The sequence below is a fragment of the Micromonospora maris AB-18-032 genome, assembly GCF_000204155.1.
GTDB lineage: Bacteria > Actinomycetota > Actinomycetes > Mycobacteriales > Micromonosporaceae > Micromonospora > Micromonospora gifhornensis.
This window is the reverse complement of record NC_015434.1, coordinates 5,150,694-5,207,879: the sequence shown is the minus strand read 5'-3', so window position 1 is coordinate 5,207,879 and position 57,186 is coordinate 5,150,694. Positions and strand designations below refer to the sequence as shown.

The 57,186-nt window shown below is 72.0% G+C and carries 51 protein-coding genes, 1 tRNA gene and 1 riboswitch (2 of these 53 running past the window's edge); of the genes, 17 read left to right on the top strand and 35 right to left on the bottom strand.

Translation table 11 applies throughout. The annotated features are described in order from the left end of the window. Window positions 1-746, top strand: partial view of an LLM class F420-dependent oxidoreductase gene (locus VAB18032_RS22920; protein ID WP_013735312.1) — the 3' portion only. 184 nt of this gene lie to the left of the window's left edge; 746 of the gene's 930 nt are visible here — the last part of the coding sequence; its start codon lies beyond the left edge, outside the window; it ends in the stop codon at window positions 744-746. Between the two features lie 2 nt (window positions 747-748). Here VAB18032_RS22920 and VAB18032_RS22915 read toward each other — a convergent pair whose 3' ends face one another. Next, window positions 749-1,147: a hypothetical protein gene (locus tag VAB18032_RS22915; RefSeq protein WP_013735311.1), complete on the bottom strand. Its 399-nt coding sequence runs from the start codon at window positions 1,145-1,147 to the stop codon at window positions 749-751. Window positions 1,148-1,206: 59 nt separating this feature from the next. Between VAB18032_RS22915 and VAB18032_RS22910 the strand changes: the two genes are divergently transcribed. Beyond that, entirely contained in the window at window positions 1,207-2,442 is a 1,236-nt protein-coding gene (locus VAB18032_RS22910; protein WP_013735310.1) for an FAD-binding protein, read from the top strand. Window positions 2,443-2,683: 241 nt separating this feature from the next. Here the strand turns inward: VAB18032_RS22910 and VAB18032_RS22905 are convergent, their stop codons facing one another. From VAB18032_RS22905 to VAB18032_RS22890, 4 genes are all read right to left on the bottom strand, one after another. Then, window positions 2,684-3,823 (bottom strand): site-2 protease family protein, encoded by a 1,140-nt coding sequence (locus VAB18032_RS22905; RefSeq protein ID WP_013735309.1) that lies wholly within the window; start codon window positions 3,821-3,823, stop codon window positions 2,684-2,686. Between the two features lie 79 nt (window positions 3,824-3,902). After that, on the bottom strand, window positions 3,903-4,718 hold the full coding sequence (locus tag VAB18032_RS22900; protein WP_013735308.1) for a hypothetical protein: 816 nt from the start codon (window positions 4,716-4,718) through the stop codon (window positions 3,903-3,905). Between the two features lie 129 nt (window positions 4,719-4,847). Further along, complete coding sequence (locus VAB18032_RS22895) at window positions 4,848-5,693, bottom strand: L,D-transpeptidase (protein ID WP_013735307.1); 846 nt, start codon at window positions 5,691-5,693, stop codon at window positions 4,848-4,850. A 232-nt stretch (window positions 5,694-5,925) separates the two neighbouring features. Continuing rightward, entirely contained in the window at window positions 5,926-7,374 is a 1,449-nt protein-coding gene (locus VAB18032_RS22890; protein WP_013735306.1) for an alpha-amylase, read from the bottom strand. A gap of 233 nt (window positions 7,375-7,607) precedes the next feature. Here VAB18032_RS22890 and VAB18032_RS22885 point away from each other — a divergent pair, with 233 nt between their 5' ends. The 4 genes from VAB18032_RS22885 (at window position 7,608) to VAB18032_RS22870 (ending at window position 12,600) form a co-directional block, all read left to right on the top strand. Beyond that, window positions 7,608-9,407, top strand: a complete 1,800-nt coding sequence (locus tag VAB18032_RS22885) for a hypothetical protein (protein WP_232510846.1) — start codon at window positions 7,608-7,610, stop codon at window positions 9,405-9,407. 2 nt (window positions 9,408-9,409) lie between these two features. Further along, window positions 9,410-10,870, top strand: coding sequence for an NADH-quinone oxidoreductase subunit NuoF family protein (locus tag VAB18032_RS22880; protein ID WP_043721652.1), 1,461 nt, complete (start codon window positions 9,410-9,412; stop codon window positions 10,868-10,870). Window positions 10,871-10,952: 82 nt separating this feature from the next. Beyond that, window positions 10,953-11,555, top strand: a complete 603-nt coding sequence (locus tag VAB18032_RS22875; RefSeq protein ID WP_013735303.1) for a redoxin domain-containing protein — start codon at window positions 10,953-10,955, stop codon at window positions 11,553-11,555. A 76-nt stretch (window positions 11,556-11,631) separates the two neighbouring features. Beyond that, window positions 11,632-12,600: a cytochrome c biogenesis CcdA family protein gene (locus tag VAB18032_RS22870; RefSeq protein ID WP_013735302.1), complete on the top strand. Its 969-nt coding sequence runs from the start codon at window positions 11,632-11,634 to the stop codon at window positions 12,598-12,600. On the opposite strand, the gene serS is transcribed toward VAB18032_RS22870, so the two are convergent. From serS to VAB18032_RS22850, 4 genes are all read right to left on the bottom strand, one after another. Then, entirely contained in the window at window positions 12,597-13,877 is a 1,281-nt protein-coding gene (gene serS, locus VAB18032_RS22865) for a serine--tRNA ligase (protein WP_013735301.1), read from the bottom strand. The genes VAB18032_RS22870 and serS overlap by 4 nt on opposite strands. 121 nt (window positions 13,878-13,998) lie before the next feature. Beyond that, on the bottom strand, window positions 13,999-15,189 hold the full coding sequence (locus tag VAB18032_RS22860) for a DNA polymerase III subunit beta family protein (protein WP_013735300.1): 1,191 nt from the start codon (window positions 15,187-15,189) through the stop codon (window positions 13,999-14,001). An 82-nt stretch (window positions 15,190-15,271) separates the two neighbouring features. Beyond that, the gene (locus VAB18032_RS22855; RefSeq protein ID WP_043721649.1) at window positions 15,272-16,462 is read right to left on the bottom strand and encodes a saccharopine dehydrogenase family protein; all 1,191 of its coding nucleotides are present in this window, start codon (window positions 16,460-16,462) and stop codon (window positions 15,272-15,274) included. 43 nt (window positions 16,463-16,505) lie between these two features. Continuing rightward, window positions 16,506-16,919 (bottom strand): hypothetical protein, encoded by a 414-nt coding sequence (locus VAB18032_RS22850; protein ID WP_013735298.1) that lies wholly within the window; start codon window positions 16,917-16,919, stop codon window positions 16,506-16,508. Between the two features lie 148 nt (window positions 16,920-17,067). Between VAB18032_RS22850 and VAB18032_RS22845 the strand changes: the two genes are divergently transcribed. Next, window positions 17,068-19,836, top strand: a complete 2,769-nt coding sequence (locus VAB18032_RS22845; protein WP_086011344.1) for a winged helix-turn-helix domain-containing protein — start codon at window positions 17,068-17,070, stop codon at window positions 19,834-19,836. A gap of 139 nt (window positions 19,837-19,975) precedes the next feature. Here VAB18032_RS22845 and VAB18032_RS22840 read toward each other — a convergent pair whose 3' ends face one another. The 4 genes from VAB18032_RS22840 to VAB18032_RS32160 all read right to left on the bottom strand — a co-directional run bounded on the left by VAB18032_RS22840 (window position 19,976) and on the right by VAB18032_RS32160 (window position 22,777). Beyond that, on the bottom strand, window positions 19,976-20,521 hold the full coding sequence (locus VAB18032_RS22840; RefSeq protein ID WP_043725422.1) for a DsbA family protein: 546 nt from the start codon (window positions 20,519-20,521) through the stop codon (window positions 19,976-19,978). A gap of 82 nt (window positions 20,522-20,603) precedes the next feature. Then, window positions 20,604-21,293 carry a BON domain-containing protein gene (locus VAB18032_RS22835; protein ID WP_013735295.1) on the bottom strand — a complete coding sequence of 230 codons (690 nt, stop codon included), beginning with the start codon at window positions 21,291-21,293 and terminating at the stop codon, window positions 20,604-20,606. A gap of 810 nt (window positions 21,294-22,103) precedes the next feature. Continuing rightward, complete coding sequence (locus VAB18032_RS22830) at window positions 22,104-22,508, bottom strand: hypothetical protein (RefSeq protein ID WP_013735294.1); 405 nt, start codon at window positions 22,506-22,508, stop codon at window positions 22,104-22,106. 122 nt (window positions 22,509-22,630) lie between these two features. Continuing rightward, window positions 22,631-22,777 (bottom strand): hypothetical protein, encoded by a 147-nt coding sequence (locus VAB18032_RS32160; protein ID WP_013735293.1) that lies wholly within the window; start codon window positions 22,775-22,777, stop codon window positions 22,631-22,633. 358 nt (window positions 22,778-23,135) lie between these two features. On the opposite strand from VAB18032_RS32160, the gene VAB18032_RS22825 reads away from it, so the two are divergent. Then, complete coding sequence (locus VAB18032_RS22825) at window positions 23,136-23,498, top strand: STAS domain-containing protein (protein WP_013735292.1); 363 nt, start codon at window positions 23,136-23,138, stop codon at window positions 23,496-23,498. A gap of 4 nt (window positions 23,499-23,502) precedes the next feature. Here VAB18032_RS22825 and surE read toward each other — a convergent pair whose 3' ends face one another. The 6 genes from surE to VAB18032_RS22795 all read right to left on the bottom strand — a co-directional run bounded on the left by surE (window position 23,503) and on the right by VAB18032_RS22795 (window position 30,575). Continuing rightward, on the bottom strand, window positions 23,503-24,327 hold the full coding sequence (gene surE, locus VAB18032_RS22820; protein WP_013735291.1) for a 5'/3'-nucleotidase SurE: 825 nt from the start codon (window positions 24,325-24,327) through the stop codon (window positions 23,503-23,505). Further along, complete coding sequence (locus VAB18032_RS22815; RefSeq protein WP_013735290.1) at window positions 24,324-25,304, bottom strand: 1-phosphofructokinase family hexose kinase; 981 nt, start codon at window positions 25,302-25,304, stop codon at window positions 24,324-24,326. The genes surE and VAB18032_RS22815 overlap by 4 nt, the downstream gene beginning before the upstream one ends. A 213-nt stretch (window positions 25,305-25,517) precedes the next feature. Further along, window positions 25,518-26,612: a coiled-coil domain-containing protein gene (locus VAB18032_RS22810; protein ID WP_043725417.1), complete on the bottom strand. Its 1,095-nt coding sequence runs from the start codon at window positions 26,610-26,612 to the stop codon at window positions 25,518-25,520. Window positions 26,613-26,616: 4 nt separating this feature from the next. After that, window positions 26,617-26,750: riboswitch (cyclic di-AMP (ydaO/yuaA leader) on the bottom strand. 150 nt (window positions 26,751-26,900) lie between these two features. Further along, window positions 26,901-29,015 (bottom strand): HelD family protein, encoded by a 2,115-nt coding sequence (locus VAB18032_RS22805; RefSeq protein ID WP_013735288.1) that lies wholly within the window; start codon window positions 29,013-29,015, stop codon window positions 26,901-26,903. Between the two features lie 111 nt (window positions 29,016-29,126). Further along, window positions 29,127-30,044 (bottom strand): alpha/beta fold hydrolase, encoded by a 918-nt coding sequence (locus tag VAB18032_RS22800; RefSeq protein WP_013735287.1) that lies wholly within the window; start codon window positions 30,042-30,044, stop codon window positions 29,127-29,129. A gap of 201 nt (window positions 30,045-30,245) precedes the next feature. Continuing rightward, window positions 30,246-30,575: a hypothetical protein gene (locus VAB18032_RS22795; RefSeq protein ID WP_013735286.1), complete on the bottom strand. Its 330-nt coding sequence runs from the start codon at window positions 30,573-30,575 to the stop codon at window positions 30,246-30,248. A gap of 313 nt (window positions 30,576-30,888) precedes the next feature. Between VAB18032_RS22795 and VAB18032_RS22790 the strand changes: the two genes are divergently transcribed. Continuing rightward, window positions 30,889-31,380: a DUF3145 domain-containing protein gene (locus VAB18032_RS22790; protein WP_013735285.1), complete on the top strand. Its 492-nt coding sequence runs from the start codon at window positions 30,889-30,891 to the stop codon at window positions 31,378-31,380. Between the two features lie 95 nt (window positions 31,381-31,475). After that, entirely contained in the window at window positions 31,476-33,224 is a 1,749-nt protein-coding gene (locus VAB18032_RS22785; RefSeq protein ID WP_013735284.1) for a glycoside hydrolase family 3 protein, read from the top strand. Between the two features lie 30 nt (window positions 33,225-33,254). Here the strand turns inward: VAB18032_RS22785 and VAB18032_RS22780 are convergent, their stop codons facing one another. The 6 genes from VAB18032_RS22780 to VAB18032_RS22755 all read right to left on the bottom strand — a co-directional run bounded on the left by VAB18032_RS22780 (window position 33,255) and on the right by VAB18032_RS22755 (window position 38,906). After that, window positions 33,255-33,905 (bottom strand): lipoprotein, encoded by a 651-nt coding sequence (locus VAB18032_RS22780; protein ID WP_043725414.1) that lies wholly within the window; start codon window positions 33,903-33,905, stop codon window positions 33,255-33,257. A 146-nt stretch (window positions 33,906-34,051) separates the two neighbouring features. Continuing rightward, complete coding sequence (gene fabF / locus VAB18032_RS22775; RefSeq protein WP_013735282.1) at window positions 34,052-35,278, bottom strand: beta-ketoacyl-ACP synthase II; 1,227 nt, start codon at window positions 35,276-35,278, stop codon at window positions 34,052-34,054. A gap of 2 nt (window positions 35,279-35,280) precedes the next feature. Next, a complete protein-coding gene (locus VAB18032_RS22770) occupies window positions 35,281-35,520 on the bottom strand; it encodes an acyl carrier protein (RefSeq protein WP_013735281.1) in 240 nt (79 codons plus the stop codon). Between the two features lie 84 nt (window positions 35,521-35,604). Next, window positions 35,605-36,549: a beta-ketoacyl-ACP synthase III gene (locus VAB18032_RS22765; RefSeq protein WP_013735280.1), complete on the bottom strand. Its 945-nt coding sequence runs from the start codon at window positions 36,547-36,549 to the stop codon at window positions 35,605-35,607. After that, the gene (locus VAB18032_RS22760) at window positions 36,546-37,544 is read right to left on the bottom strand and encodes an ACP S-malonyltransferase (RefSeq protein WP_013735279.1); all 999 of its coding nucleotides are present in this window, start codon (window positions 37,542-37,544) and stop codon (window positions 36,546-36,548) included. The genes VAB18032_RS22765 and VAB18032_RS22760 overlap by 4 nt, the downstream gene beginning before the upstream one ends. Window positions 37,545-37,622: 78 nt before the next feature. Next, the gene (locus VAB18032_RS22755; protein ID WP_269764260.1) at window positions 37,623-38,906 is read right to left on the bottom strand and encodes a PucR family transcriptional regulator; all 1,284 of its coding nucleotides are present in this window, start codon (window positions 38,904-38,906) and stop codon (window positions 37,623-37,625) included. 131 nt (window positions 38,907-39,037) lie between these two features. Between VAB18032_RS22755 and VAB18032_RS22750 the strand changes: the two genes are divergently transcribed. After that, entirely contained in the window at window positions 39,038-39,403 is a 366-nt protein-coding gene (locus VAB18032_RS22750; protein ID WP_013735277.1) for a hypothetical protein, read from the top strand. A 139-nt stretch (window positions 39,404-39,542) separates the two neighbouring features. Here the strand turns inward: VAB18032_RS22750 and VAB18032_RS22745 are convergent, their stop codons facing one another. The 4 genes from VAB18032_RS22745 to VAB18032_RS22730 form a co-directional block, all read right to left on the bottom strand. Continuing rightward, the gene (locus VAB18032_RS22745) at window positions 39,543-40,193 is read right to left on the bottom strand and encodes a hypothetical protein (protein WP_043721642.1); all 651 of its coding nucleotides are present in this window, start codon (window positions 40,191-40,193) and stop codon (window positions 39,543-39,545) included. Window positions 40,194-40,465: 272 nt separating this feature from the next. Continuing rightward, complete coding sequence (gene gltX / locus VAB18032_RS22740; RefSeq protein WP_081476304.1) at window positions 40,466-41,875, bottom strand: glutamate--tRNA ligase; 1,410 nt, start codon at window positions 41,873-41,875, stop codon at window positions 40,466-40,468. A gap of 15 nt (window positions 41,876-41,890) precedes the next feature. Continuing rightward, window positions 41,891-43,162, bottom strand: coding sequence for an MFS transporter (locus tag VAB18032_RS22735; RefSeq protein ID WP_013735274.1), 1,272 nt, complete (start codon window positions 43,160-43,162; stop codon window positions 41,891-41,893). Then, window positions 43,159-44,508, bottom strand: a complete 1,350-nt coding sequence (locus VAB18032_RS22730) for a GH1 family beta-glucosidase (RefSeq protein ID WP_148272335.1) — start codon at window positions 44,506-44,508, stop codon at window positions 43,159-43,161. Before VAB18032_RS22730 ends, VAB18032_RS22735 begins: the two co-directional genes overlap by 4 nt. 188 nt (window positions 44,509-44,696) lie before the next feature. Between VAB18032_RS22730 and VAB18032_RS22725 the strand changes: the two genes are divergently transcribed. Further along, window positions 44,697-45,143, top strand: a complete 447-nt coding sequence (locus VAB18032_RS22725) for an SRPBCC family protein (protein WP_013735272.1) — start codon at window positions 44,697-44,699, stop codon at window positions 45,141-45,143. A gap of 86 nt (window positions 45,144-45,229) precedes the next feature. Here the strand turns inward: VAB18032_RS22725 and VAB18032_RS22720 are convergent, their stop codons facing one another. The 3 genes from VAB18032_RS22720 to aceE form a co-directional block, all read right to left on the bottom strand. Next, window positions 45,230-46,156, bottom strand: coding sequence for a hypothetical protein (locus VAB18032_RS22720; protein WP_013735271.1), 927 nt, complete (start codon window positions 46,154-46,156; stop codon window positions 45,230-45,232). Beyond that, window positions 46,153-47,442, bottom strand: a complete 1,290-nt coding sequence (locus tag VAB18032_RS22715; protein ID WP_013735270.1) for a choice-of-anchor B family protein — start codon at window positions 47,440-47,442, stop codon at window positions 46,153-46,155. The genes VAB18032_RS22720 and VAB18032_RS22715 overlap by 4 nt, the downstream gene beginning before the upstream one ends. Window positions 47,443-47,707: 265 nt before the next feature. Then, window positions 47,708-50,452: a pyruvate dehydrogenase (acetyl-transferring), homodimeric type gene (gene aceE, locus VAB18032_RS22710; RefSeq protein ID WP_043721636.1), complete on the bottom strand. Its 2,745-nt coding sequence runs from the start codon at window positions 50,450-50,452 to the stop codon at window positions 47,708-47,710. Window positions 50,453-50,698: 246 nt separating this feature from the next. Here aceE and VAB18032_RS22705 point away from each other — a divergent pair, with 246 nt between their 5' ends. The 5 genes from VAB18032_RS22705 to VAB18032_RS22685 all read left to right on the top strand — a co-directional run bounded on the left by VAB18032_RS22705 (window position 50,699) and on the right by VAB18032_RS22685 (window position 55,026). Next, window positions 50,699-51,103 (top strand): YjbQ family protein, encoded by a 405-nt coding sequence (locus VAB18032_RS22705; protein WP_013735268.1) that lies wholly within the window; start codon window positions 50,699-50,701, stop codon window positions 51,101-51,103. Between the two features lie 142 nt (window positions 51,104-51,245). Then, window positions 51,246-53,801: a thiamine pyrophosphate-dependent enzyme gene (locus VAB18032_RS22700; protein ID WP_415878018.1), complete on the top strand. Its 2,556-nt coding sequence runs from the start codon at window positions 51,246-51,248 to the stop codon at window positions 53,799-53,801. 111 nt (window positions 53,802-53,912) lie between these two features. Then, a complete protein-coding gene (locus tag VAB18032_RS22695; protein WP_013735266.1) occupies window positions 53,913-54,350 on the top strand; it encodes a DUF3052 domain-containing protein in 438 nt (145 codons plus the stop codon). 49 nt (window positions 54,351-54,399) lie between these two features. Beyond that, window positions 54,400-54,864, top strand: coding sequence for a peroxiredoxin (locus VAB18032_RS22690; protein ID WP_013735265.1), 465 nt, complete (start codon window positions 54,400-54,402; stop codon window positions 54,862-54,864). Between the two features lie 87 nt (window positions 54,865-54,951). Further along, window positions 54,952-55,026 (top strand) — tRNA-Val (locus tag VAB18032_RS22685). 166 nt (window positions 55,027-55,192) lie between these two features. Here the strand turns inward: VAB18032_RS22685 and VAB18032_RS22680 are convergent. From VAB18032_RS22680 to VAB18032_RS22670, 3 genes are all read right to left on the bottom strand, one after another. Then, window positions 55,193-55,549: a hypothetical protein gene (locus tag VAB18032_RS22680; protein WP_013735264.1), complete on the bottom strand. Its 357-nt coding sequence runs from the start codon at window positions 55,547-55,549 to the stop codon at window positions 55,193-55,195. A gap of 171 nt (window positions 55,550-55,720) precedes the next feature. Further along, complete coding sequence (locus tag VAB18032_RS22675; protein WP_013735263.1) at window positions 55,721-56,503, bottom strand: methyltransferase domain-containing protein; 783 nt, start codon at window positions 56,501-56,503, stop codon at window positions 55,721-55,723. Between the two features lie 52 nt (window positions 56,504-56,555). Further along, window positions 56,556-57,186, bottom strand: the 3' portion of a protein-coding gene (locus VAB18032_RS22670) for a VOC family protein (RefSeq protein WP_013735262.1). The gene runs 107 nt beyond the window's last position; only the last 631 of its 738 coding nucleotides appear in the window; the start codon falls outside the window, past its right edge — the gene reads right to left on this strand; it ends in the stop codon at window positions 56,556-56,558.

The following is a 57,186-nucleotide window of genomic DNA, read 5'->3' as shown; positions in this document are numbered from 1 at the left end:
CCCGTGACACCCGCTCCATCCGGCTCGGCACGCTGATGACCGCCGCGACGTTCCGGCTGCCCGGCCCGCTGGCCATCACCGTCGCGCAGGTCGACCAGATGAGCGGCGGACGGGTCGAGCTGGGCATCGGCACCGGCTGGTACGACGCCGAGCACAGCGCGTACGGGATTCCGTTCCCGGCGCTGGGGGAGCGGTTCGACCGGCTCGCCGAGCAGTTGGCGATCATCACCGGGATGTGGCGGACCCCGGCGGGGCAGACGTTCGACTACACCGGCCGCCACTACCAGGTCAGCGACTCACCAGCGCTGCCGAAGCCGGTGCAGCGGCCGCACCCGCCGATCCTGCTGGGCGGCATGGGCGCGAAGCGTACGCCGCAACTGGCCGCCCGCTACGCCGACGAGTTCAACCTGCCGTTCGTCTCGATCGCCGACACCGTCACCCAGTTCGAGCGGGTCCGGGCCGCCTGCCAGCGCATCGACCGGGACCCGACCGAGCTGGTCTGGTCCAACGCGCTGGTGCTCTGCTGCGGCAAGGACGACGCCGAGGTGGCCCGACGGGCCGCCGCGATCGGCCGGGAGCCCGACGAGCTGCGCGAGAACGGCGTGGCCGGCACCCCCGCCGAGGTCGTCGACAAGATCGGCCAGTACGCGGCCGTCGGCAGCCAGCGCATCTACCTCCAGGTACTCGACCTGAGCGACCTGGACCACCTGGACCTGGTCGCCGGCGAGGTGATGCGCCAGCTCTGACGTCAGCGGACCGACGAGCGCACCACGGTGTCCAGCCGACCGTCCCGATCACTGTCCAGGTAGGTGACGTCCGGAATCCCGTCACCGTCGAGATCGAACTGCACCACGTCGGCCACCCCGTCGCCGTCGACGTCGGTGACCACCTGCACCGAACCGTCCAGGTGCCGGCTGACGATCGACCGGCCGCCGCCCGCCTGCCGCGGCGGCGGCCCGGGGGTGGGCACCGGCGTCGGCGCCGGTCCAGGCGTCGGGTTCGGTTGCGGGCCGGGCTGGCTCGCCACATCCGAGGCGTACGCCCCGGCCGGGCCGCTGGCCGGCTCGACGCCGCTGCCGCCCGGATCGATCTCCTCCTCGGAGGGGTACACGTCGCCACGAGGGGCGGGATCACGGTAGCTGCTCATCGGCGTAGGGTTCCCCGACGGAGCCGGCGGTAACCGCCGCCGCGGAGAAGGGGGTCGCAGTGCCGACGCACCGTAACTGGGCCGGCAACATCCAGTACTCCGCCCGGGCGTACCACCGGCCGACAACGGTGGCGGAGCTGGCGACACTTGTGGCCGGCAGCGACCGGATCCGGGCGGTGGGCAGCGGACACTCCTTCAACCCGCTCGGCGACACCACAGGCGACCTGGTCACTTTGGCCGGGCTCCCGGCCGACGTACGGCTGGACGAGGAACGCCGTACCGTCGACGTCCCGGCCGCCATGCGCTACGGCGACCTGGCGAGCTGGCTGCACGAGCGGGGGTACGGCCTGGCCAACCTGGCCTCCCTGCCGCACATCTCGGTGGCCGGCGCGATCGCCACCGGCACCCACGGCTCCGGCGAACGCAACGGCAACCTGGCCACCGCCGTCGCCGGTCTGGAACTGGTCACCGCCACCGGCGAGCTGCGCACCGTGCACCGCGACAGCGACGACTTCGCCGCGATGGTGGTCTCCCTCGGGGCGCTGGGCATCGTCACCCGGGTCACCCTGGACGTGCTGCCCACCTTCGACCTGCGCCAGTACGTCCACCTCGACCTGCCCCGCGCGGCACTGGACGAGGCGCTCGGGTCCGCGTACAGCGTCAGTGTCTTCACCGACTGGCGCTCGACGCGCGGCACCCAGGTCTGGCGCAAACAGCTCGCGGACGCGCCCGCGCCCCCGGCGGGCTGGCTCGGCACCACGGCGGCCGACCGGCCCTGGCATCCGGTGCCCGGCATGCCGACGGCCAACTGCACCGAACAGCTCGGCGTGCCCGGGCCGTGGCACGAGCGGCTGCCGCACTTCCGGCTCGGTTTCACCCCGAGCAGCGGCGACGAACTGCAATCCGAGTACCACCTGCCCCGCGCCGACGCGGCCGACGCGCTTGCCGCCCTGGACGAGGTGGCACCCCTGATCGCCCCGGTGCTGCAGATCAGCGAACTGCGGACCATCGCCGCCGACGACCTCTGGCTCAGCCCGCAGTACCACCGCGACAGCCTCGCGATCCACTTCACCTGGATCGCCGACACCGCACGGGTGCTGCCGGTGGTCGCCGAGGTGGAACAGGCCCTGGCCCCCTTCGCACCCCGCCCACACTGGGGCAAGGTCTTCACCACCGCCCCCGAAGCGATCGCCGCCACCTACCCCCGCTGGTCCGACTTCGCCACCCTCCTGCACCACCTCGACCCCACCGCCAAGTTCCACACCCCCGCCCTAAACCCCCTCTTCCCCCGCTGACCCACCCCCACCCCACCCCACCCGCGTCCCGCCCGCCCACCCGCGTCCCGCCCGCCCACCCACACACCCCGTCTGCCCCGTCCGCGTCGATCTTGCACTTTGGGTCGCCGATACATCCCTTTCCGCGGCAATTGCACCGACAAGAAGTGCAAGATCGCGGGGTGCTGCGGTGCTGCGGTGCTGCGGTGCTGCGGTGCTGCGGTGCTGCGGTGCTGAGGGTGGGGGTGGGTGGGGGTGGGGGTTAGGGGCCGGTGGTGGTCTGGGTGCGGAGGTGGCCGCGTTGGACGGCGCGGCTGATGTCGCTGGGGGAGACGATGCCGACCAGGTTGCCGTTGGCGACTACCAGGGCTCGGCCGTCGGCGCATTCGCTGAGGCGGGGCAGCAGGTCGGTGAGCTGCTCGTCGGGGGAGGCGAGCACCAGGTCGTCGGCCCGGCAGGCCACCGCCTCCAGGGTGGTGCTGCTGCGCTGCTCGCTCGGCACGCCGCGCACCCGGTCGAGGGTGACCAGGCCGACCGGCCGTCCGTCCTCGGTCAGCGGCAGCGCCGTGTGCCGGTACGCGAACAGGTAGTTGTCGACGAAGTCGGCCACGGTCAGCTCACCCGAGGCGGTCTGCGGCTGTGGGGTCATCACCTCGCCGACCCGTATCCCACGCAGTGCGCTGCCCATCCGGGCCTGCCGTTCCTCCATGCTGGCCGCGCCGATCAGGAACCAGCCGATCAGCGCCAACCAGAGCCCACCGAAACCGGCACCGCTGAGGAACCGCCACAACCCCAGTCCGATCAGCACCACACCGAGCACCCAACCCGCCCGAGCCGCCACCACCGACGCCCGGGTCCGGTCCCCGGTGGCCTTCCACACCGCCGCGCGCAGCAGCCGCCCGCCGTCCAGCGGCGCCGCCGGCAGGACGTTGAACAGGGCCAGCAGCAGGTTGATGCCGGCCAGCCAGGCCATCACACCCAGCAGCAGCCCGTGCACCCCGGCCACCCCGAGGACCATCGCGATCACCCCGAAGAACGCCCCGATGATCAGGCTGACCAGCGGTCCGACGCCCGCGATGCGCAACTCTGCGCCCGGCGTACGGGCCTCGCCCCGTAGTTCGGCGACCCCACCGAAGAGCCACAGCGTGATCCCCTGTACGCCCAGCCCGTTGCGCTTGGCCACCACCGCGTGGGACACCTCGTGGGCGAGCAGACCCAGGAAGAAGACCACCGCCGCGGCCAGACCCGCGAAGACGTACGCGACGACCGACCGGCCCGGGTACGACACCGGGAACAGGTTCGCCGACAACCCCCACCAGATCAGCGCGAAGATGACCAGGACACTCCAGTTCACGCCGACCGGTACGCCCGCGATCCGACCGAGCCCGAAACTCGCCCTCATGCCTGGGTGATACCCCCGCAGGCCAAACCCATGCCCAGGTCGGAAACGTCGCCGCCTGCCGCAGGTGGTCGCGCCGGCCTCAGATGGCGGTGGTGATCGAACCGATCTGGTGCCAGAGCAGTGCAGCGACCAGGCTGGCCAGCAGGGACGTGGCGGCGAAGATCGGCCACGACGTCGGGGCCCGACGGTACGCGAGCAGCACGGTCGTCCCGATCATCGCGAGCAGGACGCTGGCCGTGGCGGACAGCACCCGGCCCAGGAAGAACGCGTCCAGGGCATGCCAGGCGCGGAAGATCATCAGGAACTCCAGGCCCTGACCGGCAAGGAGCCCCAGTGCCGCACCGGCGGCCACCGACGCCGCGATGCGTGTCCCCCGTCGGACGAGCGCACCCAGCCCGCCCAGCAGGACGCCGGCGACGACCGAGGCGGTGAGCCAGAACGCGGTGGCCCGCCCGACCGAGGCCAGACCGTTCAGGGCGGAAGAACTGCCGTCCTCGAGAGTGCCGAGACGCCAACGGCGGCCGTGGGCGACGATCAGTCCGTAGTAGACGACCGTCGCCGTCACCAGGACGACGCTGGCGCTGATCGGCGCCACTGCCCGACTGATCGGCGCCACTGCCCCGCTGGTGGTCAGGTAGCCGGCCAGCAGGGCTGCGCCACCCCAGGCGAAGCCGGTACTGGTGAGAGTCAGCACGACCATCCCGGCGATGCCGGGTAGTTCGTCACCGACGAAGGCGAACAGGCCCAGGCCCGCTCCGACCAGCAGCAACGGCGTCCAGGACAGACCTCGGTACGCGGTGACAGCTCGCAGCGCGGCGGCGCGAGTCCGGCGCAACCCGACCTCACCGTCGCCGGAGCGGGTGATCGGGCGAGGTGCGGGACGCGCGGTGGTCATCGGTGATCCCCACTGCCCGGCCGCCGTCGGTCAGCGATGCGGGTCTTCATGTCGGGCGAGCATGCCACGACCGGTCAGGTTGCGCGTACCCGAAATGCCGGCGGTCAGGCCGGGACCGTTCGGCGGCGGTCAGGCGGTCGGCGGTGGGGTGGGTAGCGTGTCGACGACGGTCACCGGGCTGCCCGGGGGGACCTCCTTGAGCAGCAGTCGCTGCCCGGAGGGGGTCAGTCGGATGCAGCCGTTGGTGGTCTGCCGGCCCAGTTCCCCGTCGTGGTACCAGGTGTGGATGCCGATGTGCGCGCCGCGCAGACCGGCCGGTACGGATTCCGGGTCGTCGGGCACCGAGCCGAGGGCGTAGATGTCGACGCCACCGTAGACCGACTCCGGCGGTGGCGTACGCCCCAGCACGAAGGTGCGGCCCAGCGGGGTCTCCTGGCCGCGCTGGCCCAGGCTGACCCGCCAACTGCGCTTCGCGACGCCGTCGCGGTACCAGGTGAGCCGGTACGGCACCCGCTCGACGACGATCTGGTCCCGCAGCTCGACCGTGTCGAAGCCACCGGGTGGCAGCCAGGCCAGCTTGCGGTTGGCCGACGGCAGCAGCACCGCCGTCCAGCCGGCCTCGCGGCGCGCCACCGGGACGGTCAGATCCACCCCGCTGATGGTGGGCATGAGGAAGGCGATCGGCCGCCCACCGGGCCCGTCGTAGGCGGCGAGACGGCGCTGCGGGCGTACGCCCTCGGTGAGCGGCGTGGTGTCCAGCGCGTCCGGGTCGTCGGGGAAGCCGACGGGTGCCGGGTCGTAGTCGATCTCCGGCAGGTCATCCGGAGCCGGCGCGGCCGGCGCGACCGTCTCGGCGCTCTCCGTCGGCACCGACACCGTCGGCACCGGCACCTGATCGCTCGGCCGGGCCACCGGTGCCGGCCCGGCCGACGGCGTCAGCGCCCAACCGGCGTACGCCGACCCACCCACCAGCACCGCAACACCCACCGCCGCGACGACCCCCCGCCGCCCTCGTCCAAACCGACCAAAAGCCACAACTCACCCTAACCTCCCCACCCGCCCCACCACCCCCAAACCCACCCTCTCCCCACCCGCCCTGAACCGTGTTGATCAAGAGGTTTGCGTCGGGATCGAGCCGATTCCTGACGCAAACCTCTTGATCAACGAAGCGGGAGCGTGGACAGGGGGTGGGGAGGAGGGTGGGGCGTTAGGGGAGGCGGGCGGAGAGGTGGATGGCTATGGCGTCGTGGGCGGGGACGTTGGCGGTGAACCAGCCGTTGGTGTCGACCGTGATGACCGGGCCGGAGCAGGTGCCGGCCGAGAAGGTGCCGTGGATGACGTCGCAGTAGCGGCCGGCGGGTAGGCCGGTGTAGTAGGAGCGGCTGTTGACGGCGAAGTCCTCGTCGTTGATGGTGATGAAACCCTTGCCGGTACGGCTGAACGCGATGTGCTGGTAGCCGTTGTCGTACCAGTTGCTGACGCCGGTGCCCTCGGTGGCGTTGCGGAAGCCGACCATGTTCGCGATGACCGGCCAGCGGTGCTCGCACTCCCAGCCGGAGTAGCAGACCGTGTTGCGGGTCTTGTTGCTGCTGTCCGAGGGTGGGCCCGCGTCGCGGCTGCTGTAGGTGTAGCTGGACATCACCGTCGGCGAGCCGTACGGCCAGGCCAGCATGAAGGCGTTGGCCAGCGCGTAGATGCCCCGGTCGCGGTAGGTGAGCACCCCGCCGTCGTCGCGTTGGGTGTCGTGGTTGTCGATGAAGACCGAGGAGACCCCGCTGGGCAGGTGGCCCCAGCCCTCACCGAAGTTGCGCAGGTACGCCAACCGCTCGGAACGGAACACCCGGGCGAGGTCCTTGCCGTAGCGGAACTCGTGCACGTCGCCGTTGCCGGTGTACTCCTCGGGCCGGATGGGCTCGCCGGCACCGTAGATCACCTCCTGCACGATGTACGGGCGGCGGTTCAGTCGACTGAGGATGTTGGCGATGTCGGCGGCGGGCATGTGTTTGCTGGCGTCCAACCGGAAGCCGTCCACCCCGAGCGACAGCAGGTCGTTGAGGTACGCGGCCAGCCGCGAGCGGACGTAGTCCGAGCCGGTCTTCAGGTCGGCCAGGTTGACCAGCTCGCAGTTCTGCACCTCGTACCGGTCGTTGTAGTTGACGATGTCGTTGTTGCCGTTACGGCCGCAGTAGTTGAAGTCCTGCGCCTGGTAGATGCCGGGGTAGACGTGGTGCTGGTACGACGACCCGGCCCAGCCGGTGCCGCCGTTCGTCTGACCGGACATGTGGTTGATGACGGCGTCGACGATCACCTTGACGCCGGCCGCCTGGCAGGTGGCGACCATGGACCGGAACTGGTCGCGGGTGCCCTTGCGGGATTCGATCCGGTAGCTGACCGGCTGGTACGCCACCCACCACTGGTTGCCGCGGACGTGTTCCTGCGGGGGCGAGACCTGGACGTAGCCGTAGCCCTTCGGGCCGAGGGTGCTGGCGCACTCGCTGGCCACCGAGGGCCAGTTCCACTCGAACAGGTTGGCGATGACCTTCTTGCCGCCGGTCGGGGCGGCGACGGCCGGGGGTGCCGTCACGACGGTGGGGGCGAGCAGGGTGGTGATCGTGCCGAGGGCCACGATTGCCGTACGGAGTCGACGTCGGTGCATCGGAAGCTCCTGGGGGAGTGAGGGCTGCCTGAATCTTGCATCGATGCTGAAAAATTTCAGCAAGGTTACAAGCTGATTTCATCGACTGTCAACGTATGGATGTGCGTCAGTGGCCGGATCGGGTCTACACGCGCCGGGCGGGGGGACGGTTCGACAAGTCGTGGAGATTTTTCGGCGCGGGCTGATCCGTCCGGCATCCGACTGCGTACTGGAGTGGGGAACAGGGTCGGCCGGTGGTACGCCGCCGCGAGACGATCGAGGAGCACATGGCCCGGGCTATGCAGAACGAGACGACGCCTGCCGTCCGTACCAGCAGCAGCAGTAGAGGCGTCCAGGTGGCCTCCCGCGGTCAGATCCTGGCGCTGTCCGCGTCCGGACTCGCCGCGGTGTGGGCGCTGGTCATGCTCACCGGCGCCGGCCAGAAGGCGTACGCGATGGGCTTCTTCTTCACCGAGTTCTTCGCCGGCGTGATCGCCCTGGTCGCGCTGAGCCTCACCGTGATGATGGGGCTGCTCTCCACCGACCGGCTGGTGCTGCTCATCCGGCACCGGGTCCTGTTGCAGTCCGCGCACCGGGCCACCGGCATCCTCGGGGTGGCGGGTCTGGGCTTCCACGTGATTACCAAGATCACCACCGGGCGGGCCGGGATGACGGACGCGGCCGTGCCGTTCGTCGGTGGGCGGGGCCTCTACGTCGGGCTCGGCACCATTGCCGCGCTGCTCATGGTGAGCGTGCTGTGGACGGGGATCATTCGGGCCCGGTTCGCCGACATCGGTCCGAAGTGGGTGTGGCGGGCGCTGCACTCCCTGGCGTACCTCTCCTGGCCGTTCGGCATCTTCCACGGCCTCGGTGCCGGCCGTCCGCCGGCCACCTGGGTCAGCCTGAGCTACGGGCTCTGCGTGGTGCTTGTCGTGATGGCGCTGCTGGTCCGCCTCTCGGTCACCCTTCAGCGGCGCAGTCGCGAACGGCACCAGGCCGCCGCCCTCAACGAGGCGATGACCGGCAAGGGCAGTGACGAGACCCGACCGAAGACCCTGCTCGGCAGCCTGACCAAGCGGGCCGGCGAGGGCGAGCGGACCCGCCGCGACACCAGTTGGGCGGAGAGCACCTCCGGCACGTGGGCCAGCCCCACCATCCGCCGCAACGATCCGGAACGCTTCACCGTGCCGGTGGTCCCGGAGCCGGGCACGCTGCGCGGACCGGTCCGCCCCAGGCGCCGGGACGAGGAGTTGGAGCCGGTCGCCCGGCGTACGTCGTGGCGCGACGAGGAGGACCTGGAGCGCGCGGTACGACGGGAGACCGAGTTGCTCGAACCGGTGGCCCGTCGGCGGCGCGACGAGGAGCCGGTCGGGCGGCGTGGCTCCCGCCACGAGGAGGAACTGGAGCCGGCACCGCGCCGTTCCCGGATCGACGACGACGCGGAACCGCGTCGTTCCCGACGGGACGAGGAATCGAGCCAGCGTCGCGTCGACCGGCGGGAAAAGGAGTACGAGCCGGTGGCACGCCGCGCCACCCGACGCCGCGACGAGGAACCGGTGGCCGACGTCGACCGTGAGCCGGGCGGCCGGCGCTACCGCGACGACGAGGTGTACGGCCGCTCGCGGCGGTCCCGGTCCGACCTGGACGCCGGCACCCGTTACTCGGCACCCCCGCAGGGCATCGTCGACGAGCCGGAGGAACCCTGGGACAGCCCGCGCCGCTGGGAGTCCACCGCGCCCATCTCCGGCTCGCCGATCTCGGGCTCGCCGATCTCCGGTTCACCGATCTCGGGCTCGCCGATCTCGGCCGCGCCGCGCAGTGGTGGCGGTCGGCACAGCGCCGACGACGACGGCCCGGAGGTGGAGACCGACTACTGGCGTCCCCCGGCCCGGTACGCCCCGGACGACGTCGCCGACGACGACACCCCGACCCTTGTCGACCTGGCCGCCCGGCGGGCTCAGCGGGCGGCCGCGGACAGCCGGCGTCGCCGCCGGGCCGACCCGGACTCGGTCGACGGGGCCTACTGGGCCGGCCTGCGAGGTGAAGCCAAGTGACGATGCGTACCACCGTGCCACCGGTCGCCTGCGTGGGTGAGCCACGGATCACCGCCGGGTTCGCCGAGTTCGGTCGCCTCGACCTGCGGGCGCACGAGATGGTGCACGGCCCGATCAGCCCGATGGAACCGTCCAGCCTGCTGCGACTGGCCGAAGGCATCCAGCTCAAGGGCAAGGGCGGTGCCGGGTTCCCGTTCGCCCGGAAGCTGCGCGCGGTGCTGGAGTCCTGCGAACGCCAGGACCTGCCCCCGGTGGTGGTGGTCAACGCCACCGAGGGTGAGCCGGCCAGCTGGAAGGACAAGGTCATCCTGACCCGGGCACCGCACCTGATCCTCGACGGCGCCGCCCTGGCCGCGTTCGCCCTCGACGCCGAGGAGATCGTGCTCTGCGTGGCCGACGACCTGATCGGCCGGGACTCCCTGATGGAGGCGCTGGAGGAGCGCCGGATGCCGGTACCGACAAGCGTGGTCACGGTGCCGCACCGCTTCATCAGCGGCGAGGGTGGCGCACTTGTCAACGGGATCAACGGCCTGCCGCACATCCCGCCCGGTACGAAGAAGCGGTCCAGCGACTCGGGTGTCAACAACCTGCCCACCCTGCTGTCCAACGCCGAGACGTACTCCCAGATGGCGATCGCCGCCCGGCTCGGCCCGTACGAGTACGCGGCGCTCGGCACCGACGACGAACCCGGCACCGTGCTGCTCAGCATCACCGGCGCGGCCAAACGCCACGCGGTGGTGGAGTGCGCCGCCGGCACCCCGCTGCGGGAGATCCTCGAACTCTGCGAGGTGCCCGAGGGGCCGGGCATCCTGATGGGCGGCTACCACGGCAAGTGGATCACCTGGGAGGCGGCGAACAAGGCCGAGGTCTCCCGCAAGGGGCTCGCCGCGGTCGGCGGCACCCTCGGCGCCGGCATCATCGTCCCGCTCGCCAACGACACCTGCCCGCTCGGCGAGGCCGCCCAGGTGGTGCGATACCTGGCCGGTGAGTCCGCCGGGCAGTGCGGCCCGTGCAAGCGCGGCCTGCCGGACCTGGCCCGCGCCGTCGACCTTGCGGTCTCCGGCAGCGCCCCGGTGGAGGTCGTGCGCGCGGCAGCCGGCGACGTCAAGGGACGCGGCGCATGCAGCCACCCCGACGGTACGTCCCGATTCGCGCTGTCCGCGATGGAGGTCTTCGCCGAGGACCTGAAGAAGCACACCACCGGCGAGGGCTGCGGCCGACGGGTCAAGGGTGTGATGGGCCTGCCCGGTGCGCCCGACCCGGATCCGCAGAAGCTGGTCCTGGACTGGTCCCGGTGCGACGGTCACGGGCTCTGCGCGCACGTGGTGCCGGACTTCATCCGGCTCGACCAGAACGGATACCCCGCCTTCCCGCCCACCCCCGTACCGACCTGGCTGCGGGAGGGCGCGTCGAAGGCGGTCAAGGTCTGCCCGGAGCTGGCACTACGACTGACCAAGGCCTGACGGGCCGCTCCGGGCCGCCCGGCAGGTCCCGACCTCGGCGGACCGACCCGGCCTGCCACGTGACCCGACGAAGGAGACGCGGATGGGGACGGCACGAACGACCGGACGACTCGCCGCCGCCCTGCTGGCCGTCGTCCTGACCGGGGCCGGCTGCGGTGCGGAGGCGGTCGCCCCGTCCGCCTCGACCCCGGCGGGCAGCGCGGCGACTCCGGCCAGTAGTGAGGCCACCCCGGCGGGCGGCGTCGTCTCCCCGGGGGGCGCGCCCACCGGCCCGGTCACGGTGCCGGATACCCTCCGGTTCACCGGCAAGACCCTCGACGGTACGGCCTTCGACGCCGCCGCTCTGGCCGGTCGCCCGGTCGTGCTCTGGTTCTGGGCACCGTGGTGCGCCGCCTGCGCGAGCCAGGCGTGGACGGTGGCCGAGATCGCCCCCGGCTTCCGCGACACCGTGCCGATCATCGGCGTCGCCGGCCTCGGCGAACACCAGGCGATGGCCGACTTCGTCACCGAGTTCGAGTTGGCGCCGGTGACGCAACTCGACGACCGTGCGGGGGCGATCTGGCGGCGCTTCGAGGTCACCGAGCAGAGCACCTTCGTGATCATCGACCGGGACGGTCGGGTGGTGCACCAGGGTTGGCTGGACGGGGAGGACCTCACCCGCCGGGTCACCGCGCTGGCCGCCTGATGCCGGGGATGTACCGGCGCTGCCCGCTGTGGCCGGGGGCGCAACAGCGCTGGCCGCTGCGACCGGGAGGTGGTTGATGGAGGCCACCCTGCTGCTCGCGTTGACCGCGGGGATGCTCGGCGCGGTCAACCCGTGCGGCTTCGCGATGCTGCCGGCGTACCTGTCGCTGTTGGTCGCCGGAGCCACCGACACCCGTGGTGCGGTACGGCGGGCGCTCACCGCCGCCGCCGCGCTCACCGTCGGGTACGTCGTGGTGTTCGGTGCCTTCGGCCTGGCACTGGCCCCGGTCGCCGGCTGGCTGCGCCCCCGGCTGCCCTGGTTCACCGTCGGGCTCGGACTGCTGCTGGTGCTGCTCGGCTGCTGGCTGCTCGCCGGCCGGCGACTGCCCACCCTGCGCCCGTTGGCCCGGGCACCCCGACTGACCCGTTCATGGCCGTCGATGGTGCTGTTCGGGATGGCGTACGCGGTCGCCTCGCTGGGCTGCGCCATCGCACCGTTCCTGGCGATCGTGGTGACCAGCCTGCGGGCCGGTACGCTGCCGCGCGGGCTGGCGCTGTTCGGCGCGTACGCCCTCGGGATGGGGTTGGTGGTGGCGGTGGCCGCCCTCGGCGTGGCCCTGCTGCGCGGGGAGGTGGTGGCCCGGCTGCGCAATGCCGGCGCGTGGGTGCCCCGGCTCAGCGGCCTGGTGCTGCTGCTCGCCGGCGGCTACGTCGCCTGGTACGGCTGGTACGAGGCCCGCCTGTTCGCCGGCCACCGAGCCGCCCTCACCGACCCCGTCATCCTCACCGCGGCCCGTGTCCAACGCTGGCTGGCTGCCACCCTCGACACCGCCGGCCCCACCACCCTGGCCCTCCTCCTAACCACCCTCACCGCCCTCACCCTCCTCACCCGCCCTCGCCACCCCCACCCCCCTGACCTCCGCGATCTTGCACTTTCTGCCTCGACAAAAGTGGCAAATGCGGACGTTTCAGCGACCACAAGTGCAAGATCGACGCAGAGATCGAGGCGGGGCGGGGCGGGGGCGAGGGGGAGGGGGAGGGGTTAGCGGGGGGTCAGGCGGTCGGTGCCTAGGCGGGGGCGGAGGACCTCGGGGACCAGGACTGAGCCGTCGGGCTGCTGGAACTGCTCCAGGATGGCCGGGAGAAGTCGACTGGTGGCCAGTGCCGAGCCGTTGAGGGTGTGGACGAAGCGGGTCTGCTTGCCGCCCGGCTCCCGGTAGCGGATCGCCGCCCGGCGGGCCTGGTAGTCACCGCCCCAGGAGACCGACGAGACCTCCTTGTACTTGCCGGTGCTCGGCATCCACACCTCGATGTCGAGGGTCTTGCGCATCGAGGCGCTGGAGTCACCGGCGGCCAGCAGGCTGCGCTGGTAGTGCAGGCCGAGCCCCTCGACCAGGCTCTCCGCGTGGGCGACCATCTGCTCCAGCGCGGCGTCGGCCTGCTCGGGCAGGGTGAACTGGAAGATCTCCACCTTGTTGAACTGGTGGCCGCGGACCGTCCCGCGCTCGTCCGAGTGCGACCCGGCCGCCTCGCGGCGGTAGCAGGGGGTGTACGCGAACACCTTCAGCGGCAGCGACGCGGTGTCCAGGATCTCGTCCTGGTACGCCCCGAGGATCGCCGTCTCCGCGGTGGGCAGCAGGAACTGGCCGCGCGGGGCGGACTGCTTGTCCAGGTGGTAGACGTCGTCGTAGAACTTGGGGAACTGGCCGGCGGCGAAACCGGCGGTGTCCAGCAGCAGGTGCGGCGGGAGCAGGAACTCGTACCCGGCCTCGATGTTCCGCTCGATCAGCCAGTTGATCAGCGCCCACTCCAGCCGGGCGCCCAGCCCGGTGTACATCCAGAAGCCCGAGCCGCCCAGCTTGACGCCCCGCTCGTGGTCGACAAGCGCCAGCATCCGGCTCAACTCGACGTGGTCGCGGATCTTCTCGATGGCCGGTGGGGCACCGAAGGTCTTGACCACCCGGTTGGCTTCCTTGCCGCCGGGCAGCACGTCGTCGGCGGGCAGGTTGGGCAGCTCGCTCATCACGGTACGCAGCCGGGACTGCACCTGGTCGAGCTCGGCCTCCAACTCGGCGACCTGCTTGCGGCCGGTCTCGTCGGTCACCTGCGGCTCGACACCGGCCCGCTTGGCCTGCGCGTACGCCCGGGCCTCGGCCTTGCGACGCTGCCGCTCCCCGTCGATCTCGGTGATCAGCCGGCGGCGTTCCCGGTCGAGGTGCTGGATCTCGTCAAGCGCCCGGTCGACCTCGGCGGCATCGAGCCGCTTGGCCAGCGCGGTCGCCACCGCGTCGCGATCCTTACGGATCAACTCCATGTCGAGCATGCTGCTCCGTACCTTCAGGTCAGGCTGACCCGGTGATGCTACCGCCGTACGCGGATCGCCCTGCCCCCCGCACCCGACCGTCCACCTTCCGCAGCGGCTCGGCCGCAGAGCCGGCTCGGCATCAGAGTCGGATCGGCATCAGGATGGAGAAGGCGCCCTCGTCGTCCGGGCGGCGGATGGTCAACGGCGTGAGCGGGCTGTCCAGTTCCAGCGTCAGATGCCGGCCGCCCGCCGCGTCCAGCGCGTCGAGCAGGTACTCGCCGTTGACTCCGACCCGCAACTCGGTGCCGTCCGCGCCGGCCCGGTCAGCACCGGCGGCCAGGCCGGGACGATCCGGATCGGGCAGGTCGTCGGGATCGCGCAGGTCGTCGGGGCCGGGCAGGTCGTCGGGGCCGAGCAGGCGGAGCCGGTCCGGCGGGCCGAGACCGAGCACCGTCACCGGCCACGACCGGCCGGCGTACTCCCGTACGACCGTGGGCCCACCGGCCCGCAACGCGGTGACCAGCCACTCCGCGTCGACCGGTACCCGTCGGGTCGGCCCGGCGGCACCGGAGCGTGGCAGCAGCGCGTGGTAGTCCGGGAAGTCGTACGGCAGCGCGGTGGCCCGCAGTTCGTGCCCGGCCACGTCGGCGACCAGCGACGAGCCGGACACGGTCAACTCGACCACAGCCCGATCAGCGCCAGCGCCAGCGCCAGCGCCAGCGCCTGCGGATGCGTCGAGCAGGTGGCGCAGGGCGTCGACCGTGTCCAGCGGCAGCAGGGTGCGCACCGCCGGGCCGTGCACCGTCGCCTCGGCCGTCGCCACCGCCAGCCGGTGCCGGTCGGTCGCCACCAGTTCCAGGCCCGAGTCGGTCACGTCGAACAGCACACCGGTCAACGCCGGCACCGTCGGGTCGGTGCCGACGGCGAACCGTACGGCGTCCACGGCGGCGGCGAGCGCGGCACCGGTCAGGGTGAGTCGGGTGATCCCGGGCTGGTCGGCCGGCAGCAGCGACCGCAGCCGGGACACCTCGCGACGCGCGTCGGCCAGCCCCTGCTCCAGCCGCCGCAGGTGCGTGTCGAGCAGCCGGTGCACCAGCGCCGGTTCGGCGCGTACCGCCTGGGCGATCTCGGCCACCGGCATGCCGACGCGGCGTAGCCCGGCCACCAGCCGCGCCGGTGCCACCTGGTCGTCGGTGTAGCGGCGGTAACCGGTGACCGGGTCGACCCAGGCGGGCACCAGCACCCCGGCGGCGTCGTAGAACCGCAGAGCGCTCACCGTGAGCCCGCTGGCCCGGGCCAGCTCACCGATGCTGCGCAGGTCACTGTCCACGCCGAGATCCTGCCCCCTCGACCTGCTTGAGGGTCAAGCCGCTGTCGGGTGTTAACAGGGGACCCCTGCTCTACACCAGGCGTTAAGAAGGTGCCCTTCCTTCGTCCAAAACTCCGAAGGTGAGGCCGGCGGTGGTGAGGCGGTGCAGCAGGGCGTCGCCCATCGCGGTGACCGGGGTGACCTGCCCGGCGGTGGACGGCAGATCGTCCAGGGCCAGGCAGAGCGCCGACTCGGCGAGCATCTTGGCGGTCTCGTCGTAGCCCGGATCTCCGCCGGCCACCTCGGTGACCACCCGTCGGTCCCCACCGCGACCGACGAACCGGACCCGGAACCACGACTTCGCCCGCTGCTCGGGGCTCGGCCCCTGGCCGGAGGCGAGCCGGCCGAGCAGCCAACGCCGGGTCGGTGGCAGCTTCACCAGCGCGGTCAGCGCGCCCAGACCGGCGCCGGCGACCAGCACCGTCGGCAGCCGCCGTACCGCCGCGAAGTGCCGGTAACGGAAGTCCGGCCCGTACTCCGGACGGGCCGCGGCGGATCGGCGGACCACCTGCGGGTCGATGGTGGGCAGCGGCACCGCCCAGACCGGCAGGTCGCGGGAGCGGGCCACCTTGCCGGGCACGGCCCGCACCTGGCGGCCGGTCGGGCGCGGCTCGACGGCGCGGCGTTCGCGGGCCGCCCGGGCGGTCTCGGCGGTACGCGAGAAGGCGGTCAACGCCGAGTGGTAGGTGCCGGCGGAGAACCGGCCCCCGGCGCGTACGTAGCCGTCCACGGTGATCGGCACGTCGGCCGGCAGGTGTTTGATCGTGAACCAGACCCCCAGGTCGTGGGGGATCGAGTCGAAGCCGCAGGCGTGCACCAGCCGGGCCCCGGTGCGTACCGCCTCGGCGTGGTGGCGCACGTACATCAGGTCCACGAACTCCGGCTCGCCGGTGATGTCCAGGTAGTCGGTGCCGGCGGCGGCGCAGGCGGCCACCAATGGATCCCCGTGCCGGATGTACGGCCCGACGGTGCTGGCCACCACCCGCGTGGCGGCGGCCACCGCGCGCAGCGAATCCGGGTCGGTGACGTCGGCGGTGAGCAGCGGCAGTTCCGCAAGCGCCGGGTCGACCGCGGCCAGCCGGTCGCGGACCGTGGCCAGCTTGTCGGGGTTGCGTCCGGCGATCGCCCAGCGCAGCCCGGGTGGGGCGTGCCGGGCGAGATAGTCGGCGGTGAGCCCGCCGGTGAAGCCGGTCGCCCCGAACAACACGATGTCGTACGCCCGCTCCGCCGTCATGCCGAGATGATGCCAGCCGGAGCGCGTCACCGCTCGGCACCTGTCACCGGTCCCGGCCGGTCGGGGGCAGCTCACCGCTCTCGGCGAGCTGCTTGGCCTGCCACAACGCGTGGCGGACCGCGAGCTGTGGTTCGTCACCGATCAGATGCGCGGCCAGCCCGGTGGGCGCCGGTTGGGTGACCGGTCGGGCGGCCAACTCCGTACGCCGACCGTCGGGCGGGCTCCGCAGCTCGACCTGGATGGCACCGTCGAGTCGGCGCAGCGGCTCCGGCCAGACCCCTTCCGGCAGCACCTCCCCGGGCGGCCGGGCGATGGCCACCACCTGCCACGGCTCGGGCCACCGGCGGACGGAACGGGAACGCCGCCTCAGCCGTCGGACGACAGCGGTGCGTACGGTCCGGAGCAGGGCAGCGCCGAGGACACCCGTCACGGCGAGTGCCGTTCTGAGCTGTCCCACCCGTTACCTCCCGTGCTCCGCGCGATCTCCATCGTCACCGCGCTCCGGGTGAACCGGACTCCTCCCGAAGGGGTGAACCGCCCGGTGCCGGGTAACCGCCGGACCGCAGGGCCTGGGGAGGGTGGACGCGTCCGTGGGGGTGGGCCGGATGCCGGATGACCGCAGCGAGGTCCGGGGTGCCGCACGGGCCCGTACGCCGGGCGGGCCGGCCGTGCTGGCGTCCCGCCTGTCGCCCGCCGTGCTGCCCGAGCCGGTGGTGCTGCGGCCACGGCTGGCCCGGTTGCTCGACGAGGCCGTGGCCCGGCCGGTCACCCTGCTGCGGGCCCCGGCGGGCTGGGGAAAGACGACGCTGCTCGCCTCGTGGCGGCGCACGGCCACGCAGCGCGACTCGGGCACCCCGCCGCCGGCCTGGGTCTCGGTGGAGGCCGGCGACGACGCTGAGCGGCTCTGGGCGTACCTCGCGGCGGCCCTGCGTTCGATCATCGACGTGGCGGCGACGCCGATTCCCGACCGGCCACCGGGCCCGGACGAACTGGAGGTGCTCGCCGCCGCGCTGGCCGCCCGGGAGCAGCCCGCGGTGCTGGTCCTGGACGACCTGCACCGGGTCACCGACCCGGCGGCGGTGGCCGGGCTGGAGTTCCTGCTGCGCCACACGGATCAGCGGTTACGTCTGGTGGTGACCGGACGCTCCGGCCCACCGCTGGCCGTGCAGCGTCTGCGCCTGGCCGGTGAGTTGACCGAGATCGGACCGGACGAACTGGCCTTCACCGGCGACGAGATCGCCGACCTGTTGACCGCCCACGCGGTGGCGGTCCCGGTGGCCGCGGTACGGCGACTGCGGCAGCGCACCGAGGGTTGGGCGGCGGCGCTGCGGATCGCCGCGCTGGCGCTGCGCCAGCAACCGGATCCGGAACGCTGGATCGACCAACTCGGTGCCGACCACCCGGAGATCGGCGGCTACCTGCGCGAGGAGGTGCTCGCCGGGCTGACGCCACAGGACCGAGAGCTGCTGCGGCGGGCCGCGGTCGTGGACACCGTCTGCGCCGGCCTCGCCGGTGCGCTGACCGACGACCCGAGCGTCGAGGGGAGGCTGAGCGGTCTCGCCGAGGACGCCGGGTTGCTGCACCACGACGGGGGACGCCCGGCGTGGTACCGCTGTCATCCGCTCCTGGCGGACCTGCTGCACCGCGAGCTGGGTCGGTTGCCCGCCGACGAGCTGCGTGACCTGCACCTGCGTGCCGCCGGCTGGTATGCCGGCAACGGTCGACCGGCCGAGGCGTTGCGGCACGCGCTGGCCGCCGAGAACTGGGTCAGCGCCGTCGACCTGTTCGTCACCCGGTGGCCGGAACTCGTCCCGAACGGCCGGGTCGACCGGGACGTTCCTGCGGCGGCACCCCCGCCGGAGGCGGTGGCGCGGGATCCGGAGCTGGCGCTGGCCTGTGCCGCCGACCGGGCCCTGCACGGCGACCGGGAGGCGGCCCAGACGCAGCTGCGGCTGGCCGCCGAGCACGGCGGCGCGCTGCCCGAGCCACGTCGGGGCCGATTCGGTCGGCTGGCCGCCGCCGTGACGCTCACCCTGGCCCGGGCGACCGGCGACCCCGAGACGGTACGCGCCGCCGCCGCCCGGCTGCTCGCCACCGCCTCCGCAGCGGGCGCCGCCCCGGTGGCCCGCGTCGAGGAACGGGCCGCCGGGCAGACACCTCGCGGCGACGCCGGTGACGACGCCGACGTACGGGCAGTGGCCGGCACCGAACTGGCCCGGCTGGCGCTCGACGCCGGGGAGCTGACCGAGGCGGCCGACGGGTTCGCCGCGTCGTTGACGGCCGCCCGGGTGACCGGCCGACTCCGCCCCGAACTGGTCTGCGCCAGCCGTTGGGCGTTGCTGGCGGCGCTGCGTGGGCATCTGCGGGCGGCCGAGGAGGCAGCCCGGGCCGCACTCGCGCTGCCGCCCTGCCAGGGCTGGTCGGCCCAGCTGGACTGCGGGTACGCGTACCTGGCGCTGGGGTTTGTGGCGCTGCACCGGGACCAGCCGGCGGAGGCCGCGGCGAACCTGACCCTGGCCGCGGCGGCGACCGGAGAGGCACCGGCCGGTGCGGTGGCGGCCTGGTGCCACTCGATGCTGCGCCACGACGAGGGCGACCTCGTCGAGGCGCACCGCCTGCTCGGGCAGGCTCGGGAGTGCTGGTCGCAGCGCTCCGGGCCGGTGGCGGCCTGGTTGCTCGCCGCCGACGTGGATCTGCACGCGGCCCGAGGTGACCTGTCGACCGCCCGCGAGCTGGCCGCCGCCGGGATGGCGCGGTTCACCTCACCGACGCAGGCCGGGCCGGCCTTTCCCGCAGCCGTGCTGTCGGTCGCGGCGGCCCGGGTGGAACTGCGGGCCGGTGACCCGCACGCCGCCGCGCGGCTGCTGCCGGACTGGGCCGCCGGGCCGGCAACCGACTGGCCCCTGCCGGTACGCCTCGACGCCGCGCTGCTCGACGCGGTGCTCGCCGGGCGCGGCGGCGATGAGCGCCGGGCCGGGCGCACCCTGGAACAGGCGCTCGATCTCGCCGCCCCCGACGGGTACCGCCGGCCGTTCACCCGCGCCGAGCCGGGCCTGCGTCACCTGCTCACCGCCCACCTGGACGCCGGTACGGCGCACTGGCCGATGGTCAGTGACCTCGTTCGGGCGGTGGACCCGCCGGCGGACCTCGCCGCGTCCGGTGCGTCGGTGGCCCCGCTCGACGAGCCCCTGACCGAGCGGGAACTGACCATCCTGCGCTACCTGCAGAGCATCCTGTCAAACGTGGAGATCGCGGCCGAGCTGTCGGTGTCGGTGAACACGGTCAAGACGCACGTACGCAACATCTACCGCAAGCTCGACGCCACCCGACGCCGGGACGCCGTCCGCCGGGCCCGCGAACTCCACCTCATCTGAGTGGGCGGTGCCGGCGGGTCGTGGGCGGACGGCGTCCCGTCACCAAATGACCTGCAAGGAGGGGCCCCTTGTTAACGCCTGCGGTAGAGGAGGGGCCCCTTGTTAACGGATCCGGTGCCCGGATCAGGTGATGGCCGGATCAGGTGGTGGCGGCGTCGACGGTGGCCAGCAGGGTGGCCAGGTCGAAGTCGCCGTCGTGGCGGGTGTCGTTGACGAACAGGGTCGGGCTGGCGTCCACGCCACTGCGGATGCCGCTGACGAAGTCGTGTCGGATCCGGTCACCACCGGCATGTCGACCGATCTCCGCGTCCACCTCGTTCACCGGCAGCCCGAGCTGCTCCACGCCGAGCATCAGGTGCACCCGATCCAGCTGCTCCTGGTGCTCGTAGAGCCAGTCGTGCATCTCCCAGAACCGTCCCCGCCGTCCGGCGGCCTCGGCCGCCTCGGCGGCCATCTCGGCGTACGGGTGCAGGTTCGCGATGGGGAAGTGCCGGTAGACCAGGCGGACGGTGTCGGCCCGCTCTCGGAGCACCTCCTGCAGGCTGGCGTGCGCCTGGCCGCAGAAGGGGCACTGGTAGTCGCCGTACTCGACGATGGTCACCGGCGCGTCCGTCGGACCTCGGACGTGGTCGTGTTCCGTGACGGGTGTGCGGAGCCGCGCAGTGACCTGCAGTGGTGTGGTCAGCTGATCGGTCATGAGTGCCAGGCTGCTGCCCGGCCGGGTGAGGGGGGCTCACCCGGCCCGGGTGGTTGCGGCGTACGCCGCCTCAGCGCAGCACCGGTGCCACGGCGATGTGGTTCTGCACCTCCCGGATGCCCGGCGCGGACCAGACGACCCGCTCCACCTCGGCGCGTTCGGGCATCGAGTGCACCAGACCGCCCAGCAGCACGGTGTCGCCGTGCACCCGCACCGTCACCTGCTCGGCGTCGGTCGCCCGGTTGCGGGCCAGCGCGTCGACGATCCGGTCGGCCAGCCTGCTGCCGTCGGGACGCACCGTCGGCCGTACGGTGATCCCGTTGCTGATTCCGCGTACGCCGTTGAGCTGGTTGACCGATTCCTCCGCGGCGCGGCGTTGGTACTCCCATTCGACCTGGCCGTGCAGGGTGACCCAGCCGTCCGCGACCGTCACGTCGAGCTGCTCCACCGGCACGAAGGCACGCCACTGCAGGGCGTGTTCCACCGCGGTGGCGATCTCCGGATCGGTGCGCTCCGCGCCGGTGATCAGCCGTACGGCGATGTCGTTGGCGACCACCCGGACCTGGGCGACCCGATGTGCCGCGCGTTCCGCCGCCCACTTCTTGGCGTAGCTGTCCACCCGGCCGGTCAGCGTCACCACACCCTCGGCCACGGTCACCCCGATCTCGTGCGGCTGTACGCGGGGCTCCCAGTCCAGTTCGTCGAGTACCGCGGAACGGATGTCCTGATCGATGCGGTTGATCGTCGAGATGCTGGCCATCGCCTTGCTCCTCCCTTGCCGGCGTGGCGCGGCCCGCTTTGCCGGGTCCGCGGCACTCAGCCTGGCGGCGGTCCGGGTGACCCGGCCTCACCCGGGTCGGAGGAGGTCCGTGGGAGCGCTTCCATTTGCTCGTCGAAACGGTTAGGGTGAGCCCATTCCTCGGGTGCGGGAGCCAATCGCGCCGGTGCCGGAGCCAGGGCAGCTCCGTTGGGTGTCTGCTGTGCGTCCACCTCACCTCGGTCACGGGGTGTGGGGCGTCTCCCCCCGAGAGGAACTCAGATGCGGAGAGGTCTCGTCGATCCGGCGGTGTCCGCGCCCGGCTGTGCCGGCGCCGGCCCCGTCCTGCGAGCCCGACCGGGGGCACCGTCCGCCGCGCCCACGCCACCCACCACCGGCACCGTACGCCTCAAGGCCCGGCCCGCTAAGGAGGGCGATCTGTGGCTGGCTGGGCAGGGTGGGCCGGGGCGTCGCACCGGAGCCACCCGCCTCACGTCGACGAACGTCAGCAGCGCGGGCTTCTTCTTCCCCGAGCCCGACCGGCCAGACGGCGTCGCCCCCGGGTCCGTCCGCGTCCACCCCGGCCACCGGCCCGGCCGCGTTCCCGACCCGCCCGCCGCCGTCGGGCGGCGCTCCGGCCGCCTGCCTCAGCGCCGGCTCGTGACGCGAGTGAGCTTCCGACGACCACCACCCGCACCACTCGCTGGCCGTCCACACCCGGTCAGCGCAACGGACCCCGTCCGACCGGATCGGTCGGACGGGGTCCCGTCCCGAGCTGAGCCCGTTCGACGCCAGCAGGGTGAAGGCCGCCGCTCAGCGGTCGGTCTCGGCGGGGGAGTCGGGGCGCTCGACGTCCACGAACTCGATGTCGTCGACGGACCGGTCACGGCTGCCCGCGGCGCGGGCGGCGGTGCCGGCAGCCCAGCCGAGCGCGGCACCGACCAGCGCCGCGCCGATCAGCAGGGTCCACGGCAGGGCGGGACGGCGACCGGCAAGGGCGTCGAAGGCCCGGGTGGCCCGGCGGCGGGCCTCCTCGGCGGCCGATCCCACCAGCTCCCCGGCGTCGTCGGCCAGCCCCGCAGAGGTGTGCCGGGCGGAACGGGCGGTGTCCCGGAGGTTGTCACCCGCGGTGCTCACCGCCGACACGAGGTGGTGCCAGGCGTCGTCCGCGATCCGCTCCGGCTTGCTGCGGCGTTCCAGCAGGTTGGTTCCGAACATGGTTCCCTCCTCGACAGGACCGAGGCCGGTGCCCGAATGAGACCTCCTCGGCGGCTTGCCCGGCGTGCGGCGGGGGTACGCCTTCGGAGGCTGTGCCCCGCCGGATGCCCTCGCAAACCGGATCAGCGGGACGACACCACCGCGACGGCGGCCCGGGCGAAGTCGTCGTCGTCATCGTCGTCGTCATCGCCCCCGCCGCCGAAACCGCAGGCCAGGACGAGGGTGAGCAGTGCACTGACGCCGGCCAGGGTGGCGAGCCTGCGAAGCATGTCGTCGTCCTCTCATCGATTCGGTCAGTGGTGATGCTAGGCACATTCCGGTACTGACCGCAGCCCGGCTACCAGCGGAGCCGGCCCCACGGCGGACGCCTCGCCGCGCTGGATATCGAAACCGCTGGCATCGGCCCGCTACCCTGGTTCGACGGCGTGGGCTGGCGCGCGGTGTGGAATAGCGGCCAGCGCGTCGAGTGATAGGACATGAAAAGTCCGGACAAGGGCGACTTGGCACGCCCCTGTCCGCGAATTGCTCATCCCGAGGGGTGGCGACCGAGGCCGTTGGAGGAATACTCTCGGTCGCGGCCCGCGTACTGATGAGGCGCCCGTCGTACGGGCGAGTGGAGGTGCTCGCGTGAGCCTGTCGATCCTGCAGACGGTTCGGCCTGGTGGTGTCATCGAGATCGCCCCGCGAGGGGAGATCGACGTCGACACCGCGTACGAAGTGAAAGAGGCCATCGCCGAGGTGCTGGCCAAGGGCCGGCCGGCCCGGATCGAGCTCAACATGCGGCTGGTCACCTTCATCGACTCGGTAGGCATCAGCGCGATGGTCGCCGGATTCCAGACTGCCGAGGTCAGTGGTGTGAAACTGGTCGTGACCGAGCCGAGTCGGTTCGTGCACCGGCAACTCTGGGTGACCGGCCTGCTCGGCCTGTTCGGCGCCCCCGAGCCGTACTACGCGGGGGCCGCCACACCCGAGGTCCTTCCGGGGGCCTGACCCCTTATCCGGCGTCGAGGCCGGACAGATCAATATCGGTCGCCTCGGTGACGGCCCGAATCGCCGTCACCGAGGCGTAACCCTCGGCGAGCAGGGCCAGGTCGGTACCGGGCTGCACCGCCTGACCGGGCTCCTCCAGCGACGTGCGGACGAAACCGTGACCGGCTTCGGCGACCGTCATCTGCACCTGGCCGAAGGTGGCCAGGCTGCCTCGGCGTACCCCGCGAAGCCGCTCGTACGGCAGATCCGGCGCGTTGACGTTGAGCACGCTCGCCACCGGCCCGGTGGGTAACCTGGGCAGCAGGTCCAGGGCGACCCGGGCGGCCGTCGACCAGTACCGGTCGGCGTCGCGTACCCGTGCGGCGGCGGCCACCGCCGCCCCGCCGCTGGCCGCGGTGGCCTCACCGACCGACAGGACGTCCAGGGACACCGCCATCGCCGCACAGCCGTTCGCGGCGGCGGTGAACGCGGCACCCACGGTGCCGGAGTGCAGCACCGCGCGACCGGCGTTGGCGCCACGATTGATTCCGGACAGCAGCACCTGCGGCGGCGGCCCGAAAGCGCCGTGCACGGCGATGAGCGCGATGAAACCGGGAGACCCGCCGACCGCGAAGGCGGGCGTACCGTCCAGGTCCGGCAGCGGGTGCTCGTGGACCACCACCCGGCCGTCCTGCTCGATCGCGCTCATCGCGGCGCTGGTGCCGCTGGCCTCCTCCAGCGGGGCGGCCACCACCACGTCCAGACCCCGGTCGACGGCGGCCCGGGCCAGCGCGTGGATGCCGGGGGCGGCGATCCCGTCGTCGTTGGTGATCAGTACCCGCAGCGTCATCGCCCGCCCGCCCGGTGGGCCAGCTCGTCGGGGGTCGTGCGGTGCTGCGGCCGGATGCTCGCCGGCTCCAGCTGCACCCGCTCGACCAGGCCGGTGATCGAGTCGACCCGACCGGTGCCCAGCCCGTGACGCGTGACGTTCAGCGCGCCGGCCGCCGCCCCGGTACGGATGGCGGTGCGGACGTCGCCGCCCTGGGCCACCACGGCGGCCACCCCGGCGGTCATCGAGTCGCCCGCCCCACGCGGGTCGGCCGCTTCCAACTGGGGCATCAGGACCTCGAACACCTCGCCGTCGACCAGGGCCAGCGCCGGCTTCTCGGCCCGACTGACCACCACGTTCTCCGCACCGGCGGCGTGCAGGTCGTACATGGCGCGGGTGAGCTGTTCCTCGTCGTCGTCGGCGGCTCGGCCGTCCGCGATCAGCTCCTCGTGGCTGACCTTGAGGAAGAACACGCCGCTGTCCACGACCGCCGTCAGGTGTTCGCCACTGAGGTCCACCACCACCCGGCTGCCGTTGGCGCCGAGGTCGGCGGCGAAACGGCGGTACAGGTCAGCGGGCACCAGTGACGGGTCGTTCGGGCCGCTGAGCACGCACACCTCCGCGCGCAGCCCTTCGCTGAGGGCGAGGTTGTACAACTCGTCCAGCTCGTGCCGGCTCAACGGTTGGCCGGGCACGTCGACGATCTCCCGCCGGGTGCCCCCGCGGCGGTCGTGCACGTACCCGCCGCTGCCGCCGGAGTCGCGGTTCACCACCTTGAGGTCCACTCCCTCGCCGACCAGCAGCGGCGCCAGGACCTCCCCGATCTCGCCGCCGAGCGCCGTGCAGAGCACCACGTCGACACCGAGCGACAGCACCATCCGGGCCTGCCAGACGCCCTGTCCGCCGGGGTGCAGGTGCAGCTCCGGTACGTCGCTGGGCTGGTCGACGGTGACGGTCAGCAGCGGTGTGGGCGCGAAGACCATGACGTGCCCGGTCACCGGGCCCACCCGCAGGTGCCGGACCGGGTGAACCGCGTGGTGGGTTGTCTCATGCGCGTTGCGCCCCCTCGTGGCGAAATGTCCACTTCCGTCTTAGACGGTAACCAAGGTGGCGGAACCGCGCGCGTCGACCGGCGGGGAGTGTGGGCGTTTCGCGGGCACGATGCGACGCCGCCGGGCGGAAGTCCCACCCGGCGGCGTCGTGTGAACAGGTCAGTACACCGACAGGTGCACGTGGTTGGTGTGGTCGCTGGACGGGTCGCCGCGACCGCCGCTGTAGGACTTCCAGCCGCTGCTGGGCAGCCAGATCTGCTTGTACCAGATCACGTAGAGCACGGCGAGCCGGTCGGCGTTGTTGACGAAGTACGCCGCCAGGTTGTTGCCGTACGTCCGGTCGCCGCCCGTGGCGACCCCACCGAAGCCGTTCTTCTGCGCGGCGAAGTCGCAGGCCCGGCCCTTGGGGTGCTCGCCCGAGCCGCCCGAGCGGTAGCAGGAGACGTACCGGGTGAAGCCGGCCGCCTTGGCCTGGTTGAGCGCGTGCAGCGTGCGCGGGGTGATGCAGCCGTTCGCCGGGGTCGGGTCGTTGACACTGCACGACTCCGAGGGCCACGAGCCGTCCGAGTTGCGGGGCGCGGGCTTGGCCGTCGGGCTGGAACCGCCACCACGGCTCGGGGTGCGGGCGGCGCGTTCGGCGGCCTGGGCGCGTTCGGCCGCCTCCGCCCGCTCGTTGGCCACGGTCAGCGCCCGCTCGGCCTGGTCCTTGCGCTTGGCCATCACCGCGACCTGCTTGCGCTGCTCCTGGACCTCCACGTCCAGCGCCTGCTTGGTCCTGCTGACCTCGTCGCGGGTGGCCCGCAGCTCACCCAGGGCGCGCTCCTCGTTCGCGGCCACCGCGTCCAGCGCCGCCGCCCGGTCCATGAAGCCGGCCGGAGAGCCGCTGTTGAGCAGCGCTGACGCCGCACCGAGCCGGCCGCTGCGGTACGCCTGTGCGGCGATCTCGGCGACCTTCGCACCGCGTTCGGTGAGTTGGTTCTCGGTGGTGGTGAGCTGTGCGGCCAGTTGCTTCTGTCGCTTGACCGAACGGTCCAGCGCGGCCTTGGCGTCGAGGTAGCCCTTGCTGGCCGCCTCCAGTTGGGCGCGCAGCGCCGGGGTGCCCCCCTCGTCGCCGACGTCGGCGGGAGCCGCCGCCAGTAACCCGTGTGCCGCGGCCGGGCCGGGAACGAGCGCGACGCCTACGGCGAGAGCGAGCGCCGCGCAGATCAGGGCCGCCGTTCGGGCGGCCGGTTTCACGGTTGCCACTGCTGGCATGCACATGTCCTTCCGTCAGCCGCCGACCGGGTTAGCTGACGGGTTCGGGACGGAAGATCCCTACCGCGCGTGCGCGGATGCACCCCAGGAACATGGTTCCCCGGCTCGCCCCTGCGGGCGATTAGGCGGCGACCACCGCCGGCACCGGTGGGTGCCGCCTGGCGGAGGCCGGGTCCGAGCCTACCGGTGCTGCTGTGACCCGTGCAGCCGGTGTGACTCGTGGTGTTCGTCCGGTCACCAGGAAATCGGACGAAAGTATCATTTTTGGTAAATAGCGGTAGCTCGGTGTCAGGTGGCCACATCGACCGTGGTCAGCCGCTGGGTGGCCCGGGACAGCGCGACGTAGAGCGTACGCACACCGGAATCGGGCACCGCGCGGATCTCACTCGGCGCGACAAGCACCACCGCGTCGTACTCCATGCCCTTGGCCTCCAGGCTCGTCACCACCTGCAGGCGGTCGCCGCCGAGGCCATCGAGCCAGCCCGCCACCTCGTCGCGCCACGGCACCGGAGTGATCACCCCGACGGTGCCCTCGACCTCGCCGAGCAGGGTGCCCGCGGCCGACACCACGCTCGTCGTCAACTCGGCGGCCGGCACCACGAGTTGCACCGGGTCGACTCCGGTGGAGCGGACCGCCGTGGGCAGCGGAAGATCCGGGTACACCCGGCGGATCTCCTCGGCCGCCACCGCGAAGATCTCCGCCGAGTTGCGGTAGTTGGTGGTGAGGGTGAACCGGTGCCGCGGCCGCCGACCCAGGGCCTGCTCCCGAGCGCGATTCAGCTCCTGCGGATCTCCCGTCCAGGCGGTCTGCGCCGGGTCACCGACCACGGTCCACGAGGCCAACCGGCCCCGCCGGCCGATCATCCGCCACTGCATCGGCGAGACGTCCTGCGACTCGTCGACCACCACGTGGGCGTAGTCCCGGTAGTCCTCCGGACGCTCGCGGGCGGCCTGTCGGGCGGCCCGTTGCCGGTCGGCGAAGGTGCTCAGCTCCCGTACGCCGCCGGCCAGCTGGAACGGATCCCGCTTGGCTCGGGCCGGGCGTACCGGCTTACCGAGCAACGTGTCCAGCTCGTCGAGCAGCGCGGTGTCGGCGACCGTCGGGCCGTCCGTGGCCAGCCCTCGGTAGGCCTCGCCCAGCAGCCGGATCTCGGCCCCGGACAGGATGCCGCCGGCGTACCGGCGTAGTCGCTCGTGGTCGGCCAGCCAGCCGAGCACGTGCCGGGGATGCAGCCGGGGCCACCAGGCCTTGAGGAACTCTCGGAAGTCGCTACGGTCGATCAACTCGTCCTCGAAGGCGCGCTGCTCGGGCAGGCCGGCGATGCCCAACCGGCGGGCCTGGGCCCAGAGCGCGGCGAGGACGCCGTCGAAGCCGGCCCGGCGTACCTCGTTGCGGCGGGCGCCACGGGGCAGCGCACGGTTCCAGACCGTGTTCAGCTCGGCCCGCTCCAACCGCAGCAGCTGTCCCCGGTAGAGCAGCCGCAACTCGGTGGGGGCACCCGGCGCGGTGTCCCGCACGGCACGTTCCAGGACCCGCCGCATCCGCAACGATCCCTTGATCGCGGCCACCCGGGGCGGGTCGGTGCGGGTGGCGACCAGGCCGGGGAAGATGCTGCCCAGCGACTGCAGGGTGGCATTGTCCTCGCCCAACGACGGCAGCACCGAGGCGATGTAGGAGACGAAGACCGAGGAGGGGCCGACGACCAGGATGCCGCCTCCGGCGTACCGGCTCCGGTCGGCGTAGAGCAGATAGGCGGCACGGTGCAGGGCCACCGCCGTCTTGCCGGTGCCGGGGCCGCCGGAGACGAGCGTCACCCCGGAACTGGGGGAGCGGATCGCCTCGTCCTGCTCACGCTGGATGGTCGCGACGATGTCGCGCATGCCCCGGCCGGTGGTGCGGGACAGGGTCGCCAGCAGCGCGCCGTCGCCCACCACCGGCATGTCCGGCGGTGCGGCTTCCGGGTCGAGCAGGTCGTCCTCGATCCGGGTGACCCGTTCCCCGCTGGACTGGATCGTGCGTCGGCGTACCACGCCGAGCGGCTCGGCGGGAGTGGCCTGGTAGAACGCGGCGGCGGCGGGGGCCCGCCAGTCGACCACCAGGGTGCTGGCGTCCTCGTCGCGGATGCCGAGCCGCCCGACGTAGATCACCTGGCCGTCCCGCAGGTCGAGTCGGCCGAAGACCAGCCCTTCGTACTCGGCGTCGAACAGGTGACGTCGCTGCGCGGCGTGGAAGACCATCGCGTCGCGTTCGACGAGTGCCCCGAAGTTGCCGACCCGGGCCAGCCGGTAGCCGTCCCGTTCGGCGCGGACCGCCCCGCGCCGCAGCTCGGCCAGTCGCGCGTACACCCGGTCGAGATGCCGTTGCTCGACGGCGATCTCCTGATCCAGGGTGCTCTGATCCACCGCTCGTGCTCCTCGTCCCGCCGCCCGGCCAACCGCACGAGATTACGCCCCGCCGTCCACGTGCAAGGAAGGGCACCTTGTTAACGTGTCAGGTAGAGCAGGGGTCCCTTGTTAACAGTCGCGGACGGGGCTGGTGTCGAGGACCCGGCGCAGCACGCCGGAGAGTGCGCCGTTGACCTCCTCGGCGCGTTCCATCATCAGCATGTGGCCGGCGCCGGGGCACACCACCAGGTCGGTGGCCGGCAACGCCTCGGCGATCGACTCCGCGCACGGCGGTGGGGTGAGCCGGTCCCGGTCCCCGACCAGGGCGGCCGCCGGCAGATGGGCCAACGCGGCGAGCGTCTCCAACCGGTGCTGGGCGCCGATCGACGCCCGGAACCCGCCGATCGAGCGCAGCGAGGCGCGAGCCACCGCCGAGGTGACCAGGCGGATGTCCGCCGGATCGCAGCGCTCACCGAAGAGCATCCAGCGGATGCTGGGCTGCAGCGCCCGCAGCAGGGCCCGGGGCGGACGCCACGAGCCGCAGCGGGCCAACACCCCGGCCCCGGTGGTCTCGGCCAACCGGATGATCCGGGCGATCCGCGGTGAAAGACCGTAGACGGTGTGCGTGTGCCCCTCGGCGGTGGTGGAGACGAAGAGCAGTCCGGCCGTACGGCGCGCGAAGTGCTCGGGGTGGCGGTGGGCGTACTCCATGATCGTCATGCCGCCCATCGAGTGGCCGACGAGCACCACCCGGCCGCCGCCGGAGGAGACGGTGTCCAGCACGGCGGCCAGATCATCGCCGAGCTGGGCCAGGGTGGCCGTGGGCAGCGCCATGCAACTGGACCGGCCGTGCCCGCGCGCGTCGTAGGTGACCACCCGCACCGACGGATACGTCTCGCGCAGCGCCGCCACCTGCCGGTGCCAGCTGCGCCCGTCCAGCGTCCAGCCGTGCAACAGCACCACGGTGACCTCGGCGTCCGCCGGTCCCCTGGCTTCCACATGCAGGCGTACGTCGTCAGGAAGCCGTACTTCGACCTGCTCTGGCATCGCCACCTCCCCCATGGCCGCGCGAGTGCGCAACACCGGGGGTACCCGGTGGTAACACCGGCTACCCGCCATGACACCACGAGAACCGCGATGTTGAGAAGATTCCGGTTTGGGTCCCCTGCTCGACCGGCTGGGCCGGAGACGACGAAACGCCCGCCGGGAAGACCCGACGGGCGTTTCGTGGTGGTACGGGAGGCTGGCTCAGCCCTCGAAGACGCCGGCCTCGACCAGGCGCTTCTCGGCGGCGTCCCAGCCGTCGCCCGGGTGGGCGGCGTTGAGGCTGTTGATCTCCGCCCGGATCTTGGCGGCGTGGCCGGCGGCGGCCAGCACCCGGATCTCCTCGACGAAGGCCTCGGAGTCGGTGCGCAGGTGCACGGTCTTGCCGTTGGTCAGGTTCCGCACGTAGGCGTGCTTGCCGCCGTTGAGCGGGATCAGGTACTTGAACTCGCCCAGCACGCTGAGGGCGCCACCCTGGCCAGCCTGGCCGGCCCGGACTGACGCGCGCGCGGTCTTAGAGGTGTTGCTCGCCACGGAGGTACTCCTTGCAAGACGTACGGAGGACGGAACGTCCGGGGGCTGTTGCGGGGCGGCACCCGATGGGAGGCCCCGCGAGAGGCTTACGCGGCACAGGCCGCCGATGGAACTGTACACGACCCACGATCCCGGCTGGTCATCGCGGCGTCACGAGGTGGAACGGCGGTCACCTGTCCGGGTATTCCGACCGGCGGATTTTCCGATTCCCTGGCGCACCATCCGTCCCACCAGTCATCATGTGTGACAACAACGCACCCGGAATCGGTCGAGGTCGTAGGGGAAGACGCACCTCGCTCTCCGGGAGGTCACCGTGCCAACGCGTGGCGTCGTATACGTCCATTCGACCCCGCTCGCCGTGTGCTCACACGTCGAGTGGGCGATCGCGCGCGTCCTTGCCGCGCCGGTCAACCTGCAATGGACCGCCCAGCCCGTCGATCCCAGCGCCCGCCGGGCCGAATGCGGCTGGTCCGGTCGCGCCGGGACGGGCGCCGAACTGGCTGCTGCCCTCCGGCAGTGGCCCATGATCCGTTTCGAGGTCACCGAGGAGCCCAGTCCGGGCGCCGACGGTGAACGCTTCATGTACGTCCCCGGCCGCGGGCTGTTCCGGGCCACCGTGGGCGCGGCCGGGGACATCCAGCTCGGCGAGGACCGGCTGCGCAGCATCATGGCCGCCGCGCGGGGACCCGAGGCCCTCGCACACGCTCTCGACAAGGCACTCGGCAGCGCCTGGGACGCCGAACTGGAGCCGTACCGCTACGCCGGGGACGGCGCGCCGGTGACGCTGCTCACCAGGGTCGGCTGAGCGTCGCCGACCACCCGGGATCTCCGTCCGGGCGGTCGGGGGCGTCGCCCGGCCGCCACCGGACCAAGTTGCCCGATACGCGGTGAGCTGGTGGGATGGGCCGCGTGTCGACTACCCCTCGGCGTGTCGCCGCCGTGCTCGTCGCCGTGACCATGCTGCTCGCCTCCGGTTGCTCCCAGCCCGGGCAGCGTCCCGGCTCGGCCCCGGCGTCCGGCTCGACGTCACCGTCCACCCCGGCGGCACCGGATCCCTCGCCGACCGCCACGCCGGACGACCCGGCCACCCGGGCCGCCGCCCTGGTCGCCGAACTCGGCGACGAGGACCTGGTCGGCCAGGTGCTCATGCCGTACGCGTACGGCGACCGGGCGACCCAGGTGTCGGCCGGATCGGCCGCCGGAAACCGGGCCCTCGCCGGAGTGGACACCCCGGCAGAAATGATCGAGAAGTACCGGCTCGGCGGACTTATCCTGGTCGGCTTCAGTGCCGACGACCCCACCCAGGGCAACCAACCGACCACCAACGTCGACAACCCGAAGCAGGTCCGCGAGTTGACCACCGGGCTGCGCGAGGCCGCCGGGAAGCTGGCCGCCGGTGCGGCACCCCTGCTCATCGGCACCGACCAGGAGTACGGCGTGGTCACCCGGGTCACCGAGGGAGTGACCCTGCTGCCCAGCGCCCTGGCCGCCGGGGCCGCCGCTGATCCCGCGCTGACCGAGGCGGCCTGGCGGGCCGCCGGCACCGAACTGGCCGCCATGGGCATCAACGTCGACTTCGCGCCGGTCGCCGACGTGCTTGTCACCCGCAGCGCGGTGATCGGGTCCCGGTCCTTCGGCGCGGACCCGCAGCGCGCCGGGCAGCAGGTCGGCGGGGCGGTACGCGGACTGCAGGCCGCCGGGGTGGCGGCCACCGTCAAGCACTTCCCCGGGCACGGGCACAGCGCCGACGACTCCCACCAGGACCTGCCTGTGCTCAGCCAGTCCCGCAAGAAGTTGGCGGCGCAGGCGTGGCCACCGTTCACCGCCGGCATCGAGGCCGGTGCGCTGGCCGTGATGTCCGCCCACCTCGACGTCCGGTCGGTCGACCCCGGTGTGCCGGCGACCTTCTCGTACAAGCTGCTCACCGAGGTGCTGCGCGGCGAACTCGGCTTCCAGGGCGTGGTGGTCACCGACGGCATGAACATGGCACCGGCGCGCCGCTGGGGGCCGGGGGAGGCCGCGGTACGCGCCCTGAAGGCCGGCAACGACCTGATCCTGATGCCGCCGAATGTGAGCCAGGCGTACGACGGGCTGCTGGCGGCGCTGCGGGACGGCTCGTTGCCCCGGGCCCGACTGGTGGAGGCGGCCACCCGCGTGCTGACCATGAAGTTCAGCCTCGCTGGCGCGCCGACGCCGGAGTTGTCGGCGCTGGCCACCCCGGCGCACCGGGCGGCGGCACGGGCGTTGGCCGCCGCCGCGGTGACCGTGCTGCGCGGCCGGTGCGACGAGGTGGCGATCCGTGGACCGGTCACCGTCACCTCCTCCGACGGGCGGGCGCACACCCGGACCGCGTTGACCGAGGCGCTGACCGAGGCCGGCGTACGGGTGGTGCCCAGCGGCGGCACGATCGTGCACCTGGTCGGGTACGGCGACCGCGCCGGGGACCTACGGGCCGACGCGGCGGTCACGGTGGCGATGGACACCCCGTACGTGCTGGGTCAGGCGAAGTCGCCGACGCTGCTGGCCACGTACTCGTCGAGTCGGGCCTCGATGGAGGCGCTCGCCGACGTGCTGGCCGGCAAGGCAACTGCGCCGGGGCGTTCTCCGGTCCCGGTGTCCGGGCTGTCCGCCACCACCTGCGCCGGCTGACGCCACGGTCAGCACGGGCGCCGGCGGCGGTCAGGGCGTCGCGGTCAGCGTGTCGCGGGCCAGCCGGTACGCGGGCAGCAGGTCGAGCGGGTCACCGAAGCTCGTGCTGCTGGCCTCCAACAGCACCGTCGCCCCGCCGGCCCGGACCACCAGCGCCCACTCCCGGATGTCCTCGTCGAGCAACTCCCGATGGCTCAACCAACTCGCCTCGATCACGTCGAGGTCGCCGACACGGGTCTGGCGGTACTGCGGATCGGTCGCCTTCTGCTCGGCGGCGACGAACGCCTCCAGCGTCTGCCGGGCCGGGGCGTCCGCGTCGTCGGCCGTCCACACCCGCAGGAAGCCCGACGCGACCGCGCGGCCGTCCACCTCGCAGCGCGCGGTCGTGCCGCCGCGTCGGGTCAACGCCTCGGCTACGGCAGCGGCCACCTCGTCGTTCGGGTCGGCGGTCTTGATCTCACTTACCCGCCACCCGTCGGCCAGTCCGAACGTCACAGGCAGCGGACAGGGGGCACCGGCACCTACCGTTTCGCTTGCCGTGGCCGCGGTCACCTCGTCGTGCCACGGCGCACCCGTCGCGGCACCGCCGGGCTGCTCGCCGGTATCGGTCTGCGCACCGCCGCCGCAGCCGGCGAGCAGCCCGATGGCCAGGGCCGCCAGCGCGAGCCGGGATCGTCGCACGATGTCCACTCCCCGTTGTTGATCTATTGAAGCGCTCAGCAAAGCGAAACCGGGGGGCGCCGTCAAGTCGGTAAGCCCGCTGCGCCCGACGACACGAAACCCCTGCCGTCGCCATGACAGCGACGGCAGGGGTGACGGGCGGACGGTCAGGCGCGGGTGAAGACCAGCGCCACGTTGTGACCACCGAAGCCGAACGAGTTGTTCAGCGCGGCCTCGATCGACATCTCGCGGGCCTTGTTGGTGACCACGTCGAGGTCGAGACTGTCGTCCGGGTCGTCCAGGTTGATCGTCGGCGGCACCACACCGTCGCGGATCGCGAGGATCGTCGCGATCGACTCCAGCGCACCGGCGGCACCGAGCAGGTGCCCGGACATGGACTTGGTCGCGGTCAGCACCGGGTGGTCGCCCAGCGCCTGGTGCAGTGCCTTGATCTCGGCCAGGTCGCCCACCGGCGTCGAGGTGGCGTGCGCGTTGACGTGCACGATGTCGGACTTGGCGACGTCCGCGTCGGCGATCGCCTTCTCGATCGCCCGGATCGCCCCCGCACCCTCCGGGTGGGGCTGGACGATGTCGTAGCCGTCGGAGGTGATGCCGGAGCCGGCCAGCCGGGCGTACACCCGGGCACCTCGGGCGGCGGCGTGCTCGGCGCGTTCCAGCACCACGATGCCGGCACCCTCACCGAGGACGAACCCGTCCCGACCCTTGTCCCACGGCCGCGACGCCCGCTGCGGCTCGTCGTTGCGGGTCGACATGGCCCGCATCGAGGCGAACCCGGCGATCGGCAGCGGGTGGATGACCGCCTCGGTGCCGCCGGCCACCACCACGTCGGCGCGGCCGGACCGGATCATGTCCAGACCCAGCGCGATCGCCTCCGCGCCGGTGGCACAGGCACTGGCCACCGAGTGCACACCCGCCTGGGCGCCGAGTTCCAGGCCCACCCAGGCGGCCGGGCCGTTGGGCATCAGCATCGGCACGGTGTGCGGGGAGACCCGGCGAGGGCCGGAGGCCTCCAGGATGTCGTCCTGGGCGAGCAGGGTGACTGCGCCGCCGATGCCGGAGCCGATGCTGACACCCACCCGTTCCCCGTCGGGCCGGGCGTCGGCCAGGCCGGCGTCCGCCCAGGCCTGGTGGGCGGCGATCAGGGCGATCGCCTCGGAACGGTCCAGCCGGCGCAGCTTCACCCGGTCCAGCACGGTGGCCGGGTCGACCGCCAGCTGGGCGGCGATGCGGACCGGCAGCTGCTCGGCCCACTCCTGGGTGAGAGCACTCACCCCGGAGCGGCCGTTGAGCATGGCGTCCCAGGTCGACGCGACGTCCCCGCCCAGCGGGGTGGTCGCGCCGAGCCCGGTGACGACGACGTCGGATCGAGTCATGATCAGGACTGCGCCTCGATGTAGCTGACGGCGTCCCCGACCGTCTTGAGGTTCTGCACCTCGTTGTCCGGGATCTTGACGCCGAACTTCTCCTCGGCCGCCACCACGACCTCCACCATGGAAAGGGAGTCGACGTCCAGGTCGTCGGTGAAGGACTTCCCCTCGGCCACGTCGTCCGGGCTCACCCCGGCAACCTCTTCGAGGATCTCGGCGAGGCCGGCGGTGATCTCGTCACGGGTCATTGCGGTGGGTTCCTCTCATCGGGTTTCTCTCGGCGGCGGCGACGCCACCGCCTTGCTCCTCGGCGACGACGCGCCGAGGGGGTATCAGGGGCAGCGGACGACCTGACCGGCGTAGGTCAGGCCGCCGCCGAAGCCGAACAGCAGCACCGGCGCGCCCGAGGGCACCTCACGGCGCTCGACCAGCTTGGACAGGGCCAGCGGGATGCTGGCCGCGGAGGTGTTGCCGGACTCGACGAGGTCCTTGGCGATGATCGCCTGCGGGATGTTCAACCGCTTGGCGATGCCGTCGATGATCCGGGTGTTGGCCTGGTGCGGCACGAAGGCGGCCAGCTCGGACGGGTCGACCCCGGCCCGCTCGCACGCCTGCAACGCCAGGGGCGCCAGCGCCGTGGTGGCCCAGCGGAACACCGTCTGGCCCTCCTGGGCGACGTACGGACGCCAGCCCTCGATGCGTACCGCGTCGCCCCGCTCGGGCACCGAACCCCAGATCACCGGGCCCACGCCGGGCGCTTCGTCCGTGCCGGTGGCGGTGACCACCGCGGCACCCGCGCCGTCACCGAAGATGATGCAGGTGGAGCGGTCGGTCCAGTCGGTGAACTCGGAGAGCTTCTCGGCGCCGATCACGATGGCGTTGCGGCTGGCACCGGCGCGAATCGCGTGGTCGACCGTGCCGAGCGCGTACGAGAAACCGGAGCAGGCGGTGTTGACGTCGAACGCACCGGGGGCGCTGATGCCCAGCTTGGCGGCGACCCGGCAGGCCACGTTCGGGCTGCGGTCGACCGAGGTGCAGGTGGCGACGACGACCAGGTCGATGTCGGCGGCGGTCAGGCCGGAGTTCGCCAGGGCCTTGTCGGCGGCGGCAGCGGCCATGTCGGCGACGGTCTCGTCACCGGCGATGCGCCGGCTGACGATGCCGACCCGGTCGCGGATCCACTCGTCGTTGGTGTCCACCAGCTGGGCGATGTCGTTGTTGGTCACCACCCGGGACGGCTGGTAGTGGCCTAGCGAGAGGATCCTGCTGCCGCTCATGCCGAGCTCTCCCTGCGGTCGGTCTCGTCGCGAGACTCGTTCGAATCGAGCCGGCTGCCCGGCTCCTGGCGGGCGGTCGTGCCGTGCCGGGCGATCAGGTCGCGGGCGGCGGGCAGGTCGTCCGGGGTGTTCAAGGTGACGATCTCCGGGGCGCCGTTGCCCTTGAGTTCCCGCTTCACCAGGCCGGCGAGCGTGCCTGCGGGCGGCAGTTCGATCACCGCGGTCACGCCGAGTTCGGCGAGGGTGGCCATGCAGAGGTCCCACCGGACCGGGGCGGTGACCTGGCGGACCAGCCGCTGCAGGACCTCCCGGCCGTCGTCGACCGGCGCGCCGTCAAGGTTGGACAGCAGGATCCGGGTCGGGTCGTCCGGGGTGATCCCGTCCGCCACCGAGGCCAGCGCGGTCTCCGCCGGGGCCATGTACGGGGTGTGGAACGCGCCGGCCACCTGGAGGCGGATGATCCGCGCCCGGGTCGGTGGCTCGGCAGCGAGCTTCTCCAGCCCGGCGACCGCACCGGCGGCCACGATCTGGCCACTGCCGTTGCGGTTCGCGGCGTGCAGGCCGTGCCCGTTGATCACGGCGACCACCTCGTCCGGGTCGCCACCGAGCACGGCGGCCATGCCGGTCGGCTCCAGCGCGCAGGCGGCAGCCATCTCCCGGCCGCGTACGCCGGCCAGGGTGATCGCCGCCTCGGTCGACAGGGTGCCGGCCAGCGCCGCCGCGCCGAGTTCGCCGACGCTGTGCCCGGCGGTGAGGGCCACCTCGGTCAGCGGCAACTGCTCGGCGGCGAGCAGGGCGGCGGCCACCAGCAGCGGCTGGGTACGGGCCGTGTCCCGGATCTCGTCGGCGTCGGCCTTGGTGCCCAGGTGAACCAGATCGACCTCGGCCAGTGTCGACCAGCTGCGCAGCCGGTCTTCAACGCCGGTCAGGTCGAGCCAGGGAGTGAGGAAGCCGGGTTTCTGAGAACCCTGGCCGGGGCAGAGTACGGCGAGCACGTGTATGACTCTCCCGGATAGCCACGCGATGCGCTGTGCCGACTGACACCAAACCGCACTAGGACCTTTGGAGGGATCCTACAAAGATTGGCGATGATCGTCACTTGCCTGTGATCTTTTACCGGCGGGTGGGGGCAATGTCTGGGTCGGTACCACCGGGTCCAGCCGACCCACCGTCAGCGCGACACGCAGGGCGAAGGCGTCCCGTGGCATCAGCGGGCTGAACCCGGTGACGTCGGAGATCCGCCGCAGCCGGTAACGCACCGTGTTCGGGTGCACGTACAACGCCCGGGCGGCGCTCTCCAGCGTCCCGCCCGCCGCGAAGAACGCGTCAAGCGTCTCCAGCAGCTCGCCGCCGGCCCGCGCCAGCGTCGCGTACACATCGTGCCGCAGCCGCCGACGGGCCTCCGCGTCACCGGCCAGAGCCCGCTCCGGCAGCAGGTCGCCGGCGTGGACCGGGCGGGGCGCGGTGGGCCAGGCCGGTGCCGCGCGGTAGCCGGCCAGCGCCGCCCGCGCCGACTCGGTCGCCTCGTCCAGGCTCGGCACCGCCGGGCCGACCACCACCGGCCCCGGACCGAACGCGGTGAGCAGCTTGCCGGTGGCCGCCACCGGCTCGGCCGCCCCGCCGAGCACGATCACCAGCCGGTCGCCGTGCACGCCGCCGATCACCTCCACACCGATACGCCGCGCCTGGCGGTAGACGTTGTGCAGGACGGCGGCCACCTCACCGCCCGGGGAGGTGCCCACCGCCACCGCCACCGGCGGCGCGTCCGTCCAGCCGAGGGCCGCGGCGCGGCTGGCCAGCACGTCCGGGGAGTCACCACGCAACAGCGCGTCCACCAGCAGGGCCTGCAACCGTGCGTCCCACGAGCCACGGGACTCCGCCGCCCGCGCGTAGACCCGGGCGGCGGCGAAGGCGATCTCCCGGGAGAAGCGCAGCACCGCATCGCGCAACTGCGGCTCCTCGCCGGGGGCGGCGAGCTCGCTCACCTGCTCCTCGACCACGTCGATGGTGACCTTGATCAGTGCCACGGTCTGCTGGAGGGTGATCGAGCGGGCCAGCGCCTGGGGCGCGGTGGCGAAGACCTCGTCGGAGACCTCCTGGGTGCCCTCACCGGTACCACCGCCCGACCAGAGCCACTGCACCAGGGAACGGACGCCGGCCTGGGCCACCAACATCACCCAGGAGCGCTGGTCGGCCGGCAACTCCCGGAACCAGGGCAGCGTCTCGTCCATCCGGGCCACGCTGGCGGTGGCCAGGGTGCCGGCCGCGCGTTCGATCCGGCGCAGCGTGGCCGACAGTTCCGTCCCGCCCGATCCGCTCACCCACCTAGCCTGACATGCCCTGAACTGGACCTTCACGGCAGCCGTCCGGTCCCATCCCTGACCTCGACCGGGTACGCGGTGCGTGGCGCGTCGGTACCGGCCAGTACCGTGTCAGGACACGTCGGGTGGGCACCGGCGGGTGAGGGCGAGAGCGTGAGGAGAAGCCGATGGCGCAGGGGGACGCCGAATACGGCTGCGCCCAGGACGAGCCGAGCCGACCGGGCGCTCACGAACAGCCGGCCACCGCCAAGCACCACCACCGGCGGCCGACCGGCCTCAGCCAACCGGCCGACGCGCATGCCGGCTGGACGCCGGAGCGTGGCGACGAGGAGCCGGCGGTCGCGCGACCCGGCCCGACCGAGCCGGCGGTGCCCCGGCAACGGGCGGCCGAACCGCCGGTCGAGCCGGACGAGCCGGACGCCTCCGGCTGCCGCAGCGAGCAGCCCGGCTGGGCCGGCGCACACCGACACGGCCCGGTACGCCCGGCTCGCCGCGCCACCCGACGGGAGCGCCCACCGCGACGCTGGTGCTGACCACCCGACGCTGGTCCCGATTGCGGTGTCGAGCGCCCCGACGCTGGTGCTGAGCACCAGACGATGGTGTCGAGCGCGCCGACGATCAACGCCCGGCCAGGCCGGGTGTCGATCGCGTGGGTGAGCGGTGAGCTGACGGTCAGCGGGTCCGGCGGCGGATCAGCAGGGCGATCCCGGCGAGCCCGAGGGTGATCACGACGACCACCGCGACGTTGAGCAGCAGGAGGCGACGCAGTTCCCCGAAGGCCTCGTTGATGTCCTGCGCCGGGTTGAGGGTGTCCTCCGGGATGATCCGTTCGCCGCCGCCGATGCCACCGCTGACCGCCTCGTACGTGCGCTCCAGCGGTACGCCGGCGGTGCGCAGCGTCTCGGACATGGTGACGCGGCCGAGGAACCAGGCCGCCGTGGTCTTGCGCGAGTCCGGCTGCTTGGCCGGCCGGTAGACCCGGGGCCCGCCGACGGCCTTCGGGTAGAGGTCGTAGGTCTGCTTGGGAACGTCGCCGGCGAGCACCACGACTGTGTACTTCGGACCGAGATTCGCCTTCTTCGGGCTGCCCGGCTGGCGTACCAGCACCTTGGCGCTGACCTGGTCGACGATGGCCTTGACATGCTCGGGATGCTGCTCGGCACGCAGTCGCAACGGTTCGGCTAGGCCGTGCCCGGTGATGTCCACCCCGGCCGGCGGCGACTTCGGTGCCGCCTTCGCCGGTTCCGCCACGGTGAGGGACAGCAGCATGGCCGCCAACCCGCCCAACGCCACTACGGCCAGTCGCCTCATCCGTCGGACCATGCCGCCTCCTCGCCCCGTTCGATGGTGGCTCTGCTGCAGGAGTCACGTGCCGGAAGCTGACGGCGGTGACCGTACCCGCAGGACGGGTACCCACCTAAAGACTCCGCCGAACGTCGATCGGTTGCAGCCGGTGGAACACTAATTGGAACTATCTGCGATCTCGACTCGGCACGGTAGCGGTCGTCAAGCAGTGGGCGGATCTTACCTGTGCCGGGACCAGTGATGCAGGCAGGATAACCTGCCGCCGCCACCGGGGCGGTGTCGGTGGCCGCCTAGACGAGGCGTAGCCGGGCGGCGCGCAGGCGGGTGAGCGTGCGCTCGGGGCCGAGCACCTCCAACGACTCGAACAGCGGCAGGCCGACGGTGCGACCGGTGACCGCGACCCGTACCGGCGCCTGGGCCTTGCCGAGCTTGAGTCCACGCTCGGCACCGACCGCCTCCAGGGTGGCCTTGAGTGTCTGCGCGTCCCAGGAGTCGACCGCCTCGAAGGCGGCGATTGTCGCCTCCAGCAGCTCGGCCGATCCCTCCTTCATGGCCTTCGTCCAGGCCGCCTCGTCGATCAGGGGCGTCGCCACGAACAGGAAGTCGACGTTCGGCACGATCTCGCTGAGCACCGCGATCCGGGTCTGGGCCAGGGGCGCCACCGTGGCGAACACCGCCGGGTCGAACTCCTCGGGCTGCCACGGCGGCGGCGCGATGGTGCCGGTGCCGGTCAGCCACGGCCGGCAGGCCTCGATGAACTCCTCGACCGGCAGCGCCCGGATGTACTCGCCGTTGAACGCGCGCAGCTTCTTCTCGTCGAAGAACGCCGGTGACGGGTTCACCTCCGACAGACGGAACTCGTCCTCGATCACCGACCAGGGCACGATCTCCCGGTCCCCGGAGGGCGCCCAGCCCAGCAGCATCAGGTAGTTGCGCATGGCGGCGGCGAGGTAGCCCTCGTCCCGGTACGCCTCCAGGGCGACCTTGTCGCGGCGCTTGGACAGCTTCTGCCGCTTCTCGTTGACCACCACCGGTACGTGCGCCCAGACCGGCGGCTTGACGCCGAGGGCGTCCCAGAGCAGCTGCTGCTTGGGGGTGTTGGGCAGGTGCTCCTCGGCCCGGATCACGTGGGTGATCCCCATGGTCATGTCGTCCACCACGTTGGCCAGCAGGAACACCGGCGAGCCGTCACCCCGGGCGATGACGAAGTCCTCGATGAGCTTGTTCTCGAAGGTCGGCTCGCCGCGGATCAGGTCGGTGACCACCGTGGTGCCCTCGTCCGGGGTACGGAACCGCAGCGCCCGGCCCTCACCCGGCGGCAGACCCCGGTCGCGGCAGTAGCCGTCGTAGCCGGTGTACTGGTTGCCGGTGCGGGCCTGCACCGCCTCGCGGGTGCAGTCGCAGTAGTACGCCCGGCCCGAGTCGTGCAGCCGGGCGGCTGCGGCGCGGTGCTCCTGCGCGTACGAGGACTGGAAGTAGGGGCCCTCGTAGCTGTCCCGGGAGATGCCGATCCAGTCCAACGCCGACAGGATGCCCTCGGTCCACTCGGGGGAGTTGCGCGCCGCGTCGGTGTCCTCGATGCGCAGCACGAACACCCCGCCCTGCTGCTTGGCGTAGATCCAGTTCTGCAGTGCCGAGCGGGCACCGCCGACGTGGAACATACCGGTCGGGGATGGGGCGAAGCGCACACGTACCGTCACGACCACAGCCTACCGTCAGGGCACCGAGCGGATCTTCAGCACCAGCACGCTGCCGAGGACGGTCACCGCGGCCGTGGTCGCGTACAGCGCCGGATAGCCGCCCAGGTACACGACGATCGGGGCGGCGATGGCCGGGCCGAGCACCTGCGGCGCCGAGTTGGCGATGTTGATCACGCCGAGGTCCTTGGCCCGGTCGGTGGCCCGCGGCAGCACCTGCGTGATCAGGGCGGCGTCCACCGACAGGTACACGCCGTAACCGGCGCCGAGCAGCAGCGCGGCGACGATCGCCGTCGGCCAGGTGGGCGCGGCGGCCAGCAGCAGCGCCGCCACCGCCATCACCATCCCGGCGGCGATCACGAAGACCTTCCGTCTGCCGGAGCGGTCCGACAGCCGGCCGGCGATCACCGTGGTGGCCATCAGCCCGGCGGTGTAGAGCAGGATCAGCACCAGCAGGCCGGTGTCGGGGTCGGCCAGCCGTACCTCGTCGGTGAGGAAGTAGAGCAGGTAGAGGGTGCCGAAGGCGTTGCCGAGCTGGACCAGGAACCGGGTGATCCAGGCCCACCCGAAGTCGGGGTGGCGACGCGGCGACACCCACATGCCGGCCAGCATGCCGCGCAGCGCCGGCCGGTGCGTACGCGGCAGCGGATCGTCGGTGGTGCGCAGGGCGAACGGCACCGCGAGCAGCACCACGGCCGCGGCGATCGCGTAATAGCCCGCGGCGTTGCCGGTGACCACGGCGGTGACCAGCACCACGCCGAGCACCAGCCCGAGCGCCTGCGGGATGCCGACCCAGCCGGAGACACCACCCCGCTGCGCCACCGGCACCCGGTCCGGTACGGCGGCGGTCAGGCTGGCCAGCATCGCGTTGAAGCACACCTGCGCGGCGACCCAGCCGACCGTGACCGCGGCGACGGTACGCGCCTGGGCGAGCAGCACCAGCGCCAGCGCACCGATCAGCGCCCCACCGACGGTCCAGACGTGCCGGCGACCGAGTTCCCAGCGCCCGAGCCGCAGGCAGGTCCGGTCCGACAGCGCTCCGGCGAGCGGGTTGGCCAGCACCGCGGCCAGCGCGCCCACCCCGGTGACCACCGCCAGCATGGTCTCCTTGTCCGTCGGCGCGATCTGCTCGATCTGCTGCGGCAGCAGCACCTGGATCGGGGTGAAGAACGCCATCCAGACGCCGAGGTTCGCGGCGAACAGCAGCGCGATCCAGCCTCGCCGTACCGGCACCGTCGGCTCGGCGAGCGCCGCCGGCAGCGAGGCCGGCATCGGGTCGACGGTGGTCACCGGGCGGTGTCCCGCCGGGCCGTCGCGATGACCTCACGCAGCCAGGCGTACGACGACTTCGGGGTACGCCGTCCGGTGGGGTAGTCGACGTGCACCAGGCCGAAGCGCTTGGTGAAGCCCTCGGCCCACTCCCAGTTGTCCAGCAGCGACCAGACGAAGTAGCCGGTGACGTCGACCCCGTCGTCGACGGCGGCGCGCACCGCCCGCAGGTGGCCGTCGAGGTAGGCGATCCGGTCCGGGTCGTGCACCCGGCCGTCGGCGTCGGGCTCGTCGTCGTAGGCGCAGCCGCTCTCGGTGATCTGGACCGGTGGCAGGTCGGCGCCGTAGCGACCGTGCAGCCAGCCGAGCAGTTCGCGCAGCCCGTCCGGGGCCACCGGCCAGTCGAAGGCGGTACGCGGATAACCGTCGAGCGGCACCAGCTCGAACGGCAGCGGTGAGCCGTCCTCGGGTGCCCGTACGCCTGTGGGGTTGTAGTAGTTGACCCCCAGCACGTCGATCGGCGCGGCGATCACGTCGAGGTCGCCGTCGCGCACGGCGCTCTGGTCGAAGCCCAGTTCGGTCGGGTAGCCGCGGCCGAACAGCGGATCGGTGAACAGCTGGTTGTGCAGCGCCTCGTACGCCGCGACGGCGGAACGGTCGGCCGGGCCGTCACCGGCGGCGCGTACGGGGGAGTAGTTGTTGGCGATGGCGACCGGGGCGGCGGTCCGGGCGCGCAGCGCGGTGACCGCGAGACCGTGGCCGAGCAGTTGGTGGTGGGCGACCGGGAAGGCGTCGAAGAGCAGCGCCCGGCCGGGGGCGTGTTCGCCGGTGCCGTGACCGAGGCTCATGTGGATGAACGGCTCGTTGAGGGTGATCCAGAGTTTGACCCGGTCACCGAGGCGCTCGGCCACCAGGTCGGCGTACTCGGCGAAGCGGTGTGCGGTGTCCCGGTTGAGCCATCCGCCGGCGTCCTCCAACGGCTGCGGCAGGTCCCAGTGGAACAGCGTGGCGACCGGGTCGATGCCGCGCTCCAGCAGCCCGTCGACCAGCCGTTCGTAGAAGTCCAGCCCAGCGGGGTTGACCGCGCCACTGCCGGTCGGTCGCACCCGGGGCCAGGCCACCGAGAACCGGTACGCGGTCACCCCCAGCTCGGCCATCAGGGCGATGTCCTCGGCGTAGCGGTGGTAGTGGTCGCAGGCGACGTCGCCGCTGCTGCCGTCGACGATCCGTCCGGGGGAGTGCGCGAAGGTGTCCCAGATGGACGGTCCCCGCCCGTCGGCGCCGGCCGCACCCTCGATCTGGTACGCCGATGTGGAGACGCCCCAGCGGAATCCGGCGGGGAAGCTGGGCATAGCTGCGGTCGACATGCGCCCTCCCGGAGAAATGCGAAACGTGTTCGGGACTCTAGGGCGCGCAGGGGCTCGGGTCTATAGGCCGATGTGCATGGGAAAGCAATACCTTTCGGCGTGTCTTTTGCGAACACGTCCACATACGTCCGATTTGACGCATAGAGTGCCGATATCGTGGGATGTCCTCACTGGAGGAAGACGGAATAATGATCCTCGTGGAACGCAGCGCGCACGTGGCGGCGCCGGTCGAAGCGGTCTGGGATGTGGTACAGCGGGCCGAGCAGTTGCCCGCCTGGCTGGCCGGCGTCCGTGCGGCCGAGGTTCTCTCGGGAGAGGGCTTCGGCAGACGGCAACTGGTCCAGGCCGGACGCGGCGCCGCGCACGAAGCCGAGGTGATCGCCTACCAGGAACCGACGCTGATCGGCTGGCGGGAACGCGCGAAGGGCGCCGGTGCCCGAGCGGAGGCGCGCACCGAGATTTACGTCCAGCTCACTCCCGACGAGGAGGAGGGCGGCACGATCGTGCGGCTGATCGTCGTACGCTGGCCGGCCGGCCCGGTCAAGGCCGCCCTGCTGCGACTCGGCCTGCGTCGGGTCGGCGCCGATCTGGAGGACTCGCTGGCCCGGCTGACCGACCTGGCCGCCGTCGGCTGACCGGCCGCGTCCTGGCGTCACCCGCGACGGTGGCGGCCCCGGTGTCCCGTCCAGAGGCACCCGGGCCGCCACCGCTTTCGCGACGCTCACACGACCACGGTGAACGCGGCGACGCGTACCTCGTCGAGATGCCGGAACTCGAAGAACAGCCGGTAGGTGCCGGCCGATGGCACGGTGACCCCGAACGCCACCACCGAGCTGGGTTGGCTCGCCGCCGCCGGATGCACGTGCAGGTACGCCAGGTCACCCTGACGCAGCGCCACCAGGTGCCCGTACGCGCCCAGGTGCAGTTGCAGGTCGTTGACCGGCTGCCCGTCGCGGCCGAGCCAGACCAGCACCTGGTTGGACTCGCCGGCCCGCAGGCCGCCGTCCAGGGTGACCGTGTAGCCGTCCACCAGCACGGTCTCCTCGGGTGGGGCGAGTTCCTCGGCTGCGTACCGACCGGGAACCGGCAGGTCGATGCCGAGCGTGGTGCCGGCCGCCGCCCCCGTCGGCCAGAAGTCGGCGATCGCCCGTAGCGGGCCGGGTGCGGCCGGGGTGATCGTGACCCGCCAGCTGCCGTCCGGCGACATCTCCGGATGCACGTGCTGATACCCGCCGAGGTCGCGGCCGACCAGGATCAGGTGCAACGGCCGGTCGTGGACCACCTGGAAATCGGTGAGCGCCGCCCCGGCCGTGTCGGTGATCCGGAAGACCAGCTCACCCGGCTTGCCGGCACGCAGCCTCGCCTGGTCCACGGTAAGCGTCCAGCCGTCCCGGGAGACCTCCAGCCCGCCGGGCCCGTGATTGGCGTGGGCGAGCGCCCCGGCCGCCGCCGGCCGAGCCGGAGCGGTCGTGCCGCCGGCCCGACCCGCGAAGAAGCCGACCGCCAGGGTCAGGCCGAGCACCAGGACGGCGGCGGCGTAGCGACCGACCCGACCCGCCGGTGCACCGTCGGGGCCGGGGCGCCCCGGCTGGGACGCCCCGTCCACGATCTCGGCGAGGGTCGCCGGCCGCTGGTCGGTCGTGGTCACGACAACCGGGGCTGCAACACGAACAACCCCTGCTCGATACCGCTGACCACGACGATGCCGCTGGGATAGTAGGGGTAGACGCTCCACGCGCCGTTCATCGACGCGCTGTTGCTCGACGGGTAGATGTCGAAGAAGCCGGCCTCGGTGGCCCGGCCGCTGGACACGTCGGTCAGGTCCAGGATGCGCAGCCCGGCCCGGTAGTTGGCCTGGTAGCTGTACCGGCCCTTGACGTACTGGTTGTGGTCGGTGGCGGCGACCCCGCTCGGCGCGCTGTAGGTGCCGATGTGCCGGGGGGCGTCCAGGTCGGCCAGGTCCCAGATGTACGTCTGGGTGTTCACCCCGCGCCGGGACTCGTCCAACTCGTCGTCGAGCAGGAAGTACCGCTGGTCCTCGGTGAACCACCCCTGGTGGGTGTACGCCCGACCGGTGTAGCCGATGCGGGCCAGCTGCCGGGGCGACGACTTGCTCGTCACGTCGACGATGGTCACCGTGTCCTCGTTGGAGCTGACGCAGATCTCCCGGCCCGAGTACGCGGTGTCCGGCCCCCGGTAGACGACGCACTGGGTGTCGTGGGTGTAGCCGTCGTTGCTGACGCAACCCGCCGAGACCGGTGACTTCGGGGTCCGGATGTCGATCATGTGCAGGCCGCCGCTGCAGGTGTTGGTGCCCACCGCGTACGCGTACCCGGTCTGCTCGTTGATCGCGATGTTGTGCGAGTTGCCGAACCCGCTGTAGTGCGCGTTCGCCGTCCAGGTCTGCGGGGTGGTCACCCCACGCAACCGGGTGAGGTCGAAGACCTGCATGCCGTGACCGGAGACGTCCGCCACCACGTACGCGTGGTCGCGGTAGACCTTGATGTCCCGCCAGACCGCCGTGCGGTTCTGGTACGCGGGCAGGTTGCCCAGGTAGACCGGGGCGCTCGGGTTGGACACGTCCACGAAGGAGGTGCCGTTGCGACGGCCGACAAGCGCGTACTCCTTGCGGGTCTGCGGGTCGGTCCAGCCCCAGATGTCGTTGGCCTGGCTGCCGCCGATGCTGGACAGCGGCATGAACGACAGCAGGTCCACGTTGCGGCAGGGGTAGCCGGCTGCCTGACCGTTGGTGCAGGCGGTAGCGGCCTGGGCGGCCATCTGCTGGGTGGGTTCACGCTGGGCCATGAACTCCTGGGCCGAGGCCCGCCCGGCGGGGGTCGCGGGATCGTGGGCCACCGAAGGCGAGCCCGGCCCGAGCATCGACACCACCAGGGCGCCGACAGCCAGGGCCAGGCCGATCCGGACAGGTCGCATGTGCACTCCCTCCCGTCGCGCCCGGCCGTCGACGGCGTCCGGGCCGGCGGTGGGACGGCGCGACGGGATAGTCCACCCAACCGACCCAATGCCCGCAAGGAGCTGACGCCTATAGACCATTCTGGATGAATCGTGTTACAGGCAACAGCATCCGCCAATACCACCTGCGTCATACCATCGCCCGCTCCCGCCCGCACCCCACGGGGCCGGTAAGCCGAAGGGCCCGGCACGCACAGCGCGCCGGGCCCTTCGAAGACGGAACGGATCAGGTGTCGCCGCCGGTCTCGCCGACCGGGGCGGCGTTCACGTCGTCGATGGCGTACTTTTTGGCGGCCTCGGCCGGTACGTGGGCCGGTACCGTCCCGCGCAGCGCGAGCTGGCGCAGGGTCGCCACCGTCACCGACTCGGCGTCGACGTGGAAGTGCCGGCGCAGGGCGTGACGGGTGTCGGACAGGCCGAAACCGTCGGTGCCCAGCGAGGTGTAGTCACCCGGCACCCAGCGGGAGATCAGGTCCGGCACCGCGCGCATCCAGTCGCTGACCGCGACCTTCGGCCCGTCGGCGTCGGCCAGCTTCCGCTGGATGTACGGCACCCGCTGCTCCGCGCCCGGGTGCAGGAGGTTGTACTCCTCGCACTCGACCGCGTCGCGGCGCAGCTCGGTCCAGGAGGTCACCGACCAGACGTCCGCGGCCACCCCCCAGTCCTGGGCGAGCAGCTGCTGCGCCTTGAGCGCCCACTGCATGCCGGTGCCGGAGGCCAGCAGGTTGGCCCGCGGGGCGTCGCCCTCCACCGACGGGGCGGCCGAGTAGCGGTAGATGCCCTTGACGATGCCCTCGGCGTCCACACCCTCCGGCTCGGCCGGCTGCTGGATCGGCTCGTTGTAGATGGTGAGGTAGTAGAAGATGTTCTCCTGCTGCTCCCCGTACATCCGGTGCAGGCCGTTCTCCACGATGTGCGCGATCTCGAACGCGAACGCCGGATCGTACGCCACGACCGCCGGGTTGGTGGCCGCGATCAGGTGGGAGTGGCCGTCCTCGTGCTGCAGACCCTCACCGTTGAGCGTGGTGCGGCCGGCGGTGGCGCCGAGCACGAAACCGCGCACCATCTGGTCGGCGGCGGCCCAGAAGCCGTCGCCGGTGCGCTGGAACCCGAACATCGAGTAGAAGATGTACATCGGGATCATCGGCTCGTCGTGGGTGGCGTACGACGATCCGGCGGCGGTGAAGGAGGCGACCGAACCGGCCTCGTTGATCCCCTCGTGCAGGATCTGCCCGACGGTCGACTCCTTGTACGACAGGAACAGCTCCCGGTCGACAGCGGTGTACCGCTGACCGTGCGGCGAGTAGATCTTCGCGGTCGGGAAGATCGAGTCCAGGCCGAAGGTACGCGCCTCGTCCGGGATGATCGGCACCCAGCGCTTGCCGAACTGCTTGTCCTTCATCAGGTCCTTGAGCAGGCGGACGAAGGCCATCGTGGTGGCCACCTTCTGCTTGCCCGAACCGCGCTTGATGTCGGCGAAGCGCTCGCTGCCCGGGATCGGCAGGGACTTGGCCTTGGTGCGCCGCGACGGCAGATAGCCGCCGAGCTGCTGACGCCGCTCGTGCAGGTACTGCATCTCGGCGGACTTCTCGTCCGGACGGTAGTACGGCGGCAGGTAGGGGTTGTCCTCCAGCGCCGAGTCCGGGATGTCCAGGTAGAGCCGGTCGCGGAAGGTCTTGAGGTCCTCCAGCGTCAGCTTCTTCATCTGGTGGGTCGCGTTGCGGCCCTCGAAGTGCGAGCCGAGCGTCCAGCCCTTGATCGTCTTGGCCAGGATCACCGTCGGCTGACCGGTGTGCTCCGTGGCCGCCTTGTAGGCCGCGTAGAGCTTGCGGTAGTCGTGCCCGCCCCGCTTGAGGTTCCAGATCTCGTCGTCGCTGAGACCCTCGACCATCTTGCGGGTACGCGGGTCACGGCCGAAGAAGTGCTCCCGCACGTACGCCCCGGACTCCGCCTTGTAGGTCTGGTAGTCGCCGTCGGGCGTGGTGTTCATGAGGTTGACCAGCGCGCCGTCGGTGTCGGCGGCGAGCAGCGGGTCCCACTCCCGGCCCCAGACCACCTTGATCACGTTCCAGCCGGCACCCCGGAAGAACGCCTCCAGCTCCTGCATCACCTTGCCGTTGCCCCGCACCGGCCCGTCGAGCCGCTGGAGGTTGCAGTTGATCACGAAGGTGAGGTTGTCCAGCTCCTCGCGGGCGGCCACCCCGATCGCGCCGAGGGTCTCCGGCTCGTCCATCTCACCGTCGCCGAGGAACGCCCAGACGTGCTGGTCGGATGTGTCCTTGATGCCCCGGTGGTGCAGGTAGCGGTTGAACCGGGCCTGGTAGATGGCGTTCAGCCCACCCAGACCCATGGAGACCGTGGGGAACTCCCAGAAGTCCGGCATCAGCCGCGGGTGCGGGTACGACGGCAGGCCGCCGCCGGGGTGCGACAGCTCCTGGCGGAAGCCGTCGAGCTGGTTCTCGCTGAGCCGGCCCTCGAGGAACGCCCGGGCGTACATGCCGGGGGAGGCGTGACCCTGGTAGAAGATGTGGTCGCCGCCGCCCGGGTGGTTCTTGCCCCGGAAGAAGTGGTTGAAGCCCACCTCGTACAGCGAGGCGGAGCTGGCGAAGGTGGAGATGTGGCCGCCGACACCGATCTCCGGCCGCTGAGCGCGGTGCACCAGCATCGCCGCGTTCCACCGCACGTACGCCCGGATCCGCCGCTCGACGTGCTCGTCGCCGGGGAACCACGGTTCCCGCTCCGGCGGGATGGTGTTGATGTAGTCGGTGGTGGTCAGCGACGGCACCCCGACCTGGCGCTCGCGAGCGCGCTCCAGCAGACGAAGCATCACGTAGCGGGCACGCTTGGCGCCGCGCTCGTCGATGACACCGTCAAGCGACTCGACCCACTCGCTGGTTTCTTCCGGGTCGATGTCTGGAAGCTGGCTAGGCAGGCCGGCCGTGATCACCGGGCGCTTGCGTTCCGTAGCCACAGGCGTTCCCTCGGTTGTGTTTGGGACAGGTCTCTAGCGCCATCCTGCCCCGTCGTACCACTTGTCGTCACGCCCACCCGTGTCAAGGGCGATGCGCAACACAGATACTCATCAGTAACGTTGGTCTTTTTGTACTTACCGGCTCCGAGCTGTGGTGGAAGCGGTGCGGGCCGCGGTTCGGCCCGGACGGAGTGACGATCACCACGGGTCCGGTGCGAACCGGTCGACTGCGGCAGAATGCGACACATGCGCAGTGAGGTGATCACCGTCCGGACCGGCTCCCGGCCCACCGTGCAGGACATCACCGCCGAGGCGGAGTCGTTCGTCTCCGGGCAGGGCGACGGACTGCTGCACGTGTTCGTGCCGCACGCCACCGCCGGGGTGGCCATCATCGAGACCGGCGCCGGCTCCGACGACGACCTGCTCACCGCGCTGGACTCGGTGCTGCCCACCGACAACCGCTGGCGGCACCGACACGGCTCACCCGGGCACGGGCGTGATCACGTGCTGCCCGCCTTCGTCGCCCCGTACGCGACGCTGCCGGTGCTCGGCGGCCGGCTCGCCCTGGGCACCTGGCAGTCGATCTGCCTGGTCGACACCAACGGCGACAACACCACCCGCCAGGTCCGCTTCTCGTTCCTGCCCGGCTGACCGCATCCGCTGAGTCGGGGCCGGACGGCGACACGAGTCGGGTTCGAGTGGGCGAGGTGTGCTCCGGTCGGTAATGCTGTCCGACGTGACCACCCCGCAGGATCTTGACGACCGACTCCGGGAGTCCCTGGCCGCGTTGACCATGCCGCGGCACCGTACCGACCCGGCCCAACCGGTGGCCGAGGGCGCGGCGCTGACCGGCGCCCAGCTGTTGGAACTCTTCGACGCCCAGGTCACCAGCCGGCAGCTCGATCTCGCCGGGCGATGGCTGCGCAGCTTCGGCGAGGGTTACCACACGATCAGCTCGGCGGGCCACGAAGGCAACGCCGCGGTCGCGGCGGCGCTGCGCCCCACCGACCCGGCGCTGCTGCACTACCGCTCGGGGGCGTTCTACTGCGTCCGCGCGGCCCAGGCCGCCGAGCCGGCGACCGGTTCCGTGCTGCTGACCCCCGACAACGGCCCCGACGGTGCGCCCGCACCCCCGGCCGACCCCGCCGAACCGGACGACGCGCCTGATCCGGCCAGCTCGGCGGACCCGGTCGACCCGGCGGCGGACAACGCCTCGACCGGCCGGGAGACGGACGACGACCAGGCTGTACCGTCCGCCGAGGCTGCTCCGGCCGACCCTGTCGTGGCGAACGAGCCGGGCGACGGCGTACCGGTAGAAACCGACGCCACCGACTCGACCGCGCCGGCCGGTGACGAGGTCGCAGGGGGTGCTCGTCCGGCGATGGTGCGGCGGCCGGTGGTGTCGGCGTACACCGAGGCGGCGCGGGACGTGCTGCGCGGGATGGTGGCCTCGCGTGAGGAGCCGACGGCCGGTGGCCGGCACAAGGCCTTCGGTCGCGCCGACCTCACCGTGGTGCCGACCACCTCCACCGCCGCCTCGCACCTGCCCCGGGCGGTGGGCATGGGACTGGCGGTGGAGCGGCTGCGTCGCCTGGACGCCCGGGGCGTCGCGGCACACGTCGACGTGGCCCCCTGGGCGCCGGACGCGATAGTGGTCTGCTCGTTCGGTGACGCCGCGATCAACCACGCCGACGCCACGGCGGCGTTCAACACCGCCGGCTGGTACGACCACACCGGCCTGCGTATCCCGGTGCTGTTCGTCTGCGAGGACAACGGCCTGGGTGGCAGTCTGCGGTCGCCGCAGGGCTGGGTGGCGACCGCCCTACGCGCCAAGCCGGGCATCCGCTACTTCGCCGCCGACGGTGCCGATCTGGTGGCGACCTACGAGGTGGCGCGCGAGGCGGCGGCCTGGGTCCGTCGCCACCGTCGTCCGGCCGTGCTGCATCTGAGCACCGTCCGGCTGCTGGGGCACGTCGGCGCGGACGCCGAGAGCGCGTACCGCAGCGCGGAGGAGATCGCCGCCGATCTTGCCGGCGATCCGCTGGTCGCCACCGCGCGGCGGCTGGTCGAGGCCGGTCTGGCCGGTGGCGCGGAACTGCTGGACCGCTACGACGAGATCGGCTGGCAGATCCGTCGGCTCGCCGAGCAGGTGCTCGACGAGCCGAAACTGAGCAACCCCGCCGAGGTGATCGCCCCGCTGGCACCGCGCCGCCCGGTGCGGGTCGCCCAGGCGGTCGCCGACGCCGGCGCCCGAGCTGCCGGGCCGGACGCGGGGGCACGGCTGGAGGCGTTCGGTGGCAAGCCGCCGGAACTGTCGGGCCCGCTCACGCTCGCGCAGAGCATCAACGCCGCGCTCACCGATGCCCTGCTGACGTACCCGCAGATGGCCGTCTTCGGCCAGGACGTCGCCGCCAAGGGCGGCAGGTACGGGGTGACCAGTGACCTGCGCGACCGGTTCGGCCCGGCCCGGGTGTTCGACACGCTGCTCGACGAGACCTCGGTGCTCGGCCTGGGCCTCGGCGCGGGACTCGCCGGCATGCTGCCGGTGCCCGAGATCCAGTCGCTGGCGTACCTGCACACCGCCGAGGCCCAGGTGCGCGGCGAGGCCGCCACCATGGGGTTCCTCTCCCAGGGGGCGCTGCGCAACCCGATGGTGCTGCGGGTGGCGGGCCTGGCGTACCAGGAGGGCTTCGGGGAGCACGTCCGGGACGACAACTCGGTGGCCGTACTGCGGGACGTGCCCGGCCTGGTGATCGCCGTGCCGGCCCGACCGGACGACGCGGCGGCGATGCTGCGCACCTGCCTGGCGAGCGCGGCGGTGGACGGCAGCGTCTGCGTGTTCCTGGAGCCGGTCGGGCTCTACCACGCCCGCGACCTCTACGCCGACGGCGACGGCGAATGGTCGGCCGGCTACGCCGAGCCGGGGGCCTGGGCGAGCGGGCACGTCCCGGTCGGCCGGGCCCGGGTGTACGGCGTCGGCTCGGCCGAGGACATCACGATCGTGACCTTCGGCAACGGCGTACGGATGGCGTTGCGGGCGGCCTCGGCGCTGGCCGACGAGGGGATCGGCAGCCGGGTGATGGATCTGCGGTGGCTCGCGCCGCTGCCGGTGGCCGACCTCATCCGAGAGGCCGCCGCGACCGGGCGGGTGCTGGTGGTGGACGAGACCAGGCGCTCCGGCGGCGTCGGCGAGGGTGTGATCGCTGCCCTGGTCGACGCCGGATATGTCGGGGCGGCGCGCCGAGTGGCGGCAGTTGACTGTTTCGTGCCTTTGGGTCCGGCTGCCCGTCAGGTCCTGATCTCCGAGGAGGCCATCACCCAGGGTGCCCGTACGCTGCTGGCACGGTAAATTTCGTTCCACCCGGTGCGCCACTTGCGCGCGGCGGCACAACTGTGTGGACTTGCCTGACGGCGCCGGCCGGGTGCCGCGAGCTTGGACGAGATGAGGAGGCACGCGACAGTGAGCGCGACCGCTGGTCAGGCTGCCGACGGGGTACGCAGCCTGGCGGACCGGTTCGGCATCGAACCGGGAATGGTCGTCATGGAGATGGGCTACGACGACGACGTCGACGCCGATCTCCGGGACGCCCTGACCGACCGTTGTGGAGACCTGGTCGACGAGGACACCGACGAGGTGGTCGACGCGGTGCTGGTGTGGTACCGCGACGGCGACGGTGATCTTTTCGAGCTTCTCGTCGACGCCCTCGGCCCGCTGGCCGACAACGGGGTCGTGTGGCTGCTGACGCCCAAGGCCGGCCGCGACGGCCACGTCGAGCCGAGTGAGATCGCCGAGTCCGCTCCCACCGCCGGCCTTCAGCAGACCTCGACCGTCAACGCCGGCAAGGACTGGAGCGGCGCCCGTCTCGTGCTACGTCGCGGCGCAAAGGCCAAGAAGTAGTCTCCCGCCCGACGTACACCCGCATCTCGACTCGATCCAAGGAGTTCGCATGCCCATCGAGGTTGGCGCAGAGGCGCCGGACTTCGTACTCAAGGACCAGAACAATCAGCAGGTCCGGCTCTCCGACTTCCGTGGTCGGCGTACGGTCCTGCTGGTCTTCTACCCGCTGGCCTTCAGTGGCTACTGCCAGGGCGAGCTGTGCGAGGTCCGGGACAACCTCAACGACTACGTCAACGACGACGTTCAGGTGCTGACCGTCAGCGTGGACTCGGTCTACGCCCACAAGGTCTGGGCGGACCGGGAGGGCTACCAGTTCCCGCTGCTGGCCGACTTCTGGCCGCACGGTGGCGTCGCCCAGGCGTACGGGGTCTTCAACGACGTCGCCGGTGTCGCCAACCGGGGCACCTTCATCATCGACAAGGCAGGTGTCGTCCGCTTCGCCGAGATGAACATGCCGGGCGAGCCGCGCGACCAACAGGGCTGGCGCAAGGCACTGGCGGACGCCACCGCCTGAGCCCGGTCCCAACGGGTGCGACCGTCCGGCAGGGCCGGCGCGTGGCAGGGTAAGCTGCCAACCGCCGGTCCGCCGTACGGCGTTTCCGGGCGCGTAGCTCAGTGGGAGAGCACTCGCCTTACAAGCGAGGGGTCGCAGGTTCGAAACCTGCCGCGCCCACCAGTACCAACGGCGGTAGGGCCGGGTCACCCTCACCGTTACGGCGAAATGGCGGAATCCAGGCGAGCCGGAAACCGCCATTACGGCGTAACGGAGTCGATCACCTCGCACGAGCCGACCGTCGAGGGTCTGGCGCAGGGCGTCAACCGGTCACCCAGCAGTAGCGCTGCTACGTTCTTCGCGATGGCAGGTGGGTCACTGCCGCGTGGGTCAGGATGCCGATCGCGCTTCCGACGAGAATGCCGATCAGGGTGGCCCACTGGGCCCCGATGCTGGCTTCGAGCAGGGCGTTGATGCCCAGGCCGGCAGGCACCCCTGCCGCTGTGCCCGCCCCGAGAGCCCACCAACGGTGCCGTACGCCCGCGACGTGCAGTTCGAGGTAGGGCGGCAGGATCGCGAGGAACACGATCAGCAGCGGGGTCGAGGGAATCAGCAGGATGAGGGCCGTGCCGGAGATCGCCCCGATGACGAGGCTCAGCAGGCCGAGACCGATTGCATGATCCAGGTCAACGGGCAGGTGGCTCATGCCCGGCTGCCGTCGCCAGAGCCGTCGCCATCTGTTGGTGAAGGTGTGCTCGGGCGCCCGGCCGACCTGCGGTTCGGCCGGTGGAGAAGTACCGCCGGGGCCGGCTGTGCCGTCGGGAGCGGAGGACGCGTCCGGCGAAGCCATGCCAGCAATTGTGGCGTGTCCCGGCCGTCAGGTGACGGTGGCGGCGGTGAGGAAGAACGTGACTGCGTAGGTGAATCGGTGGGTGCGAACGGCCTCGTCGAACTGGTCTTCGAAGGCGCGGGCTTCGCTGGGGTCGAGGGCACCGCGTTGAGCTGCGGTGGCGGCCCAGCTGCGCAGGCCGAGGACGTTGTCGACGGCGGTCGGGTCTCGTACGACAAGCGTTCGGGGTTCGACGGTGATGTCGACCAGGCCGTGTGCGGCGAGCAGGCCGGCGTGTCGGTGGGCCAGGGTGCCGTTGCGGAGGAGGGCATCGGCCCGGAACCTCAGTACGCGCCGGGCCAGCTCCTGGTCGGCGATGTCGAGCACCTGGGTGTCGTAGTCCGGGTCGGCGAGGACGATGCGGCCACCGGGTCGTACGACCCGGACCAGGTCGGTGACCGCGGCGTGGGGATCGGCGAGGTGTTGCACGGTGCGGTCGGCCCACGCCCCGTCGAAGGCATGGGTGCGAAACGGCAGGTGGTGAGCGTCGGCGGCGGCGCATCCGGTGAGACCACGGGCCCGCATGGCGGCAGCCATGGTCAGCGAACGATCCACGGTCGCCACGCTGACACCGTGTGCGTCTCTCAGGTGGGCCGCGCTCGCTCCGGTGCCGGCGCCGACTTCGAGGTAGCGGCGGCCGGGCGTCGGATCGAGCAACTCGCGGACCCGCTGCTGGTACGCCCGGTAGAAGGGCTCCTCGGCGAGGCGGTCGAGCACGCCGACCCACGAGTTCGGGTCTGGCTGGCGGTCGACGTCGGTAAATCCGTGCACCTCGGCAGCCTATTGCGGCGGCACCGCCACCGACCGCAACACCGGCAGTGGATCAGCGTGGGGAGAGCAGGCAGAACTCGTTGCCCTCCGGGTCGGCGAGGACCATCCAGTGGACATCGCCGTCCAGGCCGATGGAGGTGGCGCCGAGCGCCCGCAGCCTGGCCGCCTCGGCCGCCAGGTCGTCACCGGGGTACGGGCGGACGTCGAGGTGGACGCGGTTCCACACCGTCTTCACGTCGGGGGTGCGGACGAACCGCAGGTAGGGGCCGACGCCCTTGGCGGAGCGCAGCACCGCGTGGTCGTCGTTGACCTCGTGCACGGTCCAGTCCATGGCGTTGCCCCAGAAGTCGACCATGGCCCGGGGGTCCGTGCAGTCGGCCACTATCGCCGCGATCGGTCCGGTGTCTCGGGGCGAGGTGCGCCAGTCCAGCACGCAGAACTCGTTGCCCTCCGGGTCGGCCATGACGGTCCACGGCACGTCACCCTGGCCGATGTCGGCGGGGGTCGCCCCGAGTTCCGTCAGTTGGGCGATCAATTCCGCATGATGGGCCGCGGAGGTGGTGGCGAGGTCGATGTGCACGCGGTTCTTCACCGTCTTGGGGTCATCCGGGTAGGCGACGAGGTCGATGCAGACGGCGACGGGGTCGGGGTAGACGGAATCCTCCGGTTCGAGGTTGGTCACC

Bases quoted from the DNA above. Each gene is read 5' to 3' on its own strand.
- VAB18032_RS22915 (WP_013735311.1), bottom strand. From the start codon at position 1,147: ATGAGCAGCTACCGTGATCCCGCCCCTCGTGGCGACGTGTACCCCTCC.
- VAB18032_RS22905 (WP_013735309.1), bottom strand. From the start codon at position 3,823: ATGAGGGCGAGTTTCGGGCTCGGTCGGATCGCGGGCGTACCGGTCGGC.
- VAB18032_RS22900 (WP_013735308.1), bottom strand. From the start codon at position 4,718: ATGACCACCGCGCGTCCCGCACCTCGCCCGATCACCCGCTCCGGCGAC.
- VAB18032_RS22890 (WP_013735306.1), bottom strand. From the start codon at position 7,374: ATGCACCGACGTCGACTCCGTACGGCAATCGTGGCCCTCGGCACGATC.
- VAB18032_RS22880 (WP_043721652.1), top strand. From the start codon at position 9,410: ATGCGTACCACCGTGCCACCGGTCGCCTGCGTGGGTGAGCCACGGATC.
- VAB18032_RS22875 (WP_013735303.1), top strand. From the start codon at position 10,953: ATGGGGACGGCACGAACGACCGGACGACTCGCCGCCGCCCTGCTGGCC.
- VAB18032_RS22870 (WP_013735302.1), top strand. From the start codon at position 11,632: ATGGAGGCCACCCTGCTGCTCGCGTTGACCGCGGGGATGCTCGGCGCG.
- serS (WP_013735301.1), bottom strand. From the start codon at position 13,877: ATGCTCGACATGGAGTTGATCCGTAAGGATCGCGACGCGGTGGCGACC.
- VAB18032_RS22855 (WP_043721649.1), bottom strand. From the start codon at position 16,462: ATGACGGCGGAGCGGGCGTACGACATCGTGTTGTTCGGGGCGACCGGC.
- VAB18032_RS22845 (WP_086011344.1), top strand. From the start codon at position 17,068: ATGCCGGATGACCGCAGCGAGGTCCGGGGTGCCGCACGGGCCCGTACG.
- VAB18032_RS22835 (WP_013735295.1), bottom strand. From the start codon at position 21,293: ATGGCCAGCATCTCGACGATCAACCGCATCGATCAGGACATCCGTTCC.
- VAB18032_RS22830 (WP_013735294.1), bottom strand. From the start codon at position 22,508: ATGTTCGGAACCAACCTGCTGGAACGCCGCAGCAAGCCGGAGCGGATC.
- VAB18032_RS32160 (WP_013735293.1), bottom strand. From the start codon at position 22,777: ATGCTTCGCAGGCTCGCCACCCTGGCCGGCGTCAGTGCACTGCTCACC.
- surE (WP_013735291.1), bottom strand. From the start codon at position 24,327: ATGACGCTGCGGGTACTGATCACCAACGACGACGGGATCGCCGCCCCC.
- VAB18032_RS22810 (WP_043725417.1), bottom strand. From the start codon at position 26,612: ATGCCAGCAGTGGCAACCGTGAAACCGGCCGCCCGAACGGCGGCCCTG.
- VAB18032_RS22800 (WP_013735287.1), bottom strand. From the start codon at position 30,044: ATGCCAGAGCAGGTCGAAGTACGGCTTCCTGACGACGTACGCCTGCAT.
- VAB18032_RS22785 (WP_013735284.1), top strand. From the start codon at position 31,476: ATGGGCCGCGTGTCGACTACCCCTCGGCGTGTCGCCGCCGTGCTCGTC.
- fabF (WP_013735282.1), bottom strand. From the start codon at position 35,278: ATGACTCGATCCGACGTCGTCGTCACCGGGCTCGGCGCGACCACCCCG.
- VAB18032_RS22770 (WP_013735281.1), bottom strand. From the start codon at position 35,520: ATGACCCGTGACGAGATCACCGCCGGCCTCGCCGAGATCCTCGAAGAG.
- VAB18032_RS22765 (WP_013735280.1), bottom strand. From the start codon at position 36,549: ATGAGCGGCAGCAGGATCCTCTCGCTAGGCCACTACCAGCCGTCCCGG.
- VAB18032_RS22750 (WP_013735277.1), top strand. From the start codon at position 39,038: ATGGCGCAGGGGGACGCCGAATACGGCTGCGCCCAGGACGAGCCGAGC.
- VAB18032_RS22745 (WP_043721642.1), bottom strand. From the start codon at position 40,193: ATGGTCCGACGGATGAGGCGACTGGCCGTAGTGGCGTTGGGCGGGTTG.
- VAB18032_RS22730 (WP_148272335.1), bottom strand. From the start codon at position 44,508: ATGTCGACCGCAGCTATGCCCAGCTTCCCCGCCGGATTCCGCTGGGGC.
- VAB18032_RS22725 (WP_013735272.1), top strand. From the start codon at position 44,697: ATGATCCTCGTGGAACGCAGCGCGCACGTGGCGGCGCCGGTCGAAGCG.
- VAB18032_RS22715 (WP_013735270.1), bottom strand. From the start codon at position 47,442: ATGCGACCTGTCCGGATCGGCCTGGCCCTGGCTGTCGGCGCCCTGGTG.
- VAB18032_RS22705 (WP_013735268.1), top strand. From the start codon at position 50,699: ATGCGCAGTGAGGTGATCACCGTCCGGACCGGCTCCCGGCCCACCGTG.
- VAB18032_RS22700 (WP_415878018.1), top strand. From the start codon at position 51,246: ATGCCGCGGCACCGTACCGACCCGGCCCAACCGGTGGCCGAGGGCGCG.
- VAB18032_RS22690 (WP_013735265.1), top strand. From the start codon at position 54,400: ATGCCCATCGAGGTTGGCGCAGAGGCGCCGGACTTCGTACTCAAGGAC.
- VAB18032_RS22680 (WP_013735264.1), bottom strand. From the start codon at position 55,549: ATGAGCCACCTGCCCGTTGACCTGGATCATGCAATCGGTCTCGGCCTG.